The sequence below is a fragment of the Francisella sp. Scap27 genome (assembly GCF_013394105.1).
In the GTDB taxonomy this organism is placed as follows: Bacteria; Pseudomonadota; Gammaproteobacteria; order Francisellales; family Francisellaceae; genus Francisella; species Francisella adeliensis.
Genome location: NZ_CP041326.1, coordinates 57,672 through 115,342 on the forward strand (window position 1 = coordinate 57,672; position 57,671 = coordinate 115,342).

The following is a 57,671-nucleotide window of genomic DNA, read 5'->3' on the forward strand; positions in this document are numbered from 1 at the left end:
TTGAATAGTAGTACCTGAACCTTTTATAATTCTTTGCTTTCGGCTATGTTTTATTAACTCTGGTTTTTTTCTTTCTAGTGGAGTCATTGAATCTATTAATGCTTCAATTTTCTTAAACATATCGTCACCAATATTACCTGGCATATTTGCTGGCATATTTGGTAATTTAGACATTATTGACTCAACACCACCCATATTTTTCATTTGTGAAATTTGAGCTTTAAAGTCATTTAAGTCAAAATTCTTACCACTTTTTAACTTTTTGGTAAGCTTCTGAGCAGACTCTTTTTCTGTTTTTTGTTCTATGCTTTCTATAAGACTAAGAACATCACCCATACCAAGAATCTTAGAGGCAACTCTATCTGGGTGGAATGGTTCAAGTGCATCAGTTTTTTCACCAACACCTAAGAACTTAATTGGTTTGCCTGTGATTTCACGAATAGACAGGGCAGCACCACCTCTGGCATCACCGTCAGTTTTGGTCAAAATTATACCTGTTAGAGCTAAGGCATCATTAAATGCTTTTGCTGTAACCGCGGCATCTTGACCTGTCATGCTGTCTACTGTAAAGAATGTTTCAACAGGTTTAGCAATTTTATGGATAAGTTTAATTTCATCCATCATAGACTCATCTATGTGTAAACGACCAGCTGTATCGACAATCACAACATCCATTAATTTAGTCTTAGCAGCTTGGATTGCTTGAGTAACTATATAGTCAGGTTTCTGTGAGATATCTGAAGGGTAAAACTCAACGTCAACACTTTTAGCTAGAGTTTCAAGCTGATCAATCGCAGCAGGGCGATAAACATCAGCAGAAACAACCATTACTTTTTTCTTATGCTGTTCTTTAAGATACTTTGCAAGTTTAGCTGTAGAAGTTGTTTTACCAGCACCTTGAAGGCCAGCCATCAATATAACTGCTGGTGGCTGAGCCTTTAGATTAATTGGTACAGCTTCTTCACCTAATGCTTTTTCAAGCTCTTTTTTAACGAAAGAAACGAAAGTTTGATCAGGAGTTAAACTCTTTTTAACTTCTTCACCTAATGCTTTTTCCTTGATGTTAGCAATAAAGCTCTTTACAACTGGTAAAGCAACATCAGCCTCTAAGAGAGAAACTCTGATGTCTCTTAATGCTGACTGGACATTTTCTTCTGTTAATGAAGTTTGGCCTTTTAATTTGTCAAATGACAGTTTTAATTTGTCTGATAAACTAGTAAACATAATTCTATAAGTCTTTAGCTCTTAGAGTCTATTAATTTTAATTATCAAGATATTAACATTTTTGAGAAAGATATACTATCTTAACAAACGATACTTATTGCAATTACTATAATTAAAGATATGCATACTAAGATATATATGTAATTTCTTTTTTTTGTGAAATAACCAAGTTCCATAAAAACTCTTATAACTGGCATTAATATAATATACAAAACACCAATATTAAGTATTTGAGAGGCTAATATGCTTTGTTTGTACATAAGGTGGCAAATAAGACCAATTATTAGCAATATAACTGCTGTTGTTAAGTTCAATTTTAGCAATATTGAGAAAAGTTTGTTTTTAGTCATCAGAAGCCCTTAGATATCATCTGTATAGTTGCTAATAAAACCACAATAAAAAACATCGTTCTAAGTACGCTTGGACTCAGTAAAGGCATGACTTTAGAACCAATAGTCGCTCCTAAAAGTGCACCAAGCGCAACAGAGGCTGTAATAGTTGGGTCTATGCTATTTGATGTGTAATATGTAATTGCAGCTGCAAAACCTGTGATCCCCATTATAAAATTGCTCGTTGAAGCACTGACTTTAAATGGTACTTTCATTATTTTATCCATAGCGATAACTTTAAATAAGCCAGCTCCAATACCTAATAGACCACCAATAAACCCAGCACCTAACATGCTTATAAAGCCCCAAATAGGATGTTCGATATTATAGTTGTAAGACTTGTTTTTTATAGTGTAACTATCATTTAATTGTAGTTTTTCAGCCATCGGATGAACTTTAGTACTAACTTCATCTGAGCGTTTTCTAAAGCTTAGAATTAAAACGACAAGTAAAACTGAGCCAAAAACTATATACAACGGTTTTGCAGACATACTCAAAGCTAAGTTTGCACCAAATATAGCACCAATAGCTGTACCAATAGCTAAAAATAACCCTAACTTCTCTTTAGTAAGACCGTGAGATTTTAATGAAACTATTGATGTTGCTGTTGATGTACAAATAGTAGCAACTAAAGATGCACCGATAGCATAATGTATAGGAATGTTTGTGAAAGTAACTAAAGCTGGTGTGATTATTATAGCACCACCAAGACCAATCATTGAGCCTATTGTGCCACCGATAACGGATACCACAAACACAAAAACTTCTAAAAAAAGGATATTTTCCACGAAAAATGTAAGTAATGTAATAAATATTAAAGCTAATTATAGCAAACAATTAGGCCGGGACTTTTAGTTATATAAAGTTATTTTTCAAAAAATTTGAGTTTTTGGATAAATGCTTTAGAATATATCTGTTTTAACTATATTTAATTAATCATTAAAATCGGAGAATAAGCCACAATGGCAAAAGAAGACTGTATCGAAATGGAAGGTGTTGTTTTAGAAGCACTACCAAACACAATGTTTAGAGTTGAACTTGAAAATGGGCATACTGTAACAGCACATATTTCTGGTAAAATGAGAAAAAACTACATTCGTATATTAACAGGTGATAAAGTTGTAGTAGAAATCACGCCTTACGATTTGACTAAAGGTCGCATCAAATTCCGTAGTAAATAATCTATCAAATATTTTTTCTATAAAATTAAATTCTCAACTATTAGCAGCATCGGAGTGATAATCGTAAATATCAAACCTATAGATATTGCTAAAGGTACGACTTTATTTCCATAATTATTTCTAATAACTGGTAAGCAGAAATCCATGGCAGTATTTGCAGAATAACCAACAAGCTCAACAGATAGATATTTTCTTAGCAAAGGAATTGTAATAAGAACTACAAGTTCTCGCATAAAATCTATTAGAAAAGTCACTATGCCATAATACTCTCCTAAATAACTAGTATTAAGTACCATCGATAGTGAGTACCATCCTAAACCTGAGCTAATCATAATGCTTTGTTTAGAGGGAATGCCGGTAATAAAACTCATTATTATCCCAGATAAAATAGATGCTAACACAATTAAGATTACAATCATCATTGCATATTTGTTTTTAAAAATGTCGATGATATTTATGTTCTCAAGCCTTAAAAGTGCTCCAATAATAAAAAGTAGGGCAAGTAATAAAATATAAACCATGCTGTTAATTTGTTGCGTAGCATTGATATCTATTATTTCTCCTATTATGTAACCTAAAATTAGAAACATTATGTATTTAGAGGCCTGAATAATTAATGTCAGAATTTTATTTTTATGCTTAGGATCTTTTTGAATTATAAATTTGGCTTTGATATCAATATGTTTACATAATAGCCATATCGCTAGTACATTCGTAGCAAATAATACGATAGAGTAAGCTGAAGCTACCCCTATGACTTTTAGTATAATAGCGTTTGTATGAGTAAAAATACTAAAGTTATAACCCATAAATATAACAATAGATACAACTATGGCTTCTAGGCTTGAATTAATGATTTTTAGATTTTTTGAAGAACCGTTAATTTTACAAAAAAAATATCCAATAAGTAGACTTATAAATAATAAAACAGATTCGAGCATTTTAATGGTTTACTTTTTCGTTACGATAAATCATAAATAAGACTACAGGAATTATAGAAGAGATTAGGCAAATTGCTAGCATTTTAATAAATTCAAACGGGTTATCATACATATTGTCGGGTGGTATAAAGCCTACTATCACACAGATACAAGTACCTAAGATACCTGCAATTGAAATTGTAGTCATTCCAATTTTACCACCTGGTATTCTAAATGCATCAGAATCTTGAGTTCTCTTATCAGTAAATTTAAGCTTTAGTGCGGCTATAAACATCATTAAATACATTAATGAGTAGATTTGAGTACTTAGGGCAGTAAGCAACCAGTAGTATGCTTGCACAGATGGGACTAGCTCTAAAAGTAAGCAAATAATAGTCATAATAATAGCTTGAAGGATTAGGATGCCACTCGGAACATCATGGCTATTTTTTTTATCAAGTATCTTTGGTAAAAAATGGTCATCTGCCGCTTGTAGTAAACCTCTAGCAGGAGAAATCATCCAGTTAATCATTGAACCAACCGAACCGACAATAATCATCATTCCTAAAGCATAGTAGAAAAACATAGGGATACCTAAATCTTCAAGGTATATCTTAAATGTTTTAATTGTTCCGTGCACAACGTCAATTTCTGATTGAGGAAATATAAGGCTTACAGCTAATGCTCCTAAAACCATTGTGAATATTATAAAAACTACGGAAATAAATAAAGCTAAAGGGAAAGTTTTCTTTGGGTTTCTTACATTTGTAATATGAACGGTGGCAAGTTCTAAACCGAGGAATGATGCAATAATTGCTGTTAGGCCCATCCAAGATTCTGTTGAGTGAAAATTAGGAATTAAATTATCTGCTTGGAAATTTAGATGGTTATGGCATTGATCACAACTTAACCATATTATTGCAAATATAACCATTAAGATCATTGGTATAACCATGCCTAAAAAAGTACAAATACTTGCAAATACGGCTGATACTTTTAAACCTTTAAGATTAAGAATAGTTAGTAGCCAAAAAGTTACTGTTATAAAGATAATAGTGAACTTTATATTTTGCCCAAGGTCAGGATTAAAAATATAAGCAACTGTACCAGCCAAAAAGGTTAGGATACTTGGAAACCAGATTAAAGTATTTACCCATTGAAACCATATAGCAAGCATTGCTACATTAGGACCAAAAGCTTTTTTAACCCAGCCATATACACCTTCTTCACCTTTATTGGTATATGTAGCTGTCATCTCTGCAGATACTAAAGCAACAGGCGCTAAAAATAATAATATAGCAACTGCAAAAAAGAAAAATATATATGTTCCTGATGTTGCTGTAGACGGTAAGTTTCGAATATTATCAATAGCTCCAGTCATTAGTAGAACTAAAAGAACTATACCTATCTTATCTTTTTTTGAAGAATTATTCATTTTACTAAAAAAATATTATTTGTTTGAATAATCAATGATACTTAAGCTAAGTATAATAGGCAATTATTTTAAGCTATATAAAGTGGCATTACTTGAAAAAGTTTTTCAAGAATGTTGAGAGCATTTTTATCATCAGTCTTGATTATTAACCGATCACCATCTTCAACAGTTATATTATCATCAAAAAATATAGGAACATTGTTTTTCATGATAGAAAGGATTTTTATGCCATCCGGTAATTTAACATCTGAGAGCTTTTTACCAATTATCGTCGACATGTTTTCTTCACCGTGGACTCGTAATTCTACTAAGTGTTCTTCAGAACCTTCAATTTCATACATTGTAATCATATCAACTTGAGTCAAAAAGGCTTTGATAGTCGCATAAGATAAACTATGTGGAGATAATGAGATGTCAATTAGGTTCATATCTCTTGTGATAGAGTAGTATTCAGAACTATTGACGGTAGCGATAGTTTTTTTTGCACCTAGCTTTTTTGCTAATATAGATGACATTATATTTATTTCATCGGCATTTGTAAGTGCAAAAAACATATCAGCCTCATCAATGCCTTCGGCAACTAGAAGATTATTATTTACAGGGTTATAATGAAGAATTGTTGATTTTGAAAGTTCTTGCAAAGCTAAATCACATTTTTTTGCACTTGGATCAATCATTTTTATGATATAGCCTTTTGTTTCAAGAGATTTTGCAAGTGTGATACTAGCATGGTTAATTCCAGCAATAAATATCTTCCTGATATTTGATTTTGTTGGTTGGAAAATTGATAATATCTGAGAAGAGTAAGCCTTTTCAGAAAGATACATAACCCTATCTCCGGGCTCAACTAAAACTTTTGTATTTTCTATATCTAGTCGATCATCGCCTCTATAGACAGATATAATATCAACCTTAATATCACCAAGCCCTAGATAGATATCTTTTATTGCAAACCCTACAAGAGGGGAGCTATTTGCTACTTCAACTCCAACAATTTGAACTCTTTTATCAAAAAAGCTAGATATAAAGTATGCTCCTGCTAGAAATATTAGTTGTTCTATCTGTTTGGTTGTTTCAAAGAAAGATTTTATAACTAAGTCGATATTGTTTAGTAGTTTAGGGAATCTATTATATTCAGTTTCTCTAATTCTAGCGACTTTGTAAGGTGTTTTATAAAGTTTATATGCCATATCACAAACAGCAATATTAGTAGTATCATTAGATGTTACAGCAATAATCATATCAGTATCTTTGAAGTTTGCTTCATTCATGATATTCGGTTTTGTAACATCACCAATAATTGTTTGTACGTCAAAAGCAGAAGAGATAAACCCTAATTTTTCCTCATCCAAATCAATAACGGTAACCTGATGTTCTAAACTTAGTCGCTGAGTAAGATATATGCCGAGTTGGCCAGCACCTAATATAGCTATTCGCATAATCGAAAACTTTTAGTATTTATATTTAGTGATACTAGTCGAAGTGGTATGAATAATCAAATTTTAATTTACATTCTAAGTGTTTGATATTATCATATTCTACAAATGATACTAAATTGGTATAGTTGAGTAAAATATGCTCAAGATAAGTAAATTATTAGACTATGGATTGCTAGTAGTAGTGACTATAGCTAAAAATAAAGAAGCGCCTTATAGTGCTATGAAGATTTCCGATGTAACTGGGTTAAATTTACCAACAGTTCGTAAACTACTTAATCTTTTGTCAAATCGCAATATAGTAACATCCAAAAGGGGAGTTGATGGCGGTTATATACTAGTTAAAAATGCTGAGAATATAAAAGTGTTAGATATAGTCAAAGCTGTTGAAGAAAATGTACGAGTTACAGAATGTTGTGATTTGAGAAAAAAGAAATGTGCAGCAGTAAAAGTTTGTACAGTTGATAATTACTGGAAGGCTATGAATAAAAAGGTCTTAGAAATATTGTCTGAAACATCTATCGATGATGTTGTAAATAATAATCAAATATAATTTTTATAAAGATACTAAATATAATAGAGAGTGACTAATGAGTGAAAACTTAGACAGAATTATAGAACAAGACTATGAACATGGTTTCTCTACAGATATCGAAACAGATACGATAGATGTGGGTCTTAGTGAAGATGTAATTAAGTTTATATCTGCCAAGAAAGATGAGCCAGAGTTTATGTTAGAATGGCGTTTAAAGGGTTATCAAAAATGGCTTGAAATGACTGAACCTGAATGGGCACATTTAGACTATCAAAAAGTAGATTATCAAGCTATTAGTTATTATTCTTCACCAAAATCGATGAAAGATCATCCTAAGAGTTTAGATGAAGTTGATCCAGAAATTTTAGATACATATAATAAGCTTGGTATACCTTTGCATGAGCAGGAATTTTTAGCTGGTGTGAAAAACATAGCTGTAGATGCTGTATTTGACTCGGTTTCAGTTGTTACAACTTTTAAAGAAAAACTTGCTGAAGCTGGCGTTATATTTTGTCCGATTTCAGAAGCTATTCAAAAATATCCAGATTTAGTGCAGAAATATTTGGGTTCTGTAGTGCCTCAAGGCGATAACTTTTTTGCAGCATTAAATTCAGCTGTATTTTCAGATGGATCTTTTGTGTATATACCAAAAGGCGTAACTTGTCCGATGGAGCTTTCTACTTATTTTAGAATAAATGCTTTAAACACAGGACAGTTTGAAAGAACTCTTATAGTCGCTGACGAAGATAGTTATGTAAGTTATTTAGAAGGTTGTACGGCTCCAATGCGTGATGAAAATCAACTTCATGCAGCAGTTGTTGAATTGGTAGCTTTAAAAGGTGCTGAAATTAAGTATTCAACAGTGCAAAACTGGTATCCTGGTGATAAGGATGGCAAGGGCGGTATATATAATTTCGTAACTAAGCGAGGAGTCTGCAAAGGCAATAATTCTAAAATTTCATGGACACAAGTTGAGACTGGTTCTGCAATTACTTGGAAATATCCATCTGTAGTTTTGCGTGGTGATAATTCTGTTGGAGAATTTTACTCTGTAGCATTAACCCGCCATGCACAAAAAGCAGATACTGGTACTAAAATGATTCATCTTGGTAAAAACACTAAAAGTACAATCATTTCAAAAGGTATATCTGCAGGTAAGGCTCAACAGGCTTATAGAGGTTTAGTTAGAATTTCTCCAAATGCTGATAATGCTCGTAATTTCTCTCAATGTGATTCATTATTGATAGGGCATAAATGTGGAGCTCATACTTACCCATATATTGAAAATAAAAGCAATAGCTCTCAAATTGAGCATGAAGCTACTACATCTAAAATATCAGATGACCAATTATTTTACTGTAAGCAAAGAGGCATCTCAGAAGAAGATGCGATTGCAATGATTGTGAATGGTTTCTGTAAAGAGGTATTTAAAAAGTTACCGTTAGAATTTGCAGTTGAAGCTCAAAAACTTATGGAAGTAAGCTTAGAAGGTGCAGTAGGTTAAGAAATACGCTGGGGATCTTCGTATCAAGCACGAGGATGATCATTTATTTATTGGTCATTCCCATATGAATGGGAATCTTGTTGAGTAAAGCTAGGAACTAGGTATATAAATTTAAAGGTATAAAAAATGTTATTAGAAATAAAAGATTTACATGTGAATGTTGGTGATAAAGCAATCCTTAAAGGTTTAAATCTTAAAATGAATAAAGGTGAAATTCACGCAATAATGGGACCAAATGGAGCTGGTAAAAGTACACTTAGTAATGTACTTGCAGGAAAAGCCGGTTATGAAGTTGTTAAAGGTGAAATTTTGTTTAATGGTAAGCATATTGACGATTTAAGTATATCTGAAAGAGCTGCTGCGGGTATATTTTTAAGTTTACAATATCCTATAGAAATACCGGGTGTTAGTAATGTGCAGTTTTTAAAAACTGCTGTTAATAGTATCAAAAAGCAAAAGGGCGAAGAAGAGATAGACGCTATTTCATTTATGAAAACGCTAAGAAAAAATATGCAAACTCTTGAGATTGATCAAAAATATATGTCTCGTGGTGTGAACGAAGGTTTTTCAGGTGGTGAGAAGAAGCGTAATGAAATGCTTCAGCTAATGATGCTTGAGCCTAAATTAGCTATTCTAGATGAAACTGATTCAGGTCTTGATATTGATGCTTTGCAAATAGTTTCACACGGCGCAAACAGTATGCGTTCAGAGGAAAGAAGTTTCTTAGTAATCACACATTACCAAAGACTTTTAGATTACATTAAACCTGATTTTGTACATGTCTTAGCTGATGGTAAGATTGTCAAAACTGGTGGTAAAGAGCTAGCTTTAGAGCTAGAAGAAAAAGGTTATTCTTGGGTCAACGGCTAAAAGGTTTTAATCATGCAAATAGATAAAAATGTGTTACCTAGCATTAAACAAGAAAGTTGGAAGTATACTAATTTAAGTACTATATACTCTAAAAATGGAATAACTGAAATTTTAACAGAGTCTAAGCAGGCTAAAGATTATCTTGAAGGCTTTAAGTTTGATACTGAGGAAAATGTAGTTATTATTTTAGATGGTGTTTTAGCTATTGATTATAATAAAAAATTAACTCATATAAGTGAGCTTGAGTTTAACGAAGATAGTAGAGCTATGTCAAAACTTGCTATCGAAAAATCAAAAAATCTTGCGATAAATATAGCTAAAGATACTAAGGATCAGTTAAGTCTTATATTCATCAATACTGAAAATGCTAAAAATAAACTTACAAATATTGCTTTAAAATTAAATGTAGGAATGTTTGCAAGTTTAGATTTAGATGTTGATTTTGTAAATCTAGCAGAGGATTCAGCTATAAATCTTTTCTTGGATGTTGATGTCGCAGAATCTGCTAAAGTTAATTTCACAAACTGTGCTGATAACGATAATAACTCTGGCTTAATCACTACTGCGAATTATCTTGTAAATTTAGATAAATCTGCTGAGTTTAATGGTTTTAATCTACTTAATAAGGATAACCTTTTAAGAAGTGATTTTACTGTAAACCTAAATAAAGAGCACTCTAGATTTGATGTGCGTGGACTTTACCTTTTAAATAATACCGCTACTGCAAATACTTGTTTCTTAGTTAATCATAATGCTTCAAATACATATAGCAATGTAAATTTTAAAGGTGTTGCTAATGGTAGTTCAAAAGCATGGTTTAATGCTAAAGCTGTTGTAAATGAAGGTATTGAGCAAATACAAGCTTATCAAAGTAATAAAAATATTCAGCTTAGTAAGAAAGCTGAGATAAATACAAAGCCAGAACTTGAAATATATTCTGATGATGTAGTATGTACTCACGGAGCAACTATCGGTGAATTAGATAAAGATGCATTATTTTATCTACAATCTCGAGGTTTAACTTTAGTCGATGCTCAGCATTTATTGTTAGAAGGATTTGTTAAGTCACAACTTACATCTGATGATTTCCCTTTTGAAAATGAAGTAATCGAAGGTATGGTTGAGTCTTTAGATGAAATTCTTGACAGTATCATTTAGCTGAGTTAGAGCTTTACTATTATAATTGCTGGCTATGCTAGTAAAAGTTTATATTGCTTGTAATATTTTTATCTTTCAGCTCAAGTTTATTCTTAGTACATAATTTTAGTAATTCAGAAAAATATTTTGATTTTAAATGATATTGTACTATTATATTTATAAATTAATTTTCTAAGAAAATATCAGTCCAATGAACAAATAATCTTTATATCGTAATTTTTATAATTAACTTTAGGAGATTTATTTTGTCATATAAAAAAGATACATACCTACATACGCATAATCTTTCGTACTCTATTTTAAATACTAAGATAGATTTCAAAGATTTAGACTTTAGTTTATCAGCCCAAAAATATGGTCTAATAGGTAGTAATGGCTGTGGTAAATCAACATTACTAAAACTATTAGCTAAACAAATTTCACCTAATAGTGGCAAGGTTTTTTATGATTCTAAATTGGCTTATATCCCTCAAAATATAGATAAGAACTTAACTCTTGCAGAAGTTTTTGATGTTGGGAGCATTCTTGAAGCTTTGGATAGAATTAGCCAAGGAAGTATCATCAAAGAAGACTTTGAATTAGTTGAGAATAATTGGAATATAAAAGCTGAATTAGAAGATGAAATCTATAAATTTTCAAATATTAAAATAGATTTGAATAATACTGTAGATTCTATAAGTGGCGGACAGCTTACGCAATTATTGTTAGCAAAAGTTAAATTATCTGAAGCTGGTATTATATTGCTAGATGAGCCTACAAATAATCTTGATATAGATGCTAGAAATGATTTTATAGATTGGTTAACTTCTACAAATAAATGTATTGTAATTGCAACTCATGATAGAAATTTGTTGAACCATATAGATAGTATTATTGCTGTAGAAAATAATAAACTTGATTTTTATACCGGTAACTACGAAAGCTATAAGTCATATAAAAACACAGAGCAACAAGCTATTGCTAGAGATATCAATCATGCAGAAAAACAGATTAAGAAGATAAGCAAATCTATACAGTTAAATAAGGAGAAATTAGACCAAAAAGCTTCTAAAGGTAGGAGTTTAAACAAAACAAAATCTGTAGATAAAATTACTGCAGATACTATGAGAAATAGAAGTGATAAAACTAGCTCTAAAAATCTAACACAAGCAAATAATTTACAAAATAAAGCTGAAAATCTTCTTATGAAAAGTAATAGCAAACTATATACTGATGATAGTATTTTTATAGATATGCCCAATACTTATGTCAGACCAAATCAGTCTATTTTAAACATTGAAGGTTTAAAATATAGCTATGATAACGCTAGAGAAAAACTAATTAGCGATTTTAATTTATCTATTGTCGGTGCTGAAAGAGTTGCTATAGTTGGTAAAAATGGCTCAGGAAAATCTACTTTATTAAAACTAATAAATAAAAGTTTGAAAGCTATTAAAGGACAGATAAAGCTTCATGTAGAACTTGCTTATATTGATCAAAAAGTTGCTACATTAAATCAAGATACCTCTCTGCTAGATAATCTAATTAATGTAAATTCTAATCTAAGTGCTACAGATGCGTATACTATTTTGGCTAGATATAAGTTTAGGAATATAGTAGCTAATAGAAAGATCAAAGATTTAAGTGGAGGGGAAAAAATTCGGGCGGCTTTAGCTATTTATCTAAACGCTCAAGCTACACCTCAACTCTTGATACTTGATGAGCCAACTAATCACTTAGATCTTGAGAGTGTTAAATTGTTAGAGCAAGCTTTAAATTGCTACAAAGGGACTATAATCGTTGTCTCTCATGATTCTCATTTTCTAGAAAATATAAAGGTTAATAGATATATAAAGATTAATTCATTGTAATTTTATCAAGTAGTATTATCTTACTATTTCATGAAAATAAAGAAGTAGTTGTATGATAGTAGTTATGTTAGCTCATGTTTAATATGCAATATTATTCGTGCTACATAGTTATCTTCATTAATGAAACTTAAAAAAATAGTTTGTTTGATTATAGGTATCTAACATTGTTTTAATTAACTTTAGTTTAATTTACTTGCAAGTCTTACTATTAATCAGTAGCTAATTTACACTTTTAATAAGTTTATTTGCTGTAAAACATATAAAAGTATACTTTCTTGTGCCAACATGAATGTAAACCATATAATTGGTATATGGTTTACATTGATTAATAAAAGGAGGTAGCAATGTTAAGGAAAACAGTATTATTGATAGGAATCCCTTTATCTACTATGGTATATGCAAGTGATATAGAGTTAATAGTTAAGTATAAAGATAATAAAAATAAAACTTTAGAGCAACTAGCTACTAATAATGTTAGAGGTACTAGTAATCATTATGACTATGAGGTGATTGATAACATTGATTCTAGAACAAAGTTAATTAAAGTAAATAATTATAAGCCGAGTGTATCTACTTCTAGTTTAGGAAAATCATCAAAAATTCAATCAACTATTGTACATAATAAAGAAAATGATGAATATGCGGCAGCTAAAAAATTAATGGATACAGATTCAAGTATAAAGTACGCTATCCCTAAAAATTCAAAAATGTATGCTTATAATTCAGCTATAACGAATGGACCAACTAGTATAAAAAAGCCAAAAGCTCAATTTATCCGTTGGGGAGAGCAATGGGACATGGAAGATCCGAAAGATATAACAGGGGGGATTAATGCTTATGGGGCATGGGATCTAATCTCCAATAAAACTAAACAAATAGATGTGGCTGTTATAGACTCTGGATTAGCTTATCAGCCAGCTAACGATATCGCTGATAAGATTGATAATAATCATCAAAAGTACTATTTCTTTATGCAGAATGGGCAACTTAGAGTATCAGAAAGTATTTATGATAATGGTAGTTTTCATGGTACACATGTAGCAGGTACAATCGCTGCAAACGGTCCAAAAGTTAAAGGAGTCGGTGGACCTGTTGATGGAATCAAGATTCTACCTATAAGAGCATTGGGTGATGATGGTTCTGGAGATACTTATGCAATCTTAGAATCACTTAAATGGGCAGCAGGCGGGAAGGTCAAAGCTAGAGATAGAAATGGTAGATATATATCAAAAAGTAAAGCACCTGTTAAGGTAGTTAATCTAAGCTTAGGGATGTCTAGAATTGATCCAAGGACCGGATATCCAATAGTGAGTGAGTCAGAATGGAAAGAAAACTATATGGGAACCTTGTGCCCAGCATGGAATGATGCAATATCAAAAGCACATGAAAATGGTATAACTGTAGTTATTGCAGCCGGAAATGATGGTAAAAATTTATTTAATGATATCCCTTCAGGGTGTAAAAACATAGATGCAATTGTTGTTGAGTCTACAGGACCAGAAGGGCTTTTAGCGCCATATTCTACATATTATGCTCCTGATGGTGTACTCAAATGGGCAGTAAACAGCTTAGTTGTAAGAGCTCCTGGGGGTGATAGTCGTTACGGTTCAACTGCTGAAATATACTCTACGCTTGATAATTATGGATATGGGTATATGCAAGGAACTTCAATGGCTTCTCCTCATGTTGCTGGAATTATAGCTCTTTTATATCAAGAACTTAATGATAAACAGCCAGCTTTTGAGATAAAAAACCAGATTGAGAAAGCTTTAGAGAATTCTAAAGATATTTACAGCCCTAATATTGTTAATGCTAAAAATGCTGTTCAAAACATCATAAACTCTAATTTAAAAGTCGCAGCATAACCTCAAAATTAATCTTCTAATATAATATCTAAATATTCGTAATCATCTAATAATCAGACCTATAGATAACCTGCATACATAAAATGCTGCAAAATATGTTTCATTAGCTCTTTGCTATATGGTAAATTAACTTCCTTGTAACAGCATTTGATGATATTCAAATATGAAAAAAGTACTTATGTGTCGACCTACGGCATTTGATGTTGTGTATGCAATTAACCCATGGATGGATTTAAATAATAAACCTGATAAGGCATTAGCCTTCAAACAATGGGAAAATCTTTATAATACTTATACTCGGCTAGGTGTTGAGGTGTTACTTATTGATCAGCATGAAAACTTACCAGATATGGTTTTTACAGCTAATGCTGGTATAGTTGAAGATAATACCTTTATATGTAGTAATTTTGCACCGCCAGAAAGAAAACCTGAAGAAGATCTATTTCAGAAGTGGTTTTTTGAAAATAATTATAATGTTAAAACTCTTAAAAATCATCAAAGTGGTGAGGGAGATGCTTTATATTATAATGATAAAATGTATTGTGGGTATGGTTATCGCAGTGACCTAAAAGCATATGATGAAATTTCTGAAATTATTGATACAGAAATAGTCCCATTAAAAATAGTTGATCCTTATTTTTATGATCTTGATTTATTATTTTGCCCTTTAGGTAATAGAGGCTGTTTATCTTATCTAAATGGATTTGCTCAAGAAAGCCAAGACATTATTGGTGTTTTGCCAAACAATATTATTTTATCACCTTACGAAGTAAAGAAGCATTTATGTAATAGTGTTTATGTTGATGGTAAATTAATAATGAATAGTTGTAATGATCAACTAAGAAAAAAGTTATTTAAATTAGATATAGAACCTATTATCATAGATATATCAGAGTTTGGCAAAGCTGGAGGCGGCTTAAAATGCCTTACGCTTAAGCTAGAGTAAGTCAGCGTATATTAATAACAGATAAGGAACACTTTTTTATGAAAAAATTATTACCAGCATTACTATTAGGAGTAGTTACTGTTTCAGCATCATATGCTAGCCAAGATTGTGCAGAAAACTTTAATACTATAAGCTATAGTACGCAAGCTCAAACAACTATTAAAAGTGATAGTATACTAGTCCAAGTTACGGGTTATGCAACAACTACACTTAAAGATCAAAATTCTGTAGAAAAAGATATCGCAAAAAAAGCTAATGATATAGTTAAAGCTGACTGGAAAGTTAAAAATCTTGATCAAAATACAAATAATAGCGGTACTCTAAATATTACTGTACAGCTTGAAGCAAGAATTTCTAAGACTGAATTAACTACTCTTCAATCAGCTTTACAAAAACAAAAATCATATAGTCAAAAATTAGAAGTAAAAGTTTTAGATTATAATGCTCCAGCTAGTGATATTGAAAAAGCAAAACAAGACTTAATGATTCATATTTTCAACAATACAAAAAACTATTTGAATGATTTTAACAAGAAAACAGGTAGTAAATATATCATTCAGAAAATGAGATATAACGATACTAGTTCGTATAGTGCTCAAAATAATAAAGTTATGCTAATGAGAACCGCTAGTTATGATACTGCTAATGCTAGTACGGGAACAATGGATATTTCTCAAGATATCAAAATGAATGCAAATGTAACTTTAATAGAGAGGTAAAAATGGCAATTAGTAACGTAATAAATGCAAATGAAGCAAGTTTTGATAAATTGTTAGCTAGTACTTCTAAACCTGTATTGGTTGACTTTTATGCAGACTGGTGCGGACCTTGTAAAATGCTTGGGCCTATACTTGAGCAATTATCACGAGATTATAAAGATGCCCTAGTGGTGAAAATTGATGTTGATTCTAATCAAAATTTAGCAGCTAAATTTGGTATAAGAAGTATTCCTACCATGATAATTTTTAAAGATAGCGAAAATAAGGAAACGCTCAATGGTGTAATGACTCAACCACAGCTAGAAGCTAAGCTTAAGCAATATGGTTAGTTTTTAACAAATCGCGAGAATAGTTTCTTAAACAATCCTTTTTTATCATAGCTTTCTTCATAGGTGTCACGCATTTTTTCAACTTTTGACTGAAGGCGTTGCTCCATAGCATCGCTTGTAGGGATTTCTTCCAAAGATTCATTATTTATATCTTCTAAGCTAGTGTTTTTAACTGAAATATCATCATTTGGTGCAGGAGGATCGCAAGATTCTGTAACTTTTGTTTGAGTAGAATCATTGTTGTTATCAAAATTAAACTTTGCTGTTTTAGGTGTGTGTGGTTTTTTAGAAAATTTATTTTCAGTAACTACATAAACTTCATTTTCATTCTTAATAATGAAACCTTGATCTCTTAATGATCTACGGTATTTATATATTGTGCTTTTTGAAACACCAAAATATGATGCTAGTTTTGATACACTTTCGCCTTTCTCTATAGCTATCATAATAGCTTTTTTCATGGCAAATTCTTTTTGATGCGGTATTTTCATTGGGTAAATATAAAAGTGGGAATTTATTTAACCTATTATAACTTAGCTTTCATTTTTATACAACTTGTCCTGCAGCCCAACCTGATGACCATGCCCATTGAAAGTTATATCCTCCAAGCCATCCTGTTACATCAACAACCTCACCAATAAAAAATAAATTATTTTCATTATTTGCTTCCATAGTTTTTGATGAAAGCTCATTACAGCTTACGCCACCTAAAGTTACTTCAGCTGTTTTATAGCCTTCAGTAGTTTGAGGGTATATCTTCCAGTTATGTATTTTTAAACCTACATCAGAAATATCTTCTTGGTTTAGGTCACATATTCGTTTATTGCATAAATTTTCTTCAAAAAAAGTTATTATAAAGTTTTTTGGGAAATACTCTGAAAGAGTGTTCTTTAAAGTATTTTTTAGTCCTGTATTTTTTTTAAAGATAAGGATTTTTTCTATATCTTCTGTTGGAAGAAGGTTTATGTTTATCGACTCACCAATCTTCCAATATGATGAAATTTGTAATACTGCTGGACCACTAAGACCTTTATGGGTGAATAATATATTTTCATTAAAACTAGTTCTATGATTTGAAACATTACAGAAAATAGATATTCCTTTTAAACTAGAGAATTTTTTATTATCTCTATCATTAAATATAAAAGGTACTAATCCGGCTGTTTGAGGATTTACTTTTAACCCAAATTGTTTTGCTATCTTATAACCAAATCCTGTAGCTCCCATCGTAGGTATAGATAATCCTCCAGTAGCAATTACTAGAGATTGACACTGATAAGTATCATTAAGAGAATGAATAAAGAATGAATCATTTTTTTTATAAAGCTTATCAACGGTTGTATGTAATTTGATTTTTGCACTATATTTAGAGCATTCATCTAGAAGCATATTTACGATATCTTTTGCCTTGTTATCGCAGAAGAGTTGTCCAAGAGTTTTTTCATGATAGGGGATAGCATAGTCACTAACCATACCAATAAAATCCCATTGAGTATAACGAGACATAGCTGATTTTATAAAGTGCGGGTTATCTGTTAGATATTTTTCATTTTCGATATTGTAGTTGGTGAAGTTACAGCGTCCACCACCAGACATTAAGATTTTCTTGCCAACTTTATTTGCGTGATCAAGTATAAGTACCTTGCGGTTTCTTTTAGCAGCTTCTATAGCACATATTAGACCAGCAGCCCCTGCACCTATTATTATAACATCGTATTTATTTATCATATTGTTATCTTCAAACTATAAATCTTTTAGCTTATACCAGTATAAGCCAACTATCATCAGTATTAAAACTAAGTATATAGATATCATATCAGTGATAGTGTTTGCATGTAAATAACTTTGTATAAAAGCAACAAAGCCAGCTATAGACATATTTATAAGATACATAACTGCTGCAGCTGTACCAGAAATGTGTTTAAACATAGATATACCTTTGCCCATTGATATTGGAAAAATAGAGCCACACGCAAAATATACAATCATAGTTGCTATTATAAGTAAACTTATACTAGCTTTAAGAAAGAAGCTTAGCATAAAAAAAATCAACATGAATAGTAGAAAATTATGAATTACAACTAAAAAAATTTTACCAATAGAGAAATAATTTAACATTTTTCTGCTAATAATCGGTGCAGGTAAAAAAGCTAATCCTAGAAATATTGCTAATTTCCCAAAATAAGCAGCAGAGTACCCCATTATATTCTGTATTAAAAAAGGTCCTAAGGTGTTAAAGCTAATTATAAGAGAGTAACCAAGTCCCATACCTATGCTTAATGTAATAAATAGTTTATTTGTGAGTACTTCTTTGAAATCTTTTTTTATCTTTGAAAAACTTAATTTGGATTTGACCGCAATAGTTTCTGGTATATATACAAAGACAAAAATTGTTAATATTGCAACACCAATACTAAAAAAATAAAACCCAGATGTCCATCCATAATATTCTTGTAAGAAACCACCAATTATTGGCCCAATTATTGGCCCCAATCCCCAAAGGAAACCCATAGTAGGACCCAGTTTTATTAACTTCTCAGTAGGAAGTATGTCAGAAAAAATTCCTCGATTAATTACACCTATAGCACCTATAAGAAATCCCTGGGTTAAGCGAGCTGACAATAGAATAATTTCATCAGGAAATATGGCTGGTAAAATACTAATGATAACAAACAAAACACACGACAATCTGAGTAAAGTTCTTCTTCCCAAAGCGTCTGTTAATATACCCACTACAAAGTTACCCAAAGCATAACCAATCAAATATATAGAGATAACCATCTTAGCAACTGCAGGAGTAATATTTAGAGATGCACTTATTCCAGGTAAAGAGGGTGCAAACAAGTCAATAGACATTCCTGTTAGCGGGACAAAGGAGAATAATATCAACATTCTAATTTGGTGTTGATAAGAGTTATTGTTAGTTTGAGACATAGTATTTAAGAAAAGTTAGTTTCGGATAGATATTTTATCAGAAACTAAGGGATAAAAACTATAAATTAGAATTATATGAGAAAGTTTGATTATGTATTATGTTTTAATATTTACCTTGTTGAATCATTGCTTCAGCAACTTTTTCAAAGCCGGCTAAGTTTGCACCAGCAACTAGGTTATAACCTAAGTTATATTTAGCACAAGCAGCATTACAAGCTTGGAATATATCTTCCATAATTTGTCTTAATCTAGACTCTACCTCTTCAGCAGTCCAAGATAGTCTAGTAGAGTTCTGAGACATTTCTAAACCAGAACAAGCTACACCGCCAGCGTTAGATGCTTTACCTGGTGCAAGTGTAATACCACCACCTTGTAGTAAAGTAATAGCTTCATTAGTCACAGGCATGTTAGATGCTTCAACAACATATTTAACACCGTTTGCTATTAATTGCTCTGCTTCTTTTTCACAAATTTCATTTTGTGTTGCAGATGGCATAGCGATATCAGCTTTTACATTCCATGGTTTTTCACCTGGATGCCAGCTAGCACCAAACTCATTTGCATAATCTTGCATAGTTTTTTCACCAGCACGAATCTTAAGTAGGTAATCAATCTTTTCTTCAGTGTTGATACCAGTTGGATCGTGTACAAAACCTTTAGAACCAGAGATAGTAACAACTTTACCGCCAAGCTCTGTAACTTTTTTACATACACCCCAAGCCACATTACCATAACCTGAAACTATTAGACTTTTACCTTTCATAGATTCACCATCATGCTTAAGCATACTATCTAAGAAAAATACAGCACCGTAACCAGTAGCTTCAGGACGAATCAAGCTTCCACCAGATTCTAAAGATTTACCAGTTAATACACCATTTTCAAATGAAGCTCTTACACGACGATATTGACCATACATGTAGCCGATTTCTCTACCACCAACACCAATATCACCAGCAGGTACATCAATGTCTGGGCCGATATGTCTTTGAAGTTCCATCATGAAACTTTGGCAGAAATTCATTACTTCTGCATCAGTTTTGCCTTTAGGGTCAAAGTCAGCACCACCTTTACCACCACCCATAGGTAGAGTAGTTAGGCTGTTTTTGAATACCTGTTCAAAACCTAAGAATTTGATAATACCAGAGTAAACACTTGGGTGGAATCTAATACCACCTTTGAAAGGGCCAATAGCTCCATTAAATTGATATCTAAAACCTCTATTAACTTGAACATTACCATTTCTATCTAACCATGGCACTCTAAAAGAAATACCTCTTTCAGGCTCAACCATTCTAGCTAAAATGTTTTCTTCAATATATTTTGGATTTTGCTCTAATGCAGGTTTTAAAGTAGAAAATACTTCTTTTACTGCTTGGATGAATTCAACTTCATGACCATCTCTCTTTTCAACTTCAGCAATTACTTTATCAATATATTTTTGAGCATCCATTTGTGTGCTTCTCCTTGCGATTGTTATGGAAATAATTTTATATAGTTTAACTATTTCAGTTTACAACTTAGATTTGTTAAATCAAACTATTTTTCTACAAAAAAAGTTAAAAACTCTTAGTATAACATTAAAGATTTAGTTATAAGCGTTATCCCAGTTACCAGTGAGGCCAGCAACTTCGTATTCTGTAACACGATTTTCAAAGAAATTAGTGTGGTCTGCACCGTTTAATACCCATTCTAACCAGATTAGAGGGTTTTTTTCGATATTATATATTTCATTTAGGCCAAGCTGATTTAGTCTTCTATCTGTAATATGGCGAATATATTCTTTTACTTCTTCAGACCTTAAGCCTTCGATAGTCCCCATTTCATAAGCTAAGTCAATGAAAATATCTTCAAGTTCGACAGCTTTTGTAGCCATCATGTAGATTTCTTTCTTAAATTCATTATCAACTACATAGGGGTTTTCCTGACAGTAAATTCTAAACAGAGCAGCATTACCTTCAACATGCATTGATTCATCACGAATAGACCATTCAACAACTTTACCCATACCTTTCATTTTGCCGAAACGTTGGAAATTAAGAAGCATGGCAAATGATGCAAATAATGCAACACCTTCATTAAATACAGTTTTAGCTAAGCATAGCCCTAAGCCTCGACGAGTCGAAGGATCAGCATCCATCATAAATTCGATTTTATCAGTCATAGCTTTATACTCTAAGAAAGCATGATACTCTGAATCAGGGAGTCCAAGAGTGTCATTCAAAAGGGCGTAAGCTCTTTGATGAATACCTTCACGAGCAGCAAATGAGCCAAGCATATTACGTACTTCATTATTTTTAAAAGCAGGAATAAATTGTTCATAATAATTTTGCCCAACAGCCACGTCAGACTGGGTGAAAAGGCGCAAAATATTTGTAATGTACTCTTTTTCAACCTTTGTTATTTTGCCATTTTTCCAGTCAGTAACATCTTCAGAAAGATCAATTTCATCTTCTATCCAGTGAGCTTTTTCATGCTTAACTGTTAGATCAACCGCCCATGGGTAACAAAAAGGTTTATAAGTTTTTGAAGCAGTAGTTAATGATGAGCCTTTAACTCGATTAATAACCTCACCAGCTCGAGCCATGAGATTATCATAACCACCAATATGAACTTCTCCCACAAATATTTGAGGAACAGTTTTTACATGTTCTTCACTTAGCAATATATTGCTATTTACTTGCTCGTAAAACTTAAATCTTTTTACATCATCATCTAAAGAAATCTGAGTAAAAGGAATGTCATTAGCGCCAAACCAGCTTTTTGCAAGATCACAGAAAGGGCAGTTTGATTTTGTGTATATTTTTACTTCCATTTTTAAGCCTATAAATTATTTAAAAAATTCATTTGATCTTTTACTTAGATCAGAGAACCCACCGATATGCTCATCATCAATAAATATTTGAGGTACAGTTCTAACATTGGATTGAATTCTTTTATCCTGGTTCATTTGATCATAAAACTCTTGTCTTTTGATAGGATCATTTAGGACAGTCTCTTTAAATTCGATACCATTCTGCTTAAACATATCAACAGCCATATCACAAAAAGGGCAGCCATTTCGTGTAAAAATTTTAACTTTCATATTAACCCTCGCAAGCTATACACTCATTATCTGATTGTTTTAATTCTGAAAACTCAACAAGCCTTTCTTTCTCAACTTTTTTGGAAATATTTTCAGCTCTATTTGAAGTTTCTGTTCTTAGATAGTATAAACCTTTACAGCCATATTTCCATGCATTAAAGTGCGCTTTGTGTAAATACTCACGTGATGCACCCGCTGGGAAAAATATGTTTAAAGATTGTCCCTGGCAAAGATATTTTTGACGCTCGCCACCAAGATATACCAACCAGTCTTGATCCATTTCTATTGCTGTTTTGAATACTGACTTTATTTCATCACTTAAAAAATCAAACCCCTGCACAGAGCCACCATTGGTGATGATCTCGGACCATACTTCCTCTGTATTTCTTTCTACTTTATCTAACTCTTGTTCAAGGTATTTATTTTTGTTAAGATGCGAGCCTACTCTAGTACGAGATGTAAAGGCATTTGCTTTCCAAGGCTCAATACTTGGAGAAGTGTTGAGTATAAGCGAGCTATTGGCATTTGGTGCAATAGCAAGTAAATGAGCATTCCTACGACCAGTTCCAGCCATATCAGGCGCTTCACCTTTTTCTTTGCCCAAGGCTAAAGTTTCTTCTACCGCTTGATCTTTAATGCGTTTAAAAATTTCTTCATTAATTTCTTTAGCTTTTTGAGATTCCATAGCTACTCTGTGAAGTTGTAGATATGAATGGAAGCCCATAGCTCCAAGCCCTAAACTTCTTTCTCTCGATGCACTATATCTTGCTTTAGATATTTCATCACCGGCATGATCAATAAAGAATTGAAGAACATTATCCAAAAATCTAATTAAGTCTTTGATAAGTGTAGTATCTTTCCACTCATCATACTTTTCAATATTTACAGATGAAAGGCAGCAAACTGCAGTTCTATTTTCATCTGTAGCTAAATGGATTTCATTACATAGGTTAGATCCCTTAATTGATAAGCCTAAATCTTTTTGAGATTTAGGAAGGGCTCTATTTGCAGTATCAATAAAGTTTAAATATGGTTCACCTGTACGGTAGCGTGTTTCTAGGATTATTTCCCATAGTTTACGGGCATTAATAGAGTCTCTTGCGGATTTATCATTAGGGTCAATAAGTTTCCAATCTTCATTATTAGCAACAGCTTGCATAAAATCATCTGTAAGGTTCACAGCATGATGCAGGTTTAAACATTTTCTATTTACATCGCCAGTTGGAACACGCATATTTAAGAATTCAATTATATCTGGGTGAGATACATCCATATAAGCAGCATAAGAGCCTTTGCGAGTTTTTCCTTGTCTGTAGGCTACCATATCTGCATCTACAGTATGTATAAATGGAATAGGGCCAGGAGCTTTATCTGAAACGGCTCTTACTGTTGACCAATGACCACCAACACCTCCACCTTTTACCGATAACCATCTAAGTTCTGATGAGTGCTCAATCAAACCATCTAAAGAATCTGGAACAAAAGATAAAAAACAACTAATAGGTAGTGATTTAACCTTAGCACCTGGTAAGGGAGCATTTGAAAGTACTGGAGAGGCAAACATAAACCAGCCGTTTGATGCAGCATCATAAATACGCTGAGCTAGGTTCATATCGCCAAAGCTATAAGCAACAGCAGCTCGAGCAAAAGCATGTTGCGGAGTTGGCTCATTTTCTAAACAGTAATAGTTAGTTAGTAGTTGTTGGGCTTGCTGTGATAGCTCGCTATCTTTCGAAGTATTTATATTGATACCCAGATAATTTTCTTTACTCATGATAAAACCCTGTTAGAGTGTTTTTAATTCAATCTATACTAAATTAGTATAGTCAGTTTTCTATATTAGAATTTTATCAACTTTTTTCGAATATAGAATACTAAAAAAATAAATATATTTCTTGACTTTATAAGTTGTGTTTTAAGATATAGATTATATAAGGATTTAAGAATTGTGGATTGAGAAATTTAATGAAAAATTAGTTTGATAAAATTTCTGCAGCTGCTATGTTTAGCTCTTTTACAGCATCAATAGAAACTTGAAGTTGTTTTCTTTCAAGATCAGAAATTTCAACTTCTAAAGGTCTGACACCATTCGCTGAAATTTCAGTTGGAACTCCAACAAAAAGATCTTCATCTAAGCCATAAGACCCAGCTTTTACTTTAGCAGCACATGGTAAAACCATTTTTTTATCTTTTAAGAAACTTTCTGCCATTTGAATACCAGCAGCAGCAGGGGCGTAGTATGCTGAACCTGTTTTAAGTAGTGCTACGATTTCACCACCACCACTTCTAGTTCTAGCTACTATAGAATCCAATCTTTCTTGAGTAATGCGGCCTTCTTTAACTAGTTGTTCAAGAGAAACACCAGCAATATTTGACATTTTTGTAAGAGGTACCATAGTGTCGCCATGACCACCCATTACATAAGCTTGTACTTGTTGAACAGATACGTTTAGTTCATCAGCTAAGAAAGTTCTAAATCTAGCAGAATCAAGAACTCCAGCCATACCTACAATTTTATTGTCAGGGATGTCAGAGAATTTTTGAAGCATATTAACCATAATATCTAGAGGGTTGGTAATACAAATCACAAAAGCATTAGGGCAGTTATGCTTGATACCTTCACCTACAGCTTGCATTACTTTGATATTGATTCCTAAAAGATCATCACGAGACATACCTGGTTTTCTGGCAACACCAGCTGTTACTATAACTACATCAGAGTTTTCTAGATCTTTATAATCATTTGAACCTCTAACTTTAAAATCAACACCTTCAATAGGGCAAGTTTGAGATAGGTCTAAAGCTTTACCTTGAGGCATGCCTTCTGCGACATCAAAAAGAAGTACATCACCTAATTGCTTAATTAAAGCTAAGTGAGCTAAAGTACCACCAATATTACCAGCACCAATAAGTGCTATTTTTTTTCTAGCCATTTTAAAACTCCTTTTATATGCTACGGGAAATGAATAAATTCGAGTAGATTATAACATATCAAAATACTAAATTACTAAATTAATATTTTATGGCAGTGTAGTATAATAAATATGTAATAATTTTATATGAGATAGTAATTTTATGCTAAAAAAATATATAAATAATATTGGTTTTTGCTTAGGAGTGGTTGGTTTAATAGTATTTATGTTTGGTTTAGTAGAAACCAATATTGATAACAAAAACCTTTTTATTTTATTGGCAACATTTATATTGCTTATTTCAGCAGTTATTCAGGGTGAGGTATTTTTTATCGGTTCACAGAGTATTGCTTGGATAACTGCCGTGATGACATTTTTTGAGATTGGTCAAAACTATATTATAATAGCTTTTATATTATTGGTAACAATATTTGCATTAGGCTATTTTTTTAAAAATAAGCTGCTTTTTTCAAATGCGTGTGCATTTGTTGGGTTAATTGCCTTATGCTTAGGAATTGCTTTAGGTATGAATGAACCTATGGTTATTTGTGGTTTGTTTCTTGCTATATATGCTTGTTTTTCTATCAAAGATGGATACTCAATTGGTTGGGTGTTTTTGGTTTTAAATTTAGTATTTGCGGTAGTAGCAATAAATTCATTATATGCATTTTATTAAAATTAGAGGTGATTAAATGAGAAGATTATCTTTTTTAGATCGAGTTGTAGAAGAATTAAATACTTACTCAAAATTTACAAAAGCAACACATATACCTAACAGAAAATCCCCAAGCGAAGGGATTAAAGAGACTCAGCTTTCAAGTAGCGAGAAAAAACATGTGGTAGGTTTGATGCGTGTGGATTATACTGGCGAAATATGTGCTCAAGGTTTATATCGAGGGCAAGCAAGTGTAGCAAAGTCAGCTCAAACAAAAGCACATTTATATCATGCTGCAGATGAAGAGTATGATCATTTGTCATGGTGTGGTGAAAGATTAAGAGAGCTAGATGCAGCCCCTAGCTTACTTAATCCGTTTTGGTATTGGGCATCATATGGTATTGGTGCAACTGCTGGTTCAATAAGTGATAGTTTAAGCTATGGTTTTGTGGTTGAAACAGAAAAACAAGTAATGAAGCATCTTGATAGTCATTTAGATGAGTTACCTACGCATGATAATCGCTCAAGAGCTATATTAACCCAAATGCGCAGCGATGAAGAGGAACATGCTATAGAAGCCGAAAAAGCTGGCGGAAAAAAGCTTCCTGCACCTGTTAAGCTTGTAATGAAATTACAGTCAAAAGTAATGACTACTTTAGCTTATAGATTTTGATTTGTAATATTAATACTGTTGGTGTTGATCTTTTTTGAAAACATTGTTAGCCTGTTGATCTGATTGTTTTTGAGGTTGATCTTGTTGTTCATACTCGCTCATAAGTGAGTTCTCAGAAGAGCTTGGCTGTTGATCAGAATATTGGTTTTGGGCTTGCTTTAACATTTGTTTATAGTCTTCACTAAATCCTATAGAAGGAATAATCATTGCAATTCCAAAAGCTATAGTAATTATTTTTTTAAGTTTCATACTCTTACCTCAGTTTCTAAATTTTACATTTTTTAAGTTGCGATTTATAAAGTGAAGTAAAGTTTTTAACTTTTTTTGCTAACTTTTTATCTTCCGCAATCTTAGCTTTATTTTTGAAAGTTCCTGCTTTATAGCGTTTAAACCCGGTAGCACCTAGCATGTATGCCATATATAAGTTTTCACTTTCAGACATTTTAAGTTTTGCACTTTTTGCTAGTTGAGCCATATACCACCCCATAAATTGGACACTATCATCAAAATTATCGCGTCTTGCATTTGCTTTTACATCTTCTTGAAAATGCTTCCAAGTACTATTGATAGCTTGTGCATAGCCATAAGCTGATGAGCCAACTGCTTTTGCATTACTTTTGAATCTAGACTCTTGATACATAACGCCCATAGCAAAAGCTGGAGGAAGTTTATAAGTATCTTCAGCTTTTTTAAGTGATTTTGCCCAGCCTGGATGGTCGTTCAGTATTTCACAAGCAGTTAGTTTATTGTCTACTTTAGTTTCTTCTGAACAGCTGGTTATAGCTAAACTAGCAAGTATTATAGATGTTAAATAAATTATTTTTTTGCGACTATTCATATGGCTAAATTTGCTAAATATATAGTTTTATATAATAAATAGAGTAATTGAATTGCTATAAGATGTCTATAGAATGAGATTGGAATCTAGAATTATATTTTTTGATTTTATTTTATATAAGTCCCCGAATAGAAATGGAAAATAATGTAAAATAATTAAAAAATTTGGTATGTTAATTTATGTAGTAAACAAAAAAGGAATATACTATGAAAAATAAACTTATTAAAAGTTTATTGATAGTAACAATTATAATACCGTCTATTTCATTCGCATTTTTTGATAGTGTAAGCGATGGCTTGGATAAAGTATCGAACTCAGCAAAGAAAACTAACGATATGTCAAACCAAACCAAAGCAAGGATAGACAAATTTAAAAATCTGTCCGGTAATTATGAAGATGATACAGAAGCAAAACAGTATGTTAATAATAAAGTTGATGAATATACAAGCAACAAATTATCAAAAACGAAGGATGCAAGCGATAATATAAATCAAACTAAAGACTCTCTAAGTAAAACTAGAGATTCTTTTAAGAGCTTTTTTTAGTAAATAGTTATCCCAAATATTGATATTTAATAATATGAGAATTTTTTATCTATTAAAGTTATTACTTACCAAAGATTTTATGACAACCCCCGCAATAGTTAAGCCAAATAATGATGGCATATAGCTAAGGGTACCATTTGTTGCTCTTGGTCTTCCTTGTTGATTTTCGATAGGTTCAGCTGGTGGAAGAGGAGCAATACCTTTTTCAGTTGAGTATACTACTTGTATGCCTTTTTTGACTCTTTGTTTTTTTAGTCGTGTACGCATAGCTCTTGCGAGAGGGCAAACATCGGTTTTATAAAGGTCTGTAACTTTGATTTGAGTTGGATCTGTTTTGCCTCCAGCTCCCATACTTGATATAGTTGGCAAACCTAATTCATGTGAGATTTTTACAAGATTAACTTTTGCGTTTAAAGTATCTATAGCATCTATTACAAAATCATACTTTTCAGTAGTTAGTAGCTCGTGAGTGTTCTCAGGATTTATGAAAGTTTGTAGAGCATTTACTTGGCATTCGGGGTTTATGTCAAGTATTCTAGCTTTCATTATTTCAACTTTTGGCTTACCGACAGTACTGTGCAGGGCTACTAATTGACGGTTGATATTTGATGAATCTACAGTATCCATATCTACTATGGTTAGTTTGCCAATACCTGATCTAGCCAAGGCTTCTATTACAAAAGAGCCAACACCGCCAGCCCCAGCGATAAATACATTTGCATTTTCTAGAGTCTTTAAGCCATTGTCGTTTACTAAAATACCTGTTCTTTCAGTGATTGCTTGTATCATTATTTTTTCGAAGCCTCTTTATTTAAATCATCAAAATATTTATAAGCGAATATATTAGCATAAATCTCGCCACTTATATGGTCTACATCAGATATATCAAATTTCACAAGTGGAACCCAGTTGATACTACTAGTAGTTATTTGTGAATTTTCTAGTTGATAGCTACTTACATTTTTATTTGCTTGACTCATAAACTTATCGAAGTTTAGAGCTGTGACCACAGAATCTTCTTTTAAACTAAATAAAAATAGTGGTGTCTTAGTATCTTTACCAAAATTTACAATATCAGCATCTTTCATTGTTTGAAGTAGCTCAGGGTTTGAAAATACTTTTTCATTAAACAAGTCGAACATAGAATTGTTGCCACTAGGAATCATATAGTGAGCTGCAGATTTTTGATTTGGATATTTTCTATACAAAGCACTATAGTAGATGGCAGAAACTAATTTAGCATCAGATACTTTTTTCTGATTGAATAAATCTTCGAGGTTAAAATTTTTACCATTAACATTACATAGGAATTGAGTACCTAATGGGCAATCCATATTGTAGAAGCCATTATCAATATCTTTTGAGCTTAGAGCGTTATCCGTATTACTATAATGTAAGTAGCTCATAAAGGCATTTGCAAGTAGAGCAGGTTTGAGCATTGAGGTAACTAGTTTGCTATGGAGTTTATACTCTTTTGCATCGTTATTATCTTTGATGAAATTTAGCGTAGTATCAGATACATCATAAGCACCTGATAATCCCGATGCTGTTTTGTAAGAATATAGATTGTCTAGATTACCAACTTGTGAGCAGTTAGATTTATTTTCTAGGCATTTTGCCATCCATATAGAGTATGCTCCACCTTCGGAGTAACCTACAGAATATACGCCTAGTTTTTGATTATCATCAAGAGAATACTTTTTCTTAATAACATCAGAAGAGTCATTTAGTAAATCAACGGCAGTATTTACAGTTTGTTTAGGGTAGAAGACATATGGGTGAGAATTTTTATAGTCATCACCTTGACCAATATAGTCAGGTGCTACAACGATATAACCATTTAAAGCGTAAACTCTAGCATATACCGTATCAAAGAGCATAGTCATTATATTTTTGTCTTTGAAACTTGATGGTACGCTTGAGTTGCTAAAAGCAGTGGGGTGGTAATATAAAATTACGCCTTTAGGTTCATCAGTATCTGGGAGCATTACAAGTCCAGAAACTTTAGATGTAACTTCACCTGTAGCGGGGAATGAATTTGTGGTTTTATAAGTAACTTTATCTAGTGTTACAGTTTTTATACTATCATCACCGAAGTTGTCGATATCTACACCTGAGAGTTTTTTCATATTTTGTATGTTTATTTTACAAGTGCTAGAAGCTACGGCAGGATTACAAAAATATTTGTTTTTGTAATTTTCTTTGATGTCTTTTGCCTTCCAAGTTGTAGTATCTACAACGGCTGCTTGGGCAAATTGTGCTAATGAAAAGCCACATAGTAGGGTGGCTATAAGTTTTTTGTTCATGATTAATAATGACTTGAATGGCTTTGATTATATTATAGCAAATGAAGGACTTATATTGATTGAGAGTTAGATGTTTCAGTCACTACATAGTTTAAAAAAGACATTAGATGAGTTTTCATGATTAAAATAAATAAGTTTTATTAGTATTAATAGTAAAGCAGCTTGCTTTTTAGTCAGTTATAAATTAAATTAATGGTTTGTTAAATTATTTTATATTTCATTTGGAGAGATGATGATTAAACTTTTTAATCAACCAAAAGCTTTTTATACTATATTTATGCTTGAGATATGGGAACGCTTTGGTTATCAATCTTTAATAGCTATCTTAGTTGTATATTTGCAACTTGGAAGTATTCAGTTATCTGAAAGCCAAGCAATTGCAACTTATGCAGCCTTTGCAGCTCTTGTGTATGCGTTTATCGTAATTGGTGGATATATTGGTGACTCTATATTAGGGGCTAAAAGAACTATAGTCTTAGGTTTACTAGTGCTTTTATGTGGTTATTTACTTTTAGTTTTTGAGGGTAAGGAATCAACATTATGGGGCTTATCATTTATATGTGTGGGAACAGGACTTTTTAAATCTAACCCGACAAGCTTGCTATCAAAATGCTACGATCCGGAAGACTCTGGTAAAATAAGTAATGCTTTCACAATGTTTTATATGGCTATAAATATTGGTTCTTTACTAGGAACTTTAATTATACCTTCAGTGGCTAGAGCATATGGTTATTCATCAAGTTTTATAATAATTGCTGTAGCATTGATGTTTGCATTAGCAACATTTGTTGGCTTTGCATTTACTATGAAGCATATTTCAACTCATGCTGGCAATAAGAAGTTAAATTATTCTTATCTGGCTTGGGTTTTAATCGGTGTGATCGCAATGATCTATCTAGTTAAAACATTATTAGCATATTTGTTTATAGCGAAGTTGATTGTTATTTTAACCTTTATTTCTTGTGTATTTATATATATATATCTCGCTTTCTTATATAAGAAGAGTGGTTATTTTTATAAGATGATGTTAGCACTTATCCTTATGTGTGAAGCGATGGTTTACAAGATTTCATATATACAGATGGCTTCTTCAATAAACCTTTTTACTATCAAAAACACAGATCATTCAATATTTGGGTTTGCTATAGCCCCAGAAACTTTTCAGGCATTAAACCCATTTTGGATATTTGTTTTAAGTCCACTTTTAGCAATATACTATGTTCGTTCAACAAATACTAAGTTTGACATGAGTGTTTATAGTAAGTTTTCAATGGGATTATTTGTTATAGGTCTTTCATTTATAGTGCTATATATTTCTAAGTTTACAGCACATAATGGGATTATATCAGCATATTGGTTATTTGGTAGTTATGCTTTACAGTCTATGGGTGAATTATTTATATCAGCTATTGGCTTATCAATGTTTGCTAAATTAGCTCCGGGCCGTGTTAATGGCTTTATGGTTGGAGTATGGTGGGTGTTCCTAGCATTTGCGTCTATACTTGGTGGTTTGGTTGCTCAAGCTATAGCTGTAGGTAAAAACCAAGATGGAACTGTCAATTTGGTATCATCATTGAATGAGTATACAGGAGTGTTTTTGACTATAGGTATCGCCATCGTAGCAGTGGCTGCTATATCTTTCCTGCTTTCACCTTTAAAGAAAAAGTTGATGAATAAATAAGTTAAAAGATTAAAGTTCTATATTTCTAACATCTGTAACTGTCATACCAGCCTCAAGAGCATTGATAAGTCCAGTAACCCCATCTTCGAATACATGACATTGCTTTGGTTCTACTTTATATTTTTTTGCTAAAAGTGTAAAAGCATCTGTGGTATTTTTTGTTGGATGATTATCATCTGCTGTTATTATTTCTGCAAAATAATCTGTAATTTTTAATATATCCAAACTACGCAAAACATTTTTTCTTTTACCTCCTGATATTACAACCATAGGGATTTTACCTCTATATTTTTCTATCAAATCAACTACAGGCTGTATAGGCTCACTCTTGTGAAGTAAGCCATATGTGGTTTCCTTTAGTTCATAAGCGATAGTTTCAAAACTTTCTTTCTTATGAGGATACAGATGAGCTAAAATATATTCACTTGGTAATCCATGAAAGCGAGATAAATCACTTAGTGGTAAGTCAAGGCTGTGTTTTGTTAATACTTTCCCCCATGCCTCTATGTGAGCAGACATGTTGTTTATGATGGTACCATCGCAATCGAAAATAAGAAGTTTTGTGTCTTTATGAATAGGTAATAGCACAGATAGTGGGATTTATTTTAAGTTTAGAATAATTATATATGATTAATGATGTTGACATAAGCTTTAATTACTAGGACAATACTAGGTTTTAGTGAAATATTTTAAAAACTTAAATATAGTTGAGGCTAGAGTTAAACTCCTATGAGAAATATAATTGTATTATCATTAACTATAATTGCTTTTTGTAGTTTTGGACTTGCTAAGTCTAGTGATGATATAAATATACAACAAACTTTAGAAAAACTTGATAAAAATCCTATTGATAAAACAGAGCTTCCTGCGGAAGATATATTTGAAGAGCAAATAATAGAAAGCCCAATTTCACAAGACAAGTATGATGTTGGTCAAGCGATGCTAAGGCTTAGTGGCTTAAAAAATGCAAAACCTCCTTTGTTTGATGGTGTTGATAATAGCGTATTATTATCAGAAGCTATTTTAAACACTCAAGATGGTGCTGCTCAAGGTCCAATATTTGAGTTGCAATCAAGACAAAATGGCTTGCTAAAGGATAACTATCTATATTTGGGAGGTACAGCAGCATTTCTGCCAATTTGGACTCCTAGCTCATCAGGACAGACTAATTCAATAAACAACTATAATCTTGAATATTATTTCTTAAGTACTCTAGGTGATTGGACAACAGTTTATGCTGCTTTAAATACATTTACAATAGATGGTGAATGGAATGTGAATCCTAGTGATGCATATGTAATGATAGGTAATTTAAAAAAATTCCCTGTATTTAGCTATGTAGGTTTAACAACTGTTGATTTTGGTAATTTTGATGAAGTAACAAACTTTATTCCTACACTAACTCGCACATTTTTTATGCAGTCTGGAGGTAATGCAAGTATTGCGTATAATGAAGGTGGTTTTCACTCAAGTATAGCTTTTTTATCATCATCAGGAAATGAGTATTTACAAGTAGCAAACGCTTATAAAGGTAATAACAAGTTAGGTGTATCAGCGAATTTAATGTATACCTATGAGTTAGAGCAAGATGGAGATTATTGGTATGCTGGTACTGGTTATTCAAATGTATCAGGCTTTACAAATGAAAATAATGATAATATAGGAGTTGTAGATTTTAACTTTGGCATTAGTTTAAATAATTTCAGGTTTATAAATGAATTTGTATTTACTGATAAGAATGTCACACAAAAAACAGATTTGTCTGCAACATTTAATCTAAGAGAGAGTTTTTTCGTTTCGTTACTTCCTAGTTTGGAGAATACTAGTTTTTTGACTAATGATGCTAAAATTTACTCTTGGTCATCTCAGCTCTCTTATTCTGGGCAATTATATAATAGAGAGCTAATACCTTATGTAAGTTATTCTCAAGTCCAACAATCAGGTACAAACTATGCAACAATCTTGGAAAGTGGACTTAGGTATAATGCCTTTGCTGATGCATGGGCTGGAGCTAGTTATACTTATGTAAAAGGTGAGGCAGATGAGTTTAGTGAGCAGGACAATATACTAGCGCTTTATTTGCGTATTTTTATATAAACCATATTAGAAAAATATTTATGCTAAAATATGATACAAAATTTATATATCTTAATGTGCTCATAAAACTATCATAAAGATCTAAAATTAAAGCCTCATCAATTAGGGTAAATATCTCCTATGAGAAATATAAATATATTATTTTTAGCTATAACTGTTTTTTGTAGTATTGGATTTGCTGAACCTAATGATGATATAAGCTTAGAAGTTACAAACCGTGACAAAAAACCAGTAGATAAAACAGAATTGTCAGCTGAAGATGTTCTTGAGGAACAGATTAATGAAACGCCAACTTCGCAAGATAGATATGATATTGGTCAAGCTATACTTAAATATAGTGGTTTAAAGAATGCAAAGCTGCCATTATTTAAAGGTATTGATAATTCTGTGCTGCTCTCAGAAGCTGTTTTAAATACACAAAAACAAACAGGTGACCCACTTTTTGAATTGCTAGCTCGTCAAGATGGTACATTAAAAGATGATTACTTATATTTTGGTGCTACAGGTGTATCTTTGCCTATTTGGGGTAAGCAAAATTCTATAAACAATTACAGTATGGAGTATTACTTTTTAAGTACACTAGGTAATTGGACCACTGTCTATGCATCTCTAAACACTTATACTAATGGTGATAATTGGAATGTGAACCCTGGTGCTGTATACCTTATGCTAGGCGATTTAAGACAATTTCCAGTATTTACATACGCTGCGCTGTCTACTATAAATTTTGGGAGTTTTGACGAGACAACTAACTTCTTCCCTACACTCACTAGATTTTATTTTATGCAGTCAGGTGGAAATGTAAATGTTTCATACAATAGAGGTGGCATTCATGCAGATGTGGCATTTTTATCATCATCAGAAAATAAATTTTTAAAAGTAGCAAATGCTTATAATGGTAATACAAAGTTAGGAGTATCTACAAATCTAAAATATACATATGAGTTAGAGCAAGATGGTGATTATTGGTATGCTGGGACTGGTTACTCTAATGTATCGGGATTTACGAATAATAATAATGATAATATAGGAGTGATAGACTTTAACTTTGGTCTTAATATAAGAAAAATTCAGTTTATAAATGAGTTTGTATTTACAGATAAAGGTGTTGATAAGACTACAGATGCTTCAGGTTCATTTAACTTGAGGGAAGGTTTTTTCACATCAATTCTTCCTGATTTTAATAATAATGTTTTTTTGCAAAATGGTTCAAATGTTTATTCGTGGTCATCACAATTTTCTTATTCTGCAAATCTGTATAACCATGAATTCATCCCTTATGTTAGTTATTCACAGATTCAACAATCTAGCTCTAATTACAGGGCTTTAATTGATACTGGATTTAGGTATAATCCTTTTGCAGACGCTTGGGCTGGTTTTAGTTATAGTCATATAAGAGATAAGGCTGACTTATTTGAGCAGCAGGACAATATACTAGCGCTTTATTTGCGTATTTTTATATAAATCATATTAGAAAAATATTTATGTTAGAATATGTAACAAAATCTACATAAAGAAATGTTATGCAAAATATACCTGCCTGCCCTAAATGTAACTCGGAATTTGTTTACCAAGACGGTGAGCTATTTATATGCCCTGAATGTGCGTATGAGTGGCAACCTAATGAAGTTGATGAGGATGCTCTTGTTATAAAGGATTCTAATGGTAATTTACTCAAGGATGGTGATAGTGTAACTGTTATAAAGGATTTAAAACTAAAAGGGTCATCAACGGTTATAAAGGTCGGTACAAAAGTTAAAAGCATAAGACTCGTAGAGGGTGATCATGATATTGACTGTAAAGTAGATGGCATTGGAGCCATGAAGTTAAAGTCGCAGTTTGTTAAAAAAGTATAAGTTTAGATAAAGCCTCGCTATGAAAAAGAATATGATATTTCGTGTAGTATGTATATTTTTTGCGTTTATATATGCTGATTTTGCAGTGGCATACTTTATCAATGAGGATGGAAAGCAAGTACCTGTATCAAAGTCAATTGTCACAGAAGTTGATGATCTAGAAATGAAAGAGGGTGAGGCTTTAACAAATTCTCAAATAAAGAGTATAGCTAGTTCAAGCGGCTCTATTTCTCAAGATTTGTAAATGGGATCTAAGAGGATGAAAAAAGCAGTTTTTAAAACATTTTTATTATCATTACTATTAACTAATAGTTTATATGCTGATGAAAATACTGCAACTACACCTCAAGTGAAAAAAGCTACTAGTCAAGAAGCATCAAAAAAACCTATATATACTCCAGAAACCATAAGAAGACTTGAATCAAATGCGTTTAGAAGAGTTTTTCCAAACAGAGATTTTATAAAGTCTAAGATCTCATACGAAGTTGAAGCACAAGATAAAAAAGATGGAAGTAATTCTAAACAAGCTATACAAGATTTAGCAGTAAAAGAGGGTGAAGCTTTAACTGGTGCAGAGAAGAGAGCTTTATCTAAAAAAACATTTGATAATAAAGTAAATGAAGCTCTGAATATAAATGCAATTAAAACCTCATTTTTTAATGGTTTTAGGGTTAGTGAAACTTTTACTCATGCAATGCTAAATACTCAAGAAGATACAGGCGATCCTTTGTTTATGCTACAAGCACGTCAGCAAGGGATACTTGAAGATGATTATATCTATATGGGTGCTAGGGCAAGTCTTATTGATTATCAAAGGCTTAATCATGTCCCCCAGGGTGGTGAAAATAAAGATTTTTCTTATAATGTTGATGGGTATGTAGCTTCAACAATGTCTAAGTGGGTGAGTGCCTTAGTTGGTTTTTCTCTTTATCAAGAACATCAACATGGCTTAAACTTTTTTCCAAGTACTTTATATCTTATCGTTGGTGATTTAGCGGAAGCTCCAGTCTTTGGTTATGTAGCAAATTCTACGGTAATGTATGGTAATTTTGATATAGTTTCTAACTATGTACCAACACTAACAAGACTGTATTTCATGCAATCTGGAGGTAATGCTAACATTTCATACCATACAGCAGATTTACATCTTAACGCTGTTTTACTTAATGCTAATCCTGATAGTTATTTCGGTATAACAAACGCTCAAAGTAGTAATGGTCTTGGTTTTTCATTGAATAGTAAATATATTTATGAAATGGAAAATGCAGGGGATTATCAGTTTTTTGGATTAGCGTACTCAAATGTGTCAGGGTTTGAAACAAAGAATGGAAATAATGTTGGTGCTATTGATGTTAACTATGGTTTGTCGATATCTGATATAAACTTTGAGGCTGAAGCTTTGCTTACAGATAAGGGGGTTGGAGGTGTGAATAATTCATCATCTGTTAGCCCTAACAATATTGCAGGAGTACCATTCTTTGGGTCAGTAAAGCCAAGTGCTAATTTAATTTATGATGGTTTTTTAGGTTCTGGCAGAAATATTGCCACATGGTCATTGCAAACTAGCTATACAGCTACAGTTTATGGTAAAAGATTAATACCTTATGTTGATTACTCTCATATTAGGCAAGATTCTGAAAACTACTCGTTTCAGTATGGTGCTGGAGCAAGGTGGAATGCTTTTTATGGCTCTTGGCTTGGTTTGGATTATACAAATATCACTTCAAAAAGTACGCATTTTAATGAGCGACAAAATTATCTTTCTTTAAACTACACTATATATTTATAGTTAGTAATTGCTATAATCTCCTTATAAGAATCTAAATGTTTTACTAAATGTCACGACAAATATTTTTAGATACAGAGACTACTGGTTTTGACTACAAAATTGGAAATAGAATTATAGAGTTTGGTGCTGTTGAAGTTATAGATAGAAAGCTTACTGGAAATAATCTACATTTCTATTGTAACCCTAATTATGAGGTTGAACCTGGGGCTTTACGCGTACATGGTCTGACAAATGAGTTTTTGGCAGATAAGCCTACATTTGAAGAAAATGCTGAAAGAATGATAGAGTATCTTAAAGATGCTGAAATTATAATTCATAATGCGCCATTCGATGTGCCGTTTTTAAACTGGGAACTTGGTCTACTTAAAAACAATAAGTACGGAACTATAGAAGATAATGTTGAGAATATTATAGACAGTCTTGCAGTTGCTAGAAAAAAACATCCAATGCAAAAAAATAATCTTGACGCTCTATGTAAAAGATATTTTATAAAAAATGATCATCGTGAGTTTCATGGGGCACTACTTGATAGTGAGCTTTTAGCGGATGTGTATCTAGCTATGACTGGTGGACAAACTAATTTATTATTACACTCTGATAAAACAGCTAGTAAAGATAAAATAGATATCAATGTTAGTAAGCTAAATCTACGTGTGGCTGAAGTTAAAGATACTCAAGTTCATGATGATTATCTTAAGAATGTACTAAACATAATAGACGCAAAATGGTAAAACGACCTATATATAGAGAAGCATCAGCACAAGAGCTTGTTAATGTTGGTAAAGACTTCTTTGATAGAGATCTATATTTGGAAAAACAAACTTATCAAGCATGGTTGAAACTAAAAGAACAAGCTTCGGCAGACAATGTAATTTTATATATTGTATCTGGTTTTAGGAGTTATGATTATCAGCAAAATATAATCAATCGTAAATTAGCAAATGGACAATCTATAGAGCAGATTTCTAAAGTAAATGCTTTAGTTGGTGAGAGTGAGCATCATACTGGTTGTGCTATAGATTTTACCACAGGTGATGAGCAAGAGGTTTTAACAGAGAATTTTGAAAATACACAGGCATTTAAATGGCTCACTGGAAATGCTTATAAGTTTGGTTTTGTAATGAGTTTTCCAAGAGATAACATATATGGTTTTATTTATGAACCTTGGCATTGGTGCTTTAAAAAATGAATATAAATAAGTTTATAATCCTATCTAGTACTATAGCTTTAGCAAGCTGTAGTACTGTAAAAAATGATAAAACAAAAGTAGAATTTGCTGCTCATAATTATCCGAATATGTTTATTCCAGTCCGTGTTGATGTTGCTAAGTCATCAGTTAAGACAGCGATTGGGCAAAATAATAGTATTGCTAACATTACACAGTTAAAAAACCTTAATGAACTAGAAAAAGGAAGGTTGCTGCAGTTAAATGGAGACTTTAAAGGGTCTATAGTTTCTTATGCTAATGCTATAAAAACAGTACCTCAATCAGAAGAAGAATCTATTAAAAAAGCTAAATCAATAGTGCTTGATAGAAAAAGCTATAATTATTATGATATAAAAACAGCATATAATATTCCAGATTATGCAATTTCAAACCTATATACTTATCAAGCTTTAAATTATTTAAAAACGAATCAAGTAAAAAATGCTTTATCAGAGCTTGATAAGCTTCCAAGTGCAGAACTTTGGACGACTCAACAAGATTTAATTGCTGCAGGTATAAAGCAATTATCTAAAAAAAGCTTAGAGAAAAATGATATTACGGATAATATCCTAGGGCTTAATAATTTTGAAGATTTAAAAAGAATGTTTGGTTATTCAAAAAGAATACCTAATGCGTATGGAAATCCTTTAGGTTTATATCTAAAAGCAATTCTGGAATCTTCTATATCTAAAGATTATGAAAGCTCTCTGAATGATTTAAATAATGCTGAGCAATATGCTGTTGGCAATAAGTATTTAGGTCACACTATCTATGAGTTCAACTCAGCTATAAATAGTGGTAATTCTTCTTTCTCAATGGGTATGGGTAGGGTGGTTGTATTTTATGAGCAAGGCTTAGTTAATCCTCGTCAAGAAGCTATAGCAAAACTAGATTTAGGAAATATAGGAGATACTAAGTTTGATTTACCAGTATACCCTACAAACTATAGTTTCTATGAACCTAAAAAAGTTACTATAACTACAGATAGTAAAAAAACCATAGTGGATACTTATACAGAAACTCTTATGGATAACACTCTTTTTGCAATCAAATCATTAATTGATGAGTACCCAAGGATTATTGCGAAAAATATTATGATAGAAGCGTATAAAAATGATCAAGTAGAGAAACTTGCTTTAGGGGGATTAGCTGGTAATCATCTTAATTTTAGTTTATCTAATAAAGATCCTAAACGAGCTGACTTAAGAAGTTGGCTTTTGTTGCCTGCAAATGTTGATTTGTTTGAACAACAGCTTGATAGTGGAAAATATACAATACAGGTAAATAACATTCGACAAAAAGTTGATATTAAACAGGGTAAAACAACTTTACTCTGGGTTGTAGAGGTTGGTAAGTTTAAAAAGGTCTTTTATTTTATTGTTTAAATAGGCATTGAAAGAATCAATTATCTTCAGAAGTTTTCGTAAATTATCACAAATAGGCTCTGATTTTTATTTACTAGCAGATAACTTAGTGCTATAAATGATAGTACATCAGTTATATATGTTAAGAAATGTTATGAAGAATATTTTAGTATTAGGAGCTGGTAGAGTAGGCTCTTTAGTATCATCATTGCTAGTTGATAGTGGTAAATATACGGTTCATTTATCAGATAAAGTTATACCTAATGATAAGCCTAAGCTTGATAAAAATGAATCAAACTTGAAGTACATCACGCTTGATGTTACTAATTCAAATGAGTTTAAAGAATATATAACAAAGAACCAGTTTGATGCTGTAGTTTCTTGTTTGCCGTATTTTTTAAATAAATCGATAGCTGAGATTGCATCAGAACATAATCTTAATTATTTTGACTTAACAGAAGACATAGAAGCCACAAAATATATCAAAAGTATTGCTGAAAAAGCTGATTGTTTTTTTGCGCCACAGTGTGGTTTAGCTCCAGGGTTTATAAGTATTGTTACAAATAGTCTTATGGGCGAATTTGAAGAGATAGATACAGTAAGAATGAGAGTCGGTGCACTACCTTTAAACGTGTCAAATACTTTACAATATGGTCTAACATGGTCAACGGAAGGATTAGTAAATGAATATGCTAAACCTTGTGAAGGCGTTGTCGATGGTAAAAAAAGAATTATAGCTCCACTTGCAGATGTTGAGGAAATAAAGATAGACGGTCTAACTTATGAAGCTTTTAACACTTCTGGTGGTATTGGTTCGATGATAGAAACCTATGAAGGTAAAGTAAAGAATATTAATTATAAAAGTATTCGCCACCCAGGTCACTGTGAAAAAATGAAATTCTTAATGCAAGATATGAGGCTTGGTGAAGATCTAGAATTAACTGCAAAAATCTTAGATAATGCTATTGAGCGTATAAACCAAGATATTGTTTTAATTTATGTATCTGTTAGTGGCGTAAGAAAGGGGCTAAAGTCTGAGAGGCATTACGCTCAAAAGTTCCCGTCAAAAATAATGTATGGTAAACATTTCTCAGCGCTACAGCTAACTACTGCAACTAGTTTGTGTGTAAGTATAGATGAGTTCTTAAATAAAGGAAATCTAAAAGGTTTTATCAATCAAGAAACTATTAGTCTAAAAGGTTTTTATGAAAACACTTTTGGAGATTATTATAAAAATTCAGGTTTATTGGTTCAAGCAGATTAAGGGAAGTTAAAAATGATTAATTTAAAAGATTTAAACTTAGGTTTAGAAAAATCTATTGTAAATGATTGTGATAATTTTATAGAGAGTGTAAGCCCGGCAAATGCTCAAATTTTAGCTAAAGTAGAGAACGAAGGTGTTGCTCAAATGCAGAGTGCAATATCAAAAGCTGTTGAGGTTTCTAAAACTTGGAAAGCAGTTCCAGCACCTAAAAGAGGAGAACTAGTTCGCTTAATAAGCGAAGAGTTACGTAAAAATAAAGATGCACTAGGTACCTTGGTTTCTTTAGAAATGGGGAAATCTAAACAAGAAGGTGATGGTGAAGTCCAAGAAATGATAGATATGGCAGATTTTGCTGTTGGACAATCGCGTATGCTTTATGGTGCTACAATGCACTCGGAAAGAGAAGGTCATAGAATGTACGATCAGTGGCATCCTTTAGGTGTTGTTGGAGTTGTTTCTGCTTTTAATTTTCCGGTAGCTGTGTGGTCATGGAATGCTTTTATTGCTGTAATATGTGGAAATACAGTGGTTTGGAAACCTTCTGAGAAAACACCTTTATGTGCTATAGCTGTACAAAATATATGCAATAAAGTTGTAAAAGAAAATAATTTTCCTGAAGTTTTTTATACAATCATTTCAAAAGATATAGATGTATCAAAAGAGCTTGTAAATAGTGAAAAAGTTAACTTAGTTTCTTTTACAGGTTCCACAAAAGTCGGTCGAGAAGTTGGGCAGCAAGTAGCTAAAAGATTTGGAAAATCTATTTTAGAATTGGGTGGTAATAATGCAACTATATTAGATGAATCAGCAAATCTTAAACTTGCAATTCCAGGTGCAGTGTTTGGAGCTGTTGGTACAGCTGGGCAACGCTGTACATCTTTAAGAAGACTACTCATACATAGCTCTATTTATGATCTTGTTAAAGAAAAAATGGTAAATGCTTATAAGCAAGTAACTGTTGGAGATCCATTAAATCAAGAGAATCTAATGGGACCACTTATTGATGAGGGCTCTGTAAATAACTATCTAAAAACAATCGCACAAGCTAAAGAGCAGGGTGGTAAAGTCTTAACAGGTGGTAAGAGGATTGAAAAAGAAGGTTATTTTGTAGAACCAGCAATTATTGAAGCTTCTAAAAACATGCAAATAATGCAAGAAGAAAATTTTTGTCCAATCTTATATATTTTACCGTTTGATACTCTTGATGAGGCAATTGAGATTAATAACTCTGTTGAATATGGTTTATCAAGCTCTATATTTACAGATAACTTACAAAATGCTGAGAAATTCCTTTCAAGCTTAGGAAGTGATTGTGGTATTGCGAATGTAAATATTGGTACATCAGGTGCTGAAATTGGTGGAGCGTTTGGTGGTGAGAAAAGTACTGGTGGAGGACGAGAAGCTGGTTCAGATGCTTGGAAAGCTTATATGCGTAGACAAACTAGTACAATCAATTATGGTGATGATTTACCATTAGCACAGGGAATTAAGTTTAATTTGGAGGGTTAGTATGAGTGATAATCTTTTAGATAAATTATGGCAACAATATGTTGATACAAACTCTCATGTTGGTAAGATAAATAAATTATTTGAATCATTAGGTGAGATACCAGTTAATGACCATATAGCATTGCGAACAGTCAATAATTCAAAAGTAGATATTTACAAACTTGCAGAAGTTTTTATTAAATTGGGCTATGAAATTTGTGATGATTATGATTTTGTTGTTAAGAAGTTAAAAGCTATACACTTAGAGCATAATGATAAATCAAAACCTAAAATTTTTATAAGTCAGCTATTAACTGAAGAGTTCAGCCCTTTTCTTCAACAGACAATGAAGTCATGTGTTGATGCAATACCTGAAAGCCTGTTACAACATAAAGATGAGCTTTTAACATCTGGCACTAGTTGGTCAAATATAAGTTACGCAACTTATAAAAAATTACTCGAAGAGTCAGAGTATGCTGCTTGGTTTTATGCTTTTGGGTTTAGAGCTAACCACTTTACTGTATTTATCAATGAACTAAAGAATTTTGATAGTGTTGTAGCTGTTAATGACTTTCTCAAAGAGAATAATATAACTTTAAATGTTTCAGGTGGAGAGATTAAAGGTTCTCCAACTGATTTACTTGAGCAATCAAGTACTATGTCAGGATCCGTTGAAGTTGATTTTGTAGATGGTAAGGAGACTATTCCTTGTTGTTATTATGAGTTCGCTAAGCGATATAAAGATAAGGATGGAAATCTTTATCAAGGCTTTGTTGCTAAATCAGCAGATAAGATTTTTGAAAGTACAGCTGGTAGCAGTAGTCTCTAGATAGTATTTCTTTCGATGGTATATTTTATGAATTTAATATGTTAGCCGGGATTCCCCACTAATTTTTCAGAAGTTCTTGTAGGATTGAATAACAGCATAAAGAATGTTTAAATGCTAATAAGATGCTTTCGAAAAAGACATAATTTAATGTTGTATATTTGATGATTCAAGCAATAAATGAGAGTGAACTAAATAAGGAGTGACAATGAATAATAATTCTAGAATAAATCCAGAGTCTAATAACTTTATACCTACTTATGGAGAAGATGCTTTTATACAACCAATACCTACAGATAAAATCCCTGAAAACTCAATGCCTCCTCGAGTAGCAAAAAGATTGATTGATGATGAATTAGATTTAGATGAAAGAAATTCAAGTGATTTAGGTTCTTATATAACAGACTATATGGATCCTGAAGCAGATGAGTTAATTCAAAGAACTATTGGAAAAGTTTTTATAGATCATCCTGAATATCCACAAGCTAGTAAAATGGGTGAGAGAATTATTAGAATGATTCAGAATTGGTATAACGGTAAGCCAAGTGAAAGGGAAAATGGTTTTATTGGTACTGTAACAATAGGTTCATCTGAAGCAATTATGCTTGGATTAATTGCTCATAGGTTTAATTGGGAGAAATCATGGAAACAAAGGCGCTTTGAAACAGGCCCAGATGGGATTAAAAACTTTTATCGTAAAGATAAACCTTTCATGATGTATGCTCGAGATGTACATACTTGTTGGGAAAAATATTCATTATATTTCAATACACCAGACTTAGTCTTCAATTTATCAGATAACAAATATTTAATAGATCCAAAGAAAGTCTATGCTGCACTTAATAGCTCTATTTTGGAATTACATGAGAGTCAAGATATAGAATTTCAAGGATTTGCAAAACAGATTATTGATGAATGCGATTACGATTTAGAGGACCATGAACACAAAATTATACTATCACACAAAAAACTTTATGAGTTAGTATTTGTGGTTGGTTGTGTTGTGGGTACTACTTTTACAGGAGATACAGACCCTGTCGAAGAAGTTAATAATGTTTTAACAAGAATAAAAGATGAAGCTCCAAAATTTTATAATAATAGTTGGGATATTCCTATTCATGTTGATGCAGCTAGTGGAGGTTTTATAGTTCCGTTTACTAAGACAGAAAACTATAAGTGGGATTTTGAATTGGAGCAGGTTAAATCTATCAATGTATCAAACCACAAGTTTGGTTTAGTATATCCTGGAATTGGAAGTGTGGTATTTCGTGATGATAAAGTAGTTGCTGATGAACTAATTTATAAAATTAGTTATTTAGGTAAAGGCTTTACTGACTATACATTGAATTTTTCACGAGGTAGTGCCTTGGTTATTGCTTCTTATTATAATTTAATTAGAATGGGTAAAGCAGGTTATAAAACTGTTATTTCTAATTGTGTTAAAAATGCAAAGTATTTAAATAAACTTGTTTCAACTGGAGAAAAAACGAAAGATATCTTTGATGTTATAAGCAATAATCAGTTATTTCCTATGGTTGTTTGGAAAGATATCCGTTTAGATAGTGATAAAGAAAGATGGGATCTAAGAGAACTTTCAGAAGAGTTAGGGAAATGTAACTGGAAAATTCCTGCTTATCCATTACCTTATAACTCATGTACTAACCCAGATGGTCCATTAGTAATGAGGGTGGTATGTCGTCAAGATGTATCTAGAGATAAAATTAATATTCTATACCAAGATATTTGTGACTGTATAGATACCTTGGAAAAGAGAACTGAAGGATTGGATTTAACTAATTCCGACATAAAAAAACTAGCTCATAAAAATCGTCAACATAGGACCTTTAAAGGGTCTGTAGGTTGCTAACTTTAAAATACTGTGTTATTAATGAGCTAAAGAGTTTTAGTAGTGTTTGTTTTAGACTTTATATCTTTTAGTAACTAAGTTAGAGATACTTTCAAATAAGTCTGAATAAACAGAGCTTTTTCTCATAACTAAATCAATATTTCTGTAAAATCCAGAACCATCAATATTTAGATATTTGATATTTTCATGCTTAGAGCAAGCTATTTTTGGAATTAAGGTTACCCCTTCATTAATAGATACCATTTGACGAAGTGTCTCTAAACTACTGCCTTTAAAGTCATTGTTATTATGACTATTTAAACTACATAATCTAAGTGTTTGGTCTCTTAAGCAATTGCCTTCATCAAGAATCATAAGGTTTTCTTTAATAACATTCTCTATGCTTATAGATTTATTTTTTGATAATTCATTTGTCTTAGCTACAGCTACAAAAAATTTATCTTTAAAAAGGTTTTTCCTTTGAAATTGATAACCATCAGTAGGGGTTGCTAAAAAAGCAAAGTCTAGCTTACCTTGATCAAGCATATCAACAAGAATATCAGTTTTTTCTTCAACTAGGGAAATACTTATATCAGGAAATTCTTTTTTAATTAAAGGTAGTATCTCTGGCATCAGATATGGGCATAAAGTAGGGAATGCTCCTATAGAGACTTTTATTCTACTACCATCTTGATTAATTTCTGCAATACGGTCAAGATTGCTAACCTCATCAAGTATTTTGTAGGCTTGATTTACAATCTTCAAACCCGCTTTGGTTATAAGCACTTGCTTTGTGCCTCTTTCAAAAACTTGAAGGTTTGTATATTCTTCAAATTTTTTAATTTGCATACTTAGAGCTGGTTGACTAACAAAACATCTTTCAGATGCAGTGATAAAACTTTTAGTTTCATAGACAGCTATGATATATTCTAATGTGCGAGTATTCATATAAGAAATTGTTATTGTAGCTATAAGATTTATATATTTTAAATTAGAAATAACTATAATACAATAATACTCGTAACTAACAATAAATAACTAAACCAAGGAGATGTTATGACTAAAAGAGTTCCTGAAGTAACTTTTAGAACAAGAGTAAGAGATGAAAGTATTGGTGGTGATAACCCGTTTAAATGGGAAGATGTGACTACTGGTGATATCTTTAACAACAAAAGAGTTATCGTATTTGCTTTGCCAGGTGCATACACTCCAACTTGTTCAACTTATCAGTTACCAGGTTTTGAAGAAAATGCAGCTAAATTTAGAGAACTAGGCATAGATGATATTTATGTATTATCAGTAAATGATACTTTTGTGATGAACAAATGGATCCAAGCTCAAGGCGTAAAAAACATTAAGCCAATTCCAGATGGTAACGGTGAATTTACTAAAGGTATGGACATGCTTGTAGATAAATCTAACTTAGGTTTTGGTCACAGAACATGGAGATACGCTATGGTTGTAGCTAATGGCGAAGTTGAGAAAATGTTCGTTGAGCCTGGTAAGCGTGATAACGCTGATGACGACCCTTACGGTGAATCTTCTCCAGAAACTGTAATGAAGTATCTTGAGTCTAAATAATTAATCTAACACCTTTCTATAAATCAAAAATTATTAAACTTTAAAATTGCTAACTGGCATATGCTAGTTAGTTGTTTTTTGTACCATTTATCAGGAGTGAATATGAGTAAGAAAATAGTTTTAATAGGTGCCAGTGGTACTATTGGCAAAGCAACTTTAAGTACTTTGAAAAATGCAGGGTTTGAGGTTATAACAGCAAGTTTTTCAGGCGCAAATACTCACTATAGTGTTGATATACAAAACCCTAACTCTATCAAAGAATTATTTGAAAAAGTGGGTTCATTTGATGCTTTAGTATCAACAACAGGAAAAGTAGTTTTCAAAAGTGTTACTGAAATCGAGCAAGCAGATTGGGATCTAAGCCTGGAGAACAAACTTTTAGGTCAGATAAATTTAGTACAGATTGGTGCTCAATATATAACTAAAGGCGGTTCATTTACCATTACAACAGGTATACTAAATGTTGAGCCTATTGCATTAGGAAGCATAGCAGCTACTGTAAATGCTGGTTTAGAAGGATTTATTAAAGCAGCATCTCTTGAGTATAAAGATTTTCGTATTAATGCGGTGAGCCCAACAGTTGTAGAAGAAGCATTAGACAAATATGCTCCTTTTTTTCCAGGCTATAAACCTGTAAAAGCTGAAGAAGTCGCGTCAGCATATTTAAAATCTATAGCAGGAATAGCTAATGGAGATGTTATAAAGGTGGGTTTTTAATAATTATTTAATTAAAGAAACCACTTTATCAAAAACTTCTTTTATACTAAGATGAGATGTATTGATTATTACCGCATCATCCGCTGGTTTAAGAGGAGCTACTTTACGGTTACGATCTTGATAGTCTCTTTTTTCTATATCAGCTAAGATAGTTTCGAAATCTGGATTTAATCCCTTAGACTCTAGTTCGTTGTATCTTCTTTGAGCAGTAATTTTAGTATCTGCATCTAAGAAAAACTTGTATTTAGCATTTGTGAAAACTACAGTTCCCATATCTCTACCGTCAGCTACTAAACCTTCATCAGTAGCAAAATCTTGTTGCTTTTGAAATAATATTTCTCTAACTTTAGGGTAAGCTGCAATTTTTGAAGCACTCATACCTGTTTTTTCTGTGCGAATTTCTTTAGAAACATTATCTCCATTTAATAAACTATTTACTTCATCATTATTAATTTCAAAAGATATTGAAAGGTTTTTAAGAGTAGTATAGACATTTGTCTCATTATCAAGGTTTGTGTTGTTCTTTAGACAATGAAGAGCGGCAAGCCTGTATATAGCACCACTATCTAAAAGTTTATAATTAAAGTGTTTTGCAAGTGCTTTGGCTAGTGTACCTTTACCAACGCCACTCGGGCCATCTATAGTTATAATTTTATGATTGTTCATTTTCAAAATCCTGCATAAATTTGACTAATTTTTTCACATCTTCTAAAGAAACAGCATTGTATAAGCTAGCTCTACAACCTCCGATCAACCTATGACCTTTTAGCCCATAAAACCCTTTTTTATCTGCCTCATCCAAGAATTTTTTTGTGAGCTCTTCATTTGTAAGTTGAAAAACTATATTCATATTTGATCTATATTTAGCTTTTATAGTGTTTCTAAATATATTTGAATTATCTATGGTTTTGTAAAGTAATTCAGCTTTTTCGTTGTTAAATTCTTCAATTTTTTTAAGGTTACCGAAGTTGTTGATTAGATATTTAAGAGTTAACTCAAAAGTTACCCATGAAATGACAGATGGAGTATTATAAACTGATTTAGATTTTTCAGTTACCCAGTAATCAAGTACTATTGGTAGGTTAGCTTTTTTCTCGATAAGAGAGTTTTTAATAATAACTATAGTAACTCCAGGGATACCAGCATTCTTTTGAGCCCCAGCATATATAAGGCCATAGTTATCAATATTTAAAGGTTTAGATAAAAAACTAGAAGACATATCACATACTACTTTAGTATTACATGATTTAGCTAATTCATTTATTTGAAAACCATCGACAGTTTCATTATCTGTATAGTATATGTAGTCATACTTATCAGCTACAAACTTATCTTGGATATTATCATCGTATGTTACAGCATCAACTTCTATAAATTTAGATGCTTCTTTTGCTGCTTTTTCTGACCATTGTCCACTACAAACATAAAGAGCTTTTTTGTACTTACTTGATAAATTCATTGGAATACCAGCAAATTGAGCAGTAGCTCCAGCTTGCATTAGTAATATAGAGTAGTCTTTAGGTATCTGTAACAGCTGGCGTAAACCAGTATCTATTGAAGTATAAACTTCTTCAAAAGCTTTATCTCTGTGAGAAATAGAAAGTAAAGAAACACCTGTATTCTTATAGTTTACAATCATTGATTGTAGTTGCTCTATAATACTTTGAGGAACTACAGCAGGACCTGCACAAAAATTTGTTTTCATATTTAAATTATGATTTTGTAAAGTTCTTTGTATTTTAGCATATGTGGTGATTGCAGTTAAATAAAATATGTTTAGTGTGTAACTTCAGTTATGGGGATGCTGATTTAATTAACTAGCTTTAAAATATAAACCTTATAGAAAAATCTAATTACAAACAAGCTCATTTAGGCTAAAATACATAGCAATATTCCCATATTTTAAAAATGATGATGACTGATATACATAATCATAAGATTTTAATTTTAGATTTTGGTTCTCAATATACACAGCTTATAGCTAGAAGAGTTCGTGAGGTAGGTGTTTTTTGTGAGATATTTCCTCATGATGTAGATCCTAAATTAATAAAAAACTACGGTGCGAAAGGTATCGTACTTTCAGGTGGACCAGAATCTGTATATGATTCTGAGATAAAAGCTCCAAGTGTGGTTTTTGAACTAAATATTCCAGTACTAGGTATATGCTATGGTATGCAGACTATGGTTATGCAACATGGTGGAGAAGTCAAAGGCTCTGATCAAAGTGAGTTTGGTAAAGCTATAATAAATATAGCACAAGATGAAAATAAGTTATTTGCAAAGCTAGGTTCTGAACAACTTGTTTGGATGAGCCACAGCGATAAGGTTACAGATACCGGTGAACATTTTGAGATAATTGCTTCATCTATAAATGCTCCAGTTGCAGCTGTAGCTCATAAAACTAAACCTTTTTATGGTGTGCAGTTCCATCCTGAAACTACTCATACAGAACATGGGCAACAGTTAGTTGAAAACTTTGTAGTTGAAATATGTAAGTGTGACACTCTTTGGAATATCGAAAATATTATTGAAAATGATATTGAAGAAATAAAAGAAAAAGTTGGAACTGATAAAGTTATTTTAGGCTTATCTGGTGGAGTTGATTCATCCGTTGTAGCTGCAATACTTCATAAGGCTATTGGAGATCAGCTTACTTGTATATTTGTTGATACTGGTTTACTTCGCTTAAACGAAGGTGATCAAGTAATGAAAGTATTTGCAGATCATATGGATATAAATGTTATCCGAGTGGATGCTGAAAATAGATTTTTAGATGCTTTAGCTGGAGAGAATGATCCAGAGAAAAAGCGTAAGATAATAGGTGGACTATTTGTTGAGATATTTGATGAAGAAGCTTCTAAAATTGAGAATGCTAAATGGTTAGCTCAAGGTACTATTTACAGTGATGTTATTGAATCAGCTGGCAATAGTAGCTCAAAAGCTCATGTTATTAAATCTCATCATAATGTTGGTGGTTTACCAAAAGAGATGAAGCTAAAACTTCTTGAGCCACTACGTGAACTTTTTAAGGATGAGGTTAGAAGGTTAGGTGTTGGTTTAGGATTACCACATGCTATGCTATATCGTCATCCATTCCCTGGACCTGGCCTTGGTATTCGTATACTTGGTGAAATCAAAAAAGAGTATGTAGAAACATTACAAAGAGCCGATGCAATATTTATTGAAGAGCTTGTTAAGCACAATATTTATCATGATATATCTCAAGCCTTTGCTGTGTTTTTACCAGTTAAATCTGTTGGTGTGGTTGGTGATCAAAGAAGGTATGAGTATGTGATAGCATTAAGAGCTGTTGTTAGTATAGACTTTATGACTGCTACTTGGGCAAATTTACCTCATGATTTTTTATCATTAGTATCTAACCGAATTGTAAATGAAATAAAAACGGTTTCTAGAGTAGTCTATGATGTAACAGGTAAACCACCTGGTACTATTGAGTGGGAATAGTTTAATATTTTAGGTACTCAAATACTGGATTTAAGAAGATAGTATGCAAAAAAAATATGAAATTTTAGATGATATAAAAACTCCTGATGATTTAAAGTTATTAACAGAATGCCAGTTACAAAATTTATCTGCAGAATTACGTGAGTTTTTAGTTGATACATTGGATGTAAGTGGTGGGCATTTTGCTAGTAGTCTAGGTGCTACGGAGCTTACAGTTGCCTTGCATTATGTTTACAATACTCCTTATGATAACATCGTATGGGATGTCGGACATCAAACATATATTCATAAGATACTTACAGGTCGTAAAGATAAGCTTGTAACTATTAAAAAAGATGGTGGTATTTCAGGATTTCCAAAGCGAGCTGAAAGTGAATATGATACTTTTGGTGTGGGTCATTCTAGCACTTCTATAAGTGCTGCTCTTGGTATGGCGATCGGTGACAGACTACAAAATAAAAATACTAAAACTGTAGCTGTAATAGGTGACGGCGCTATAACAGGAGGTATGGCTTTTGAAGCTCTAAATCATGCTGGTGGTATAGATGAAGATATTTTGGTTGTTTTAAATGATAATGAAATGTCTATTTCTGATAATGTCGGTGGGTTATCTGCACACTTTAGTAAGATTATCTCAGGTGGTCTTTATAACTCTGTCAGAGAAAAAGGCAAAGAAGTACTTAAAAATATCCCACCAATGTTTGAGTTTGTAAAAAGGTTTGAAACTCAGGCAAAGGGAATGTTTGTTCCTGCTAATTTTTTTGAAGATTTAGGTTTTTATTATGTTGGGCCTGTTGATGGTCATGATGTTGAAGATTTAGTTAAAACCTTGAAAATACTCAAAAAGCATAAAGGACCTAAGCTTTTACATATAGTTACTAAAAAAGGTAAAGGTTATGAAAAGGCTGAATCTGATCCAATTAAGTTTCATCATGTAGCTCCAAGCTTTCATACAGGTATCGAATCTAGTAAGAGCTCAAGTGTAGTAAAACCAACATATTCAAATATATTTGGTAATTGGATTTGTGAGAAAGCTTCGAAAGATACTAAGTTAGTTGGTATTACACCAGCAATGAAAGAAGGATCTGATCTTATCAGGTTTTCAAAAGAATATAGCAATAGATACTTTGATGTAGCTATCGCTGAGCAACATGCTGTTACATTTGCTGGTGGGTTAGCCTGCCAAGGTTTAAAACCTGTTGTTGCAATTTATTCTACATTTTTACAACGAGCGTATGATCAGGTTATACATGATGTGGCATTACAAAACCTTGATGTGTTATATGCTGTTGATAGAGCTGGGCTTGTAGGGGCTGATGGTTCTACTCACGACGGTAGTTTTGACTTGAGCTTTATGAGAGCTATACCAAATCATGTGATTATGACTCCTAGTGATGAAAATGAAGCTCACCATATGTTTGAGCTTGGATATGAATATAATGGCCCGGCGATGGTGCGTTATCCTCGAGGAGCTGGTACTGGGCAAGAAATTACAGAAACTTTAGATATACAGCTTGGTAAGGCTAAAATCCTCAAACAAGGTCAAAAACTAGCTGTTTTAAACTTTGGGGCATTATTACCAGTAGCTCAAAAATTAGCTGATAAATATAATGCGACGCTTGTAGATATGCGTTTTGTTAAGCCATTAGATGAGTCTACTATTGCAAATGTTTGTAAAAAACATGATGTAGTTATAACTATTGAAGAAAATACTATCTCTGCTGGGGCAGGTTCAGCGGTAAATGAGTATATTATTGCTAATGATTTACAAAAAAATATTACAGTGCGTAATTATGGCTTACAAGATAAATTTTTATCTCATGGTACTAAAGATTTGCTTCTTGATGATAGTTGTCTTTCTGTTGAGAAGATTTCAAAAGAATTAGACAAACTGCTTTAACCAGTGAGATAATATTATGGAACTATTATTCTCATATGGAACTTTACAACAAGAAGAAGTCCAGCTAGAAACTTTTGGCAGAAAGCTTGTTGGTATAAAAGATGTTTTAGAAGGTTATGTTCTATCTGAAATTGAAATATTCGATGAAAAGGTAATAGCTATAAGTGGTAAGAAATTTCATCCAATTCTGAAAAAAACCAATAATAGCAATGATACTGTTATAGGAACTGCTTTTGAGCTTACATATAAAGAAATCAAGCTTTCAGATGAATATGAAATAGATGCATATATTAGAAAAGAAGCTGTTTTGAGATCTGGAATAAGAGCTTGGATATATGCAGAGAAGGTGTGCTAGCTAATATTTAGCCTTTAAAAATATAATATTTCTTACTTTTGCTAAGTTAATAAAATAGAACTTTCTATTTAACTACTTTATAATTCCATAAAATTTCTTAAAAATTGAGCTTATGAAAAAACTAATTATTTTGGCATTAATAGCAGTATTTAGTTATTTTGCACACTTATACTTTACAAATTCTAACAATGATTGGAACATTGTGAATGCTAACGCTAGTGGAAAAACTATAGTGGCATTTGGTGACAGCTTAACAGCAGGGTATGGTGTGAATGATACAGATAACTATCCAGCTCAATTATCTAGACTTATAGACCAGCCTGTAATAAACATGGGCATATCTGGAGAGACTACCTCTGAAGCATTTGCTAGGGTAGATAGTGTCGTGGCTAAAGATCCTAAGCTTGTTTTGATAACATTAGGCGGTAATGACTTAAAGAAAAAAATCCCAGCTCAAGAAGCTTTTGCAAATCTTAAGAAAATTGTTGAGATATTGCATGAAAATGGTGCTTTAGTTGTTATATTAGGTATAGATATTCCGTATTTTAGTAGTGATTATGCTGATGATTATATTAAGTTTGCAAGGGATAATGGTTGCTTACTTGTACCAAACATTTTAGATGGGGTAATTGGTCATAGAGATCTGATGGTTGATAGTATTCATCCGAATGTTAAAGGCTATAAAATAATAGCTAATGAAATCTATCAGGTTATTGAAAAATACTTATAAACATCAGCTGAAATACTTTAAAAGATATTATTTTTTTTATGGTGTATAAGTTATACTAATATATAACAGCATTTTTTAAAATCAGTGGAGATCTTATGAGCAAAGTTGATGAAATAAGTCATTTAGACGTTGAAATAGAAAGAGATGGTTTTTTGCGTTCATTAATTAACCATTTAACAGGTGTTCTTCAAGACACCATTGGCTTGGAAGATTCGAAAGGGTTTATCTCTGTTGTTGGTCAAGTCATGGGTGAAGAAATGAATGCAGAATATAAAGAAGCCTTATCTTTAGAAAAGTTACCTAAAGATGTTCTTGTTCAAGTTTTAGTTGATTTAAAAAAGCGGATTAAAGGAGAATTCTATATTATAGAAGAAACTCAAGATAAAATAGTTTTAGGTAATAAAAAGTGTCCTTTTGCAGAGAAAGTAATTGGAAGACCGTCATTATGTATGATGACTACAAATGTGTTTGGAACTATAGCTGCAGATAGTATTGGTTATGCTAAGGTGTCGATAGATAAAGCTATAGCGAATGGAGATAAAGAATGCAGAGTTACGGTTTGGTTAAGCTCTCAGTCAAAAGAAGCTAATGCTGCAAAGGGTAGAGAATTCATCGGTGATTAAATATGGACTATAAAGATGTTTTTAAAGTTTTAGCTAGGGTGAGTAAAAAGCCAGTTTTATTAGTAGATCTTGAAGCTAAAGTTTTAGAACATAATGAGATTTTTTCAAATATAAGTCATAATGTATGTGAAACGATTAATAACGAATCTTTTCTAAAACTAGATGCTGCAATCTCATTTAAGAAATATCTTAAAACTGCCTCAAAAAGCTTAAATCTTATTAATAGTGGTGCATCTATTAATGGCAAGCAATATATTTTAGAATGTGCTCGATTCATGCCTGAAGGTGGAGCGGGTGTTTTATTATTATTGTATATTAATGAAAGAACATCAGTAAAAGAGAAGTTTCAAGAGTTAAATGATATTTATAATTTTTCATATGATGTAGCAAAGAATAAGTCTTTAGAAAAAAAATTAATAAACCAAGCTAAAGAAATCGAAAGATCTGAGAAAGAAATTTCAAAACTATTTAAAGTTGATGATGTTACAAAACTAGCTACTAGAGATTATTTTTTAGAACTTTTAAAAGAATCAATACAAGTAGCTAATTTATTAAAAAACAAATTAGCTATCATATATTGTGATATAGATAATTTTAAAAAAGTAAACGAAAGGTATGGTCGTTGCTTTGGTGATAAGTTATTAAAAACTATTGCAGATAAAATAAAATTAGCAGTCCCGCAAAATACTATCATATCAAGGTTTAATGCAGATCAATTTGCAATTATGTTGAAAGGTAATAAACATGTGAGTAAATTTGAGACATATTTACAAAAATTAGAAAAAATATTTTCAAATAAGATTATTGTTGAAGGAATTGAGCTATACAATACAGCAAGCTTTGGTATTGTTTTTTATCCTGAAGAAGGTAACACAGCTGAAACTTTAATAACTAATTTGGAGCTGACTAAAGATAAAGCAAAAGCTATGATGGGCACTAGTAGATGCTATTTTTCCAAAGAAATAAAAGAAAATTATTCACGCTTTAATAAAATAGAAATAGGACTGCGTAAAGCCATAGAAAATAATGAGCTATTTTTAGTCTACCAACCGCAATATTGTCTTAAAGAAAAAAGATTTTCTGGGATAGAAGTTCTATGTCGATGGAATGATGAACATTTAGGCACGGTTTCTCCTGCTGAATTTATACTTGTCGCAGAAGAAAGTATCCTAATCAAAGATTTGACAGTATATGTCTTTAAACTAGCTCTTTCTAAGTTTAAAGGCTTATTAGAAAGAAACCCTATTCTTAAAGATATAGAGTTATCTTTAAATGTATCAACTGTTTATCTTAATGATAAAACGGCTTTTAATGAGTTAATGGATTTAGCTAATAGCTCAGGTGTTGATTCAAAAAATATTTGTTTTGAAATTACAGAGACTGCTTTAATGGAAAATACTAAAGTTGCAGTTGACCTTCTTAATAAGTCTAAAAGAGTAGGTTATTCACATGCTATTGATGATTTTGGAGTAGGGCAGTCTTCACTCAGTTACTTAAGATCATTACCTGTAAATCAGGTAAAAATTGATGGTAGTTTTATTAGGAATATAGATAAAAACAAAGGTGATTTAACTATAGTAAAAGCAATTATAAACTTAGTATCGACTCTTGGGTTTAAAACTGTTGCTGAGTGTGTAGAGACGAAAGAACAGTTAGAACTTTTAAAAGAAATAGAGTGCGATAGTATACAAGGGTATTATACTGGAAGACCCGTGTTAATGAGTGAATTAGAAAAAATTATTGTTAATAAGTTTGAGTATTAAAATATGTTTTAAAGATCTTCACTAAGTCTTGTTAAACCATTTTTAGGCATCAAATGTTTGATGTCTAACCCTAGATTCCTACGGATAAATGCTAAAGAGAAGTATCCTCTAATAAATTTATTATCTTTATTATCTTCATCATACACTATGATATGATGTCTGTCAGAGTTGATCAGTGTGTTCAAGATATGTCCGATTTTAGCACCTTCGACAATTGGATATGAGATAGTATTCATTTGCGCTAAATTAATTTTGGCATCATTAGCAACCATATCTGACATTTTAAAGCCTTCATCAGCAGCTCTTTTTAAAATTGCTCTACCCTCAAGATAGTGTAAAGCAATAGTTCCTACAACTTTATTGTCTGTATTGGTAACTAAAGCGAGATCTTTAAAGTTGCTTATAAGTTTTTTCTTAACATCAACTATTGGCATATCTGCTGGTACAGTTAAAGCTTTATGCTTTTTATAATCTCTAAATATTTTTAAAGCTGGATCATCTAAGTATAGAAGTGTTGCAGCATCATTTGTCAGATACTCTATAGATTTAACATTGTCAAAATGTGACAGTTCAAGTAGTTTGAATTCTTTTAGTTCCATGAAATTCCTCATTAAAATAATAAGTAAAGTTTATACATTGATTGTAGACAATAAGAGGTGCTTTTTCAAAGTTTATTTATCACCAAGTTCCTTTATTTTCCATGCTTAACCATGGATCAGTAGGTTTTAAAGATTCACCTTTCTGAAGAAGTTCAATTGAAATGCCATCAGGAGATTTTATAAAAGCCATGTGTCCATCTCTAGGAGGCCT

General features: G+C 32.0%; 58 protein-coding genes (2 of these 58 cut by a window edge). 34 read left to right on the forward strand and 24 right to left on the reverse strand.

What is annotated here, in order from left to right:
• The 3 genes from ffh to FLM55_RS00280 all read right to left on the reverse strand — a co-directional run.
• Positions 1-1,224: the 5' portion of a signal recognition particle protein gene (gene ffh / locus FLM55_RS00270; RefSeq protein WP_178947480.1), read on the reverse strand. 150 nt of this gene lie to the left of the window's left edge; only the first 1,224 of its 1,374 coding nucleotides appear in the window; the start codon lies at positions 1,222-1,224; its stop codon lies beyond the left edge, outside the window.
• 80 nt (positions 1,225-1,304) lie between these two features.
• Positions 1,305-1,574 carry a DUF1634 domain-containing protein gene (locus tag FLM55_RS09555; RefSeq protein WP_178947481.1) on the reverse strand — a complete coding sequence of 90 codons (270 nt, stop codon included), beginning with the start codon at positions 1,572-1,574 and terminating at the stop codon, positions 1,305-1,307.
• On the reverse strand, positions 1,574-2,401 hold the full coding sequence (locus FLM55_RS00280; RefSeq protein ID WP_178947482.1) for a sulfite exporter TauE/SafE family protein: 828 nt from the start codon (positions 2,399-2,401) through the stop codon (positions 1,574-1,576). The genes FLM55_RS09555 and FLM55_RS00280 overlap by 1 nt, the downstream gene beginning before the upstream one ends.
• Before the next feature lie 174 nt (positions 2,402-2,575).
• Between FLM55_RS00280 and infA the strand changes: the two genes are divergently transcribed.
• Positions 2,576-2,794 carry a translation initiation factor IF-1 gene (infA, locus tag FLM55_RS00285; protein ID WP_112870129.1) on the forward strand — a complete coding sequence of 73 codons (219 nt, stop codon included), beginning with the start codon at positions 2,576-2,578 and terminating at the stop codon, positions 2,792-2,794.
• A gap of 17 nt (positions 2,795-2,811) precedes the next feature.
• On the opposite strand, the gene FLM55_RS00290 is transcribed toward infA, so the two are convergent.
• The 3 genes from FLM55_RS00290 to trkA all read right to left on the reverse strand — a co-directional run bounded on the left by FLM55_RS00290 (position 2,812) and on the right by trkA (position 6,588).
• Positions 2,812-3,735 (reverse strand): lysine exporter LysO family protein, encoded by a 924-nt coding sequence (locus FLM55_RS00290; protein WP_178947483.1) that lies wholly within the window; start codon positions 3,733-3,735, stop codon positions 2,812-2,814.
• A 1-nt stretch (position 3,736) separates the two neighbouring features.
• Positions 3,737-5,149 carry an APC family permease gene (locus FLM55_RS00295; RefSeq protein WP_178947484.1) on the reverse strand — a complete coding sequence of 471 codons (1,413 nt, stop codon included), beginning with the start codon at positions 5,147-5,149 and terminating at the stop codon, positions 3,737-3,739.
• Between the two features lie 68 nt (positions 5,150-5,217).
• The gene (gene trkA / locus FLM55_RS00300; RefSeq protein ID WP_112870127.1) at positions 5,218-6,588 is read right to left on the reverse strand and encodes a Trk system potassium transporter TrkA; all 1,371 of its coding nucleotides are present in this window, start codon (positions 6,586-6,588) and stop codon (positions 5,218-5,220) included.
• Between the two features lie 136 nt (positions 6,589-6,724).
• On the opposite strand from trkA, the gene FLM55_RS00305 reads away from it, so the two are divergent.
• From FLM55_RS00305 to trxA, 9 genes are all read left to right on the forward strand, one after another.
• The gene (locus tag FLM55_RS00305; RefSeq protein ID WP_178947485.1) at positions 6,725-7,138 is read left to right on the forward strand and encodes an SUF system Fe-S cluster assembly regulator; all 414 of its coding nucleotides are present in this window, start codon (positions 6,725-6,727) and stop codon (positions 7,136-7,138) included.
• A gap of 37 nt (positions 7,139-7,175) precedes the next feature.
• The gene (gene sufB, locus FLM55_RS00310; protein ID WP_178947486.1) at positions 7,176-8,624 is read left to right on the forward strand and encodes a Fe-S cluster assembly protein SufB; all 1,449 of its coding nucleotides are present in this window, start codon (positions 7,176-7,178) and stop codon (positions 8,622-8,624) included.
• A 126-nt stretch (positions 8,625-8,750) separates the two neighbouring features.
• The gene (gene sufC / locus FLM55_RS00315; protein ID WP_178947487.1) at positions 8,751-9,494 is read left to right on the forward strand and encodes a Fe-S cluster assembly ATPase SufC; all 744 of its coding nucleotides are present in this window, start codon (positions 8,751-8,753) and stop codon (positions 9,492-9,494) included.
• Between the two features lie 12 nt (positions 9,495-9,506).
• On the forward strand, positions 9,507-10,652 hold the full coding sequence (sufD, locus tag FLM55_RS00320; RefSeq protein WP_178947488.1) for a Fe-S cluster assembly protein SufD: 1,146 nt from the start codon (positions 9,507-9,509) through the stop codon (positions 10,650-10,652).
• Positions 10,653-10,897: 245 nt separating this feature from the next.
• Positions 10,898-12,502 carry an ABC-F family ATP-binding cassette domain-containing protein gene (locus FLM55_RS00325; protein WP_178947489.1) on the forward strand — a complete coding sequence of 535 codons (1,605 nt, stop codon included), beginning with the start codon at positions 10,898-10,900 and terminating at the stop codon, positions 12,500-12,502.
• Between the two features lie 344 nt (positions 12,503-12,846).
• Positions 12,847-14,367, forward strand: a complete 1,521-nt coding sequence (locus tag FLM55_RS00330; protein WP_256868882.1) for a S8 family serine peptidase — start codon at positions 12,847-12,849, stop codon at positions 14,365-14,367.
• Between the two features lie 163 nt (positions 14,368-14,530).
• The gene (locus FLM55_RS00335; RefSeq protein ID WP_178947490.1) at positions 14,531-15,313 is read left to right on the forward strand and encodes a dimethylarginine dimethylaminohydrolase family protein; all 783 of its coding nucleotides are present in this window, start codon (positions 14,531-14,533) and stop codon (positions 15,311-15,313) included.
• Between the two features lie 38 nt (positions 15,314-15,351).
• Positions 15,352-16,032 carry a hypothetical protein gene (locus FLM55_RS00340; RefSeq protein WP_178947491.1) on the forward strand — a complete coding sequence of 227 codons (681 nt, stop codon included), beginning with the start codon at positions 15,352-15,354 and terminating at the stop codon, positions 16,030-16,032.
• 2 nt (positions 16,033-16,034) lie between these two features.
• Positions 16,035-16,361, forward strand: a complete 327-nt coding sequence (gene trxA / locus FLM55_RS00345; protein ID WP_178947492.1) for a thioredoxin — start codon at positions 16,035-16,037, stop codon at positions 16,359-16,361.
• Here trxA and FLM55_RS00350 read toward each other — a convergent pair.
• From FLM55_RS00350 to mdh, 8 genes are all read right to left on the reverse strand, one after another.
• Positions 16,358-16,822 carry a helix-turn-helix domain-containing protein gene (locus tag FLM55_RS00350; protein WP_256868883.1) on the reverse strand — a complete coding sequence of 155 codons (465 nt, stop codon included), beginning with the start codon at positions 16,820-16,822 and terminating at the stop codon, positions 16,358-16,360. The two genes, trxA and FLM55_RS00350, sit on opposite strands and share 4 nt — an antisense overlap.
• Positions 16,823-16,907: 85 nt before the next feature.
• Positions 16,908-18,089, reverse strand: a complete 1,182-nt coding sequence (locus FLM55_RS00355) for an NAD(P)/FAD-dependent oxidoreductase (protein ID WP_178947494.1) — start codon at positions 18,087-18,089, stop codon at positions 16,908-16,910.
• 15 nt (positions 18,090-18,104) lie between these two features.
• Entirely contained in the window at positions 18,105-19,295 is a 1,191-nt protein-coding gene (locus FLM55_RS00360; protein ID WP_256868884.1) for an MFS transporter, read from the reverse strand.
• 103 nt (positions 19,296-19,398) lie between these two features.
• Positions 19,399-20,748: an NADP-specific glutamate dehydrogenase gene (gene gdhA / locus FLM55_RS00365; RefSeq protein WP_178947495.1), complete on the reverse strand. Its 1,350-nt coding sequence runs from the start codon at positions 20,746-20,748 to the stop codon at positions 19,399-19,401.
• Positions 20,749-20,883: 135 nt separating this feature from the next.
• Positions 20,884-22,110, reverse strand: coding sequence for a ribonucleotide-diphosphate reductase subunit beta (locus FLM55_RS00370; RefSeq protein ID WP_178947496.1), 1,227 nt, complete (start codon positions 22,108-22,110; stop codon positions 20,884-20,886).
• Positions 22,111-22,125: 15 nt separating this feature from the next.
• Positions 22,126-22,380 (reverse strand): glutaredoxin domain-containing protein, encoded by a 255-nt coding sequence (locus FLM55_RS00375; RefSeq protein ID WP_178947497.1) that lies wholly within the window; start codon positions 22,378-22,380, stop codon positions 22,126-22,128.
• A 1-nt stretch (position 22,381) separates the two neighbouring features.
• A complete protein-coding gene (locus FLM55_RS00380; protein ID WP_112870111.1) occupies positions 22,382-24,154 on the reverse strand; it encodes a ribonucleoside-diphosphate reductase subunit alpha in 1,773 nt (590 codons plus the stop codon).
• A gap of 199 nt (positions 24,155-24,353) precedes the next feature.
• On the reverse strand, positions 24,354-25,313 hold the full coding sequence (gene mdh / locus FLM55_RS00385) for a malate dehydrogenase (protein ID WP_178947498.1): 960 nt from the start codon (positions 25,311-25,313) through the stop codon (positions 24,354-24,356).
• A 142-nt stretch (positions 25,314-25,455) separates the two neighbouring features.
• On the opposite strand from mdh, the gene FLM55_RS00390 reads away from it, so the two are divergent.
• Positions 25,456-25,968 (forward strand): MFS transporter, encoded by a 513-nt coding sequence (locus FLM55_RS00390; RefSeq protein ID WP_178947499.1) that lies wholly within the window; start codon positions 25,456-25,458, stop codon positions 25,966-25,968.
• A gap of 16 nt (positions 25,969-25,984) precedes the next feature.
• A complete protein-coding gene (gene coq7 / locus FLM55_RS00395) occupies positions 25,985-26,620 on the forward strand; it encodes a 2-polyprenyl-3-methyl-6-methoxy-1,4-benzoquinone monooxygenase (RefSeq protein ID WP_178947500.1) in 636 nt (211 codons plus the stop codon).
• Between the two features lie 9 nt (positions 26,621-26,629).
• Here the strand turns inward: coq7 and FLM55_RS00400 are convergent, their stop codons facing one another.
• A complete protein-coding gene (locus FLM55_RS00400; protein ID WP_112870107.1) occupies positions 26,630-26,869 on the reverse strand; it encodes a hypothetical protein in 240 nt (79 codons plus the stop codon).
• Positions 26,870-26,885: 16 nt separating this feature from the next.
• Positions 26,886-27,458, reverse strand: a complete 573-nt coding sequence (locus FLM55_RS00405) for a transglycosylase SLT domain-containing protein (protein WP_178947501.1) — start codon at positions 27,456-27,458, stop codon at positions 26,886-26,888.
• A 206-nt stretch (positions 27,459-27,664) separates the two neighbouring features.
• On the opposite strand from FLM55_RS00405, the gene FLM55_RS00410 reads away from it, so the two are divergent.
• The gene (locus tag FLM55_RS00410) at positions 27,665-28,003 is read left to right on the forward strand and encodes a hypothetical protein (protein ID WP_178947502.1); all 339 of its coding nucleotides are present in this window, start codon (positions 27,665-27,667) and stop codon (positions 28,001-28,003) included.
• 45 nt (positions 28,004-28,048) lie between these two features.
• Here the strand turns inward: FLM55_RS00410 and FLM55_RS00415 are convergent, their stop codons facing one another.
• Entirely contained in the window at positions 28,049-28,792 is a 744-nt protein-coding gene (locus FLM55_RS00415; protein WP_178947503.1) for a ThiF family adenylyltransferase, read from the reverse strand.
• Positions 28,792-30,309 carry a S9 family peptidase gene (locus FLM55_RS00420; protein WP_256868885.1) on the reverse strand — a complete coding sequence of 506 codons (1,518 nt, stop codon included), beginning with the start codon at positions 30,307-30,309 and terminating at the stop codon, positions 28,792-28,794. Before FLM55_RS00420 ends, FLM55_RS00415 begins: the two co-directional genes overlap by 1 nt.
• Positions 30,310-30,541: 232 nt before the next feature.
• Here FLM55_RS00420 and FLM55_RS00425 point away from each other — a divergent pair, with 232 nt between their 5' ends.
• The gene (locus FLM55_RS00425; protein WP_178947504.1) at positions 30,542-31,990 is read left to right on the forward strand and encodes an oligopeptide:H+ symporter; all 1,449 of its coding nucleotides are present in this window, start codon (positions 30,542-30,544) and stop codon (positions 31,988-31,990) included.
• 9 nt (positions 31,991-31,999) lie between these two features.
• On the opposite strand, the gene FLM55_RS00430 is transcribed toward FLM55_RS00425, so the two are convergent.
• The gene (locus FLM55_RS00430) at positions 32,000-32,578 is read right to left on the reverse strand and encodes an HAD family phosphatase (protein WP_178947505.1); all 579 of its coding nucleotides are present in this window, start codon (positions 32,576-32,578) and stop codon (positions 32,000-32,002) included.
• Positions 32,579-32,719: 141 nt separating this feature from the next.
• Between FLM55_RS00430 and FLM55_RS00435 the strand changes: the two genes are divergently transcribed.
• The 12 genes from FLM55_RS00435 (at position 32,720) to FLM55_RS00495 (ending at position 45,748) form a co-directional block, all read left to right on the forward strand.
• On the forward strand, positions 32,720-34,087 hold the full coding sequence (locus FLM55_RS00435; RefSeq protein WP_178947506.1) for a hypothetical protein: 1,368 nt from the start codon (positions 32,720-32,722) through the stop codon (positions 34,085-34,087).
• Between the two features lie 120 nt (positions 34,088-34,207).
• Positions 34,208-35,551, forward strand: coding sequence for a hypothetical protein (locus tag FLM55_RS00440; RefSeq protein WP_178947507.1), 1,344 nt, complete (start codon positions 34,208-34,210; stop codon positions 35,549-35,551).
• Between the two features lie 59 nt (positions 35,552-35,610).
• Positions 35,611-35,943 (forward strand): zinc ribbon domain-containing protein YjdM, encoded by a 333-nt coding sequence (locus FLM55_RS00445; RefSeq protein WP_112870098.1) that lies wholly within the window; start codon positions 35,611-35,613, stop codon positions 35,941-35,943.
• Between the two features lie 19 nt (positions 35,944-35,962).
• Complete coding sequence (locus tag FLM55_RS00450; protein ID WP_256868886.1) at positions 35,963-36,187, forward strand: hypothetical protein; 225 nt, start codon at positions 35,963-35,965, stop codon at positions 36,185-36,187.
• Between the two features lie 15 nt (positions 36,188-36,202).
• Complete coding sequence (locus FLM55_RS09440) at positions 36,203-37,732, forward strand: hypothetical protein (RefSeq protein ID WP_256868887.1); 1,530 nt, start codon at positions 36,203-36,205, stop codon at positions 37,730-37,732.
• Positions 37,733-37,779: 47 nt separating this feature from the next.
• On the forward strand, positions 37,780-38,463 hold the full coding sequence (gene dnaQ, locus FLM55_RS00465; protein WP_178947508.1) for a DNA polymerase III subunit epsilon: 684 nt from the start codon (positions 37,780-37,782) through the stop codon (positions 38,461-38,463).
• Positions 38,457-38,921, forward strand: a complete 465-nt coding sequence (locus FLM55_RS00470) for a D-alanyl-D-alanine carboxypeptidase family protein (RefSeq protein WP_178947509.1) — start codon at positions 38,457-38,459, stop codon at positions 38,919-38,921. The genes dnaQ and FLM55_RS00470 overlap by 7 nt, the downstream gene beginning before the upstream one ends.
• A complete protein-coding gene (locus FLM55_RS00475) occupies positions 38,918-40,324 on the forward strand; it encodes a hypothetical protein (protein ID WP_178947510.1) in 1,407 nt (468 codons plus the stop codon). Before FLM55_RS00470 ends, FLM55_RS00475 begins: the two co-directional genes overlap by 4 nt.
• A gap of 133 nt (positions 40,325-40,457) precedes the next feature.
• Positions 40,458-41,567, forward strand: a complete 1,110-nt coding sequence (locus FLM55_RS00480; protein ID WP_178947511.1) for a saccharopine dehydrogenase family protein — start codon at positions 40,458-40,460, stop codon at positions 41,565-41,567.
• Between the two features lie 12 nt (positions 41,568-41,579).
• Positions 41,580-43,076, forward strand: a complete 1,497-nt coding sequence (locus tag FLM55_RS00485) for an aldehyde dehydrogenase family protein (protein WP_178947512.1) — start codon at positions 41,580-41,582, stop codon at positions 43,074-43,076.
• Position 43,077: 1 nt separating this feature from the next.
• Positions 43,078-43,884 carry a DUF1338 domain-containing protein gene (locus FLM55_RS00490; protein ID WP_178947513.1) on the forward strand — a complete coding sequence of 269 codons (807 nt, stop codon included), beginning with the start codon at positions 43,078-43,080 and terminating at the stop codon, positions 43,882-43,884.
• A gap of 205 nt (positions 43,885-44,089) precedes the next feature.
• A complete protein-coding gene (locus FLM55_RS00495) occupies positions 44,090-45,748 on the forward strand; it encodes a pyridoxal-dependent decarboxylase (RefSeq protein ID WP_178947514.1) in 1,659 nt (552 codons plus the stop codon).
• A gap of 51 nt (positions 45,749-45,799) precedes the next feature.
• On the opposite strand, the gene FLM55_RS00500 is transcribed toward FLM55_RS00495, so the two are convergent.
• Positions 45,800-46,675 carry a LysR substrate-binding domain-containing protein gene (locus tag FLM55_RS00500; RefSeq protein WP_178947515.1) on the reverse strand — a complete coding sequence of 292 codons (876 nt, stop codon included), beginning with the start codon at positions 46,673-46,675 and terminating at the stop codon, positions 45,800-45,802.
• A 108-nt stretch (positions 46,676-46,783) separates the two neighbouring features.
• Between FLM55_RS00500 and FLM55_RS00505 the strand changes: the two genes are divergently transcribed.
• Both FLM55_RS00505 and FLM55_RS00510 read left to right on the forward strand, forming a co-directional pair.
• Positions 46,784-47,308, forward strand: a complete 525-nt coding sequence (locus FLM55_RS00505) for a peroxiredoxin (protein WP_178947516.1) — start codon at positions 46,784-46,786, stop codon at positions 47,306-47,308.
• 102 nt (positions 47,309-47,410) lie between these two features.
• Positions 47,411-48,025 carry a short chain dehydrogenase gene (locus FLM55_RS00510; RefSeq protein ID WP_178947517.1) on the forward strand — a complete coding sequence of 205 codons (615 nt, stop codon included), beginning with the start codon at positions 47,411-47,413 and terminating at the stop codon, positions 48,023-48,025.
• Positions 48,026-48,028: 3 nt separating this feature from the next.
• On the opposite strand, the gene cmk is transcribed toward FLM55_RS00510, so the two are convergent.
• Complete coding sequence (gene cmk, locus FLM55_RS00515) at positions 48,029-48,691, reverse strand: (d)CMP kinase (protein WP_178947518.1); 663 nt, start codon at positions 48,689-48,691, stop codon at positions 48,029-48,031.
• Entirely contained in the window at positions 48,678-49,730 is a 1,053-nt protein-coding gene (gene serC, locus FLM55_RS00520; RefSeq protein WP_178947519.1) for a 3-phosphoserine/phosphohydroxythreonine transaminase, read from the reverse strand. Before serC ends, cmk begins: the two co-directional genes overlap by 14 nt.
• Positions 49,731-49,939: 209 nt before the next feature.
• Here serC and guaA point away from each other — a divergent pair, with 209 nt between their 5' ends.
• The 6 genes from guaA (at position 49,940) to FLM55_RS00550 (ending at position 56,861) form a co-directional block, all read left to right on the forward strand.
• Complete coding sequence (gene guaA, locus FLM55_RS00525; RefSeq protein ID WP_178947520.1) at positions 49,940-51,490, forward strand: glutamine-hydrolyzing GMP synthase; 1,551 nt, start codon at positions 49,940-49,942, stop codon at positions 51,488-51,490.
• Positions 51,491-51,533: 43 nt separating this feature from the next.
• Positions 51,534-53,390, forward strand: coding sequence for a 1-deoxy-D-xylulose-5-phosphate synthase (gene dxs, locus FLM55_RS00530; RefSeq protein WP_178947521.1), 1,857 nt, complete (start codon positions 51,534-51,536; stop codon positions 53,388-53,390).
• Positions 53,391-53,406: 16 nt separating this feature from the next.
• Positions 53,407-53,745 (forward strand): gamma-glutamylcyclotransferase family protein, encoded by a 339-nt coding sequence (locus tag FLM55_RS00535; protein WP_178947522.1) that lies wholly within the window; start codon positions 53,407-53,409, stop codon positions 53,743-53,745.
• 112 nt (positions 53,746-53,857) lie between these two features.
• Entirely contained in the window at positions 53,858-54,475 is a 618-nt protein-coding gene (locus tag FLM55_RS00540) for an arylesterase (protein ID WP_178947523.1), read from the forward strand.
• A gap of 95 nt (positions 54,476-54,570) precedes the next feature.
• On the forward strand, positions 54,571-55,098 hold the full coding sequence (locus FLM55_RS00545; protein ID WP_178947524.1) for a methanogen output domain 1-containing protein: 528 nt from the start codon (positions 54,571-54,573) through the stop codon (positions 55,096-55,098).
• A 2-nt stretch (positions 55,099-55,100) separates the two neighbouring features.
• Positions 55,101-56,861: a bifunctional diguanylate cyclase/phosphodiesterase gene (locus tag FLM55_RS00550; protein WP_178947525.1), complete on the forward strand. Its 1,761-nt coding sequence runs from the start codon at positions 55,101-55,103 to the stop codon at positions 56,859-56,861.
• An 8-nt stretch (positions 56,862-56,869) separates the two neighbouring features.
• On the opposite strand, the gene FLM55_RS00555 is transcribed toward FLM55_RS00550, so the two are convergent.
• Both FLM55_RS00555 and gloA read right to left on the reverse strand, forming a co-directional pair.
• Positions 56,870-57,460: a CBS domain-containing protein gene (locus FLM55_RS00555; RefSeq protein ID WP_178947526.1), complete on the reverse strand. Its 591-nt coding sequence runs from the start codon at positions 57,458-57,460 to the stop codon at positions 56,870-56,872.
• Between the two features lie 79 nt (positions 57,461-57,539).
• Positions 57,540-57,671, reverse strand: the end of a protein-coding gene (gene gloA / locus FLM55_RS00560) for a lactoylglutathione lyase (protein ID WP_178947527.1). Its footprint extends 312 nt past the window's final position; the window shows 132 of its 444 coding nt (coding positions 313-444); its start codon lies beyond the right edge, outside the window; it ends in the stop codon at positions 57,540-57,542.

Bases quoted from the DNA above. Each gene is read 5' to 3' on its own strand.
- FLM55_RS09555 (WP_178947481.1), bottom strand. From the start codon at position 1,574: ATGACTAAAAACAAACTTTTCTCAATATTGCTAAAATTGAACTTAACA.
- infA (WP_112870129.1), top strand. From the start codon at position 2,576: ATGGCAAAAGAAGACTGTATCGAAATGGAAGGTGTTGTTTTAGAAGCA.
- FLM55_RS00290 (WP_178947483.1), bottom strand. From the start codon at position 3,735: ATGCTCGAATCTGTTTTATTATTTATAAGTCTACTTATTGGATATTTT.
- FLM55_RS00295 (WP_178947484.1), bottom strand. From the start codon at position 5,149: ATGAATAATTCTTCAAAAAAAGATAAGATAGGTATAGTTCTTTTAGTT.
- trkA (WP_112870127.1), bottom strand. From the start codon at position 6,588: ATGCGAATAGCTATATTAGGTGCTGGCCAACTCGGCATATATCTTACT.
- FLM55_RS00305 (WP_178947485.1), top strand. From the start codon at position 6,725: ATGCTCAAGATAAGTAAATTATTAGACTATGGATTGCTAGTAGTAGTG.
- sufB (WP_178947486.1), top strand. From the start codon at position 7,176: ATGAGTGAAAACTTAGACAGAATTATAGAACAAGACTATGAACATGGT.
- sufC (WP_178947487.1), top strand. From the start codon at position 8,751: ATGTTATTAGAAATAAAAGATTTACATGTGAATGTTGGTGATAAAGCA.
- sufD (WP_178947488.1), top strand. From the start codon at position 9,507: ATGCAAATAGATAAAAATGTGTTACCTAGCATTAAACAAGAAAGTTGG.
- FLM55_RS00330 (WP_256868882.1), top strand. From the start codon at position 12,847: ATGTTAAGGAAAACAGTATTATTGATAGGAATCCCTTTATCTACTATG.
- FLM55_RS00335 (WP_178947490.1), top strand. From the start codon at position 14,531: ATGAAAAAAGTACTTATGTGTCGACCTACGGCATTTGATGTTGTGTAT.
- FLM55_RS00340 (WP_178947491.1), top strand. From the start codon at position 15,352: ATGAAAAAATTATTACCAGCATTACTATTAGGAGTAGTTACTGTTTCA.
- trxA (WP_178947492.1), top strand. From the start codon at position 16,035: ATGGCAATTAGTAACGTAATAAATGCAAATGAAGCAAGTTTTGATAAA.
- FLM55_RS00350 (WP_256868883.1), bottom strand. From the start codon at position 16,822: ATGAAAAAAGCTATTATGATAGCTATAGAGAAAGGCGAAAGTGTATCA.
- FLM55_RS00355 (WP_178947494.1), bottom strand. From the start codon at position 18,089: ATGATAAATAAATACGATGTTATAATAATAGGTGCAGGGGCTGCTGGT.
- FLM55_RS00360 (WP_256868884.1), bottom strand. From the start codon at position 19,295: ATGTCTCAAACTAACAATAACTCTTATCAACACCAAATTAGAATGTTG.
- gdhA (WP_178947495.1), bottom strand. From the start codon at position 20,748: ATGGATGCTCAAAAATATATTGATAAAGTAATTGCTGAAGTTGAAAAG.
- FLM55_RS00370 (WP_178947496.1), bottom strand. From the start codon at position 22,110: ATGGAAGTAAAAATATACACAAAATCAAACTGCCCTTTCTGTGATCTT.
- FLM55_RS00375 (WP_178947497.1), bottom strand. From the start codon at position 22,380: ATGAAAGTTAAAATTTTTACACGAAATGGCTGCCCTTTTTGTGATATG.
- FLM55_RS00380 (WP_112870111.1), bottom strand. From the start codon at position 24,154: ATGAGTAAAGAAAATTATCTGGGTATCAATATAAATACTTCGAAAGAT.
- mdh (WP_178947498.1), bottom strand. From the start codon at position 25,313: ATGGCTAGAAAAAAAATAGCACTTATTGGTGCTGGTAATATTGGTGGT.
- FLM55_RS00390 (WP_178947499.1), top strand. From the start codon at position 25,456: ATGCTAAAAAAATATATAAATAATATTGGTTTTTGCTTAGGAGTGGTT.
- coq7 (WP_178947500.1), top strand. From the start codon at position 25,985: ATGAGAAGATTATCTTTTTTAGATCGAGTTGTAGAAGAATTAAATACT.
- FLM55_RS00400 (WP_112870107.1), bottom strand. From the start codon at position 26,869: ATGAAACTTAAAAAAATAATTACTATAGCTTTTGGAATTGCAATGATT.
- FLM55_RS00405 (WP_178947501.1), bottom strand. From the start codon at position 27,458: ATGAATAGTCGCAAAAAAATAATTTATTTAACATCTATAATACTTGCT.
- FLM55_RS00410 (WP_178947502.1), top strand. From the start codon at position 27,665: ATGAAAAATAAACTTATTAAAAGTTTATTGATAGTAACAATTATAATA.
- FLM55_RS00415 (WP_178947503.1), bottom strand. From the start codon at position 28,792: ATGATACAAGCAATCACTGAAAGAACAGGTATTTTAGTAAACGACAAT.
- FLM55_RS00420 (WP_256868885.1), bottom strand. From the start codon at position 30,309: ATGAACAAAAAACTTATAGCCACCCTACTATGTGGCTTTTCATTAGCA.
- FLM55_RS00425 (WP_178947504.1), top strand. From the start codon at position 30,542: ATGATTAAACTTTTTAATCAACCAAAAGCTTTTTATACTATATTTATG.
- FLM55_RS00435 (WP_178947506.1), top strand. From the start codon at position 32,720: ATGAGAAATATAATTGTATTATCATTAACTATAATTGCTTTTTGTAGT.
- FLM55_RS00440 (WP_178947507.1), top strand. From the start codon at position 34,208: ATGAGAAATATAAATATATTATTTTTAGCTATAACTGTTTTTTGTAGT.
- FLM55_RS00445 (WP_112870098.1), top strand. From the start codon at position 35,611: ATGCAAAATATACCTGCCTGCCCTAAATGTAACTCGGAATTTGTTTAC.
- FLM55_RS00450 (WP_256868886.1), top strand. From the start codon at position 35,963: ATGAAAAAGAATATGATATTTCGTGTAGTATGTATATTTTTTGCGTTT.
- FLM55_RS09440 (WP_256868887.1), top strand. From the start codon at position 36,203: ATGAAAAAAGCAGTTTTTAAAACATTTTTATTATCATTACTATTAACT.
- dnaQ (WP_178947508.1), top strand. From the start codon at position 37,780: ATGTCACGACAAATATTTTTAGATACAGAGACTACTGGTTTTGACTAC.
- FLM55_RS00470 (WP_178947509.1), top strand. From the start codon at position 38,457: ATGGTAAAACGACCTATATATAGAGAAGCATCAGCACAAGAGCTTGTT.
- FLM55_RS00475 (WP_178947510.1), top strand. From the start codon at position 38,918: ATGAATATAAATAAGTTTATAATCCTATCTAGTACTATAGCTTTAGCA.
- FLM55_RS00480 (WP_178947511.1), top strand. From the start codon at position 40,458: ATGAAGAATATTTTAGTATTAGGAGCTGGTAGAGTAGGCTCTTTAGTA.
- FLM55_RS00485 (WP_178947512.1), top strand. From the start codon at position 41,580: ATGATTAATTTAAAAGATTTAAACTTAGGTTTAGAAAAATCTATTGTA.
- FLM55_RS00490 (WP_178947513.1), top strand. From the start codon at position 43,078: ATGAGTGATAATCTTTTAGATAAATTATGGCAACAATATGTTGATACA.
- FLM55_RS00495 (WP_178947514.1), top strand. From the start codon at position 44,090: ATGAATAATAATTCTAGAATAAATCCAGAGTCTAATAACTTTATACCT.
- FLM55_RS00500 (WP_178947515.1), bottom strand. From the start codon at position 46,675: ATGAATACTCGCACATTAGAATATATCATAGCTGTCTATGAAACTAAA.
- FLM55_RS00505 (WP_178947516.1), top strand. From the start codon at position 46,784: ATGACTAAAAGAGTTCCTGAAGTAACTTTTAGAACAAGAGTAAGAGAT.
- FLM55_RS00510 (WP_178947517.1), top strand. From the start codon at position 47,411: ATGAGTAAGAAAATAGTTTTAATAGGTGCCAGTGGTACTATTGGCAAA.
- cmk (WP_178947518.1), bottom strand. From the start codon at position 48,691: ATGAACAATCATAAAATTATAACTATAGATGGCCCGAGTGGCGTTGGT.
- serC (WP_178947519.1), bottom strand. From the start codon at position 49,730: ATGAAAACAAATTTTTGTGCAGGTCCTGCTGTAGTTCCTCAAAGTATT.
- guaA (WP_178947520.1), top strand. From the start codon at position 49,940: ATGACTGATATACATAATCATAAGATTTTAATTTTAGATTTTGGTTCT.
- dxs (WP_178947521.1), top strand. From the start codon at position 51,534: ATGCAAAAAAAATATGAAATTTTAGATGATATAAAAACTCCTGATGAT.
- FLM55_RS00535 (WP_178947522.1), top strand. From the start codon at position 53,407: ATGGAACTATTATTCTCATATGGAACTTTACAACAAGAAGAAGTCCAG.
- FLM55_RS00540 (WP_178947523.1), top strand. From the start codon at position 53,858: ATGAAAAAACTAATTATTTTGGCATTAATAGCAGTATTTAGTTATTTT.
- FLM55_RS00545 (WP_178947524.1), top strand. From the start codon at position 54,571: ATGAGCAAAGTTGATGAAATAAGTCATTTAGACGTTGAAATAGAAAGA.
- FLM55_RS00550 (WP_178947525.1), top strand. From the start codon at position 55,101: ATGGACTATAAAGATGTTTTTAAAGTTTTAGCTAGGGTGAGTAAAAAG.
- FLM55_RS00555 (WP_178947526.1), bottom strand. From the start codon at position 57,460: ATGGAACTAAAAGAATTCAAACTACTTGAACTGTCACATTTTGACAAT.